The sequence below is a fragment of the uncultured Campylobacter sp. genome, assembly GCF_938002845.1.
Lineage (GTDB): Bacteria > Campylobacterota > Campylobacteria > Campylobacterales > Campylobacteraceae > Campylobacter_B.
On record NZ_CALKZP010000058.1, the window covers coordinates 1 to 57,671 of the forward strand.

General features: G+C 45.8%; 50 protein-coding genes, 1 tRNA gene and 1 pseudogene (1 of these 52 running past the window's edge). 26 read left to right on the forward strand and 26 right to left on the reverse strand.

The genetic code is table 11. The annotated features are described in order from the left end of the window. Nucleotides 1-5,318, reverse strand: a 5,318-nt coding sequence (locus Q0224_RS10305; RefSeq protein WP_297951112.1) for a hypothetical protein, incomplete at its 3' end; no start/stop codon positions are given. 854 nt (nt 5,319-6,172) lie between these two features. Continuing rightward, a complete protein-coding gene (locus Q0224_RS10310; RefSeq protein WP_297951114.1) occupies nt 6,173-7,594 on the reverse strand; it encodes a Do family serine endopeptidase in 1,422 nt (473 codons plus the stop codon). A 168-nt stretch (nt 7,595-7,762) separates the two neighbouring features. Here Q0224_RS10310 and Q0224_RS10315 point away from each other — a divergent pair, with 168 nt between their 5' ends. From Q0224_RS10315 to Q0224_RS10325, 3 genes are all read left to right on the forward strand, one after another. Beyond that, nucleotides 7,763-8,677 (forward strand): DnaJ C-terminal domain-containing protein, encoded by a 915-nt coding sequence (locus Q0224_RS10315; RefSeq protein ID WP_297951116.1) that lies wholly within the window; start codon nt 7,763-7,765, stop codon nt 8,675-8,677. A gap of 12 nt (nt 8,678-8,689) precedes the next feature. Next, a complete protein-coding gene (locus tag Q0224_RS10320) occupies nt 8,690-9,001 on the forward strand; it encodes a helix-turn-helix transcriptional regulator (protein WP_297903112.1) in 312 nt (103 codons plus the stop codon). Nucleotides 9,002-9,486: 485 nt separating this feature from the next. Beyond that, nucleotides 9,487-11,118, forward strand: coding sequence for a cation:proton antiporter (locus Q0224_RS10325; protein WP_295152028.1), 1,632 nt, complete (start codon nt 9,487-9,489; stop codon nt 11,116-11,118). A gap of 290 nt (nt 11,119-11,408) precedes the next feature. Here Q0224_RS10325 and Q0224_RS10330 read toward each other — a convergent pair whose 3' ends face one another. The 20 genes and pseudogenes from Q0224_RS10330 to Q0224_RS10425 form a co-directional block, all read right to left on the reverse strand. After that, nucleotides 11,409-12,509 carry a hypothetical protein gene (locus Q0224_RS10330; protein WP_297951118.1) on the reverse strand — a complete coding sequence of 367 codons (1,101 nt, stop codon included), beginning with the start codon at nt 12,507-12,509 and terminating at the stop codon, nt 11,409-11,411. A gap of 266 nt (nt 12,510-12,775) precedes the next feature. Next, nucleotides 12,776-13,585, reverse strand: a complete 810-nt coding sequence (locus Q0224_RS10335) for a class I SAM-dependent methyltransferase (protein ID WP_297951120.1) — start codon at nt 13,583-13,585, stop codon at nt 12,776-12,778. 270 nt (nt 13,586-13,855) lie between these two features. Further along, a complete protein-coding gene (locus Q0224_RS10340; protein ID WP_297951122.1) occupies nt 13,856-14,317 on the reverse strand; it encodes a hypothetical protein in 462 nt (153 codons plus the stop codon). A 132-nt stretch (nt 14,318-14,449) separates the two neighbouring features. Then, a complete protein-coding gene (locus tag Q0224_RS10345; RefSeq protein WP_297951124.1) occupies nt 14,450-14,983 on the reverse strand; it encodes a hypothetical protein in 534 nt (177 codons plus the stop codon). Further along, nucleotides 14,976-15,659 carry a hypothetical protein gene (locus Q0224_RS10350; RefSeq protein ID WP_297951126.1) on the reverse strand — a complete coding sequence of 228 codons (684 nt, stop codon included), beginning with the start codon at nt 15,657-15,659 and terminating at the stop codon, nt 14,976-14,978. The genes Q0224_RS10345 and Q0224_RS10350 overlap by 8 nt, the downstream gene beginning before the upstream one ends. A gap of 182 nt (nt 15,660-15,841) precedes the next feature. Next, entirely contained in the window at nt 15,842-16,108 is a 267-nt protein-coding gene (locus tag Q0224_RS10355; protein WP_297951128.1) for an ABC transporter ATP-binding protein, read from the reverse strand. Between the two features lie 347 nt (nt 16,109-16,455). Continuing rightward, a complete protein-coding gene (locus Q0224_RS10360; protein ID WP_297951130.1) occupies nt 16,456-17,094 on the reverse strand; it encodes a YggS family pyridoxal phosphate-dependent enzyme in 639 nt (212 codons plus the stop codon). Next, nucleotides 17,091-18,206, reverse strand: coding sequence for an RIP metalloprotease RseP (rseP, locus tag Q0224_RS10365; protein ID WP_297951132.1), 1,116 nt, complete (start codon nt 18,204-18,206; stop codon nt 17,091-17,093). Before rseP ends, Q0224_RS10360 begins: the two co-directional genes overlap by 4 nt. A gap of 604 nt (nt 18,207-18,810) precedes the next feature. Further along, nucleotides 18,811-19,815: a hypothetical protein gene (locus Q0224_RS10370; RefSeq protein WP_297951134.1), complete on the reverse strand. Its 1,005-nt coding sequence runs from the start codon at nt 19,813-19,815 to the stop codon at nt 18,811-18,813. 21 nt (nt 19,816-19,836) lie between these two features. Further along, nucleotides 19,837-20,394: a CDP-diacylglycerol--glycerol-3-phosphate 3-phosphatidyltransferase gene (gene pgsA / locus Q0224_RS10375; RefSeq protein WP_297951227.1), complete on the reverse strand. Its 558-nt coding sequence runs from the start codon at nt 20,392-20,394 to the stop codon at nt 19,837-19,839. Further along, a complete protein-coding gene (locus tag Q0224_RS10380) occupies nt 20,391-21,170 on the reverse strand; it encodes an enoyl-ACP reductase (RefSeq protein WP_297951136.1) in 780 nt (259 codons plus the stop codon). The genes pgsA and Q0224_RS10380 overlap by 4 nt, the downstream gene beginning before the upstream one ends. After that, nucleotides 21,171-22,067: a 4-hydroxy-tetrahydrodipicolinate synthase gene (gene dapA, locus Q0224_RS10385; RefSeq protein WP_297951138.1), complete on the reverse strand. Its 897-nt coding sequence runs from the start codon at nt 22,065-22,067 to the stop codon at nt 21,171-21,173. After that, nucleotides 22,060-23,313, reverse strand: a complete 1,254-nt coding sequence (locus Q0224_RS10390) for a pitrilysin family protein (RefSeq protein ID WP_297951140.1) — start codon at nt 23,311-23,313, stop codon at nt 22,060-22,062. Before Q0224_RS10390 ends, dapA begins: the two co-directional genes overlap by 8 nt. Before the next feature lie 1,007 nt (nt 23,314-24,320). Then, nucleotides 24,321-25,373: pseudogene (locus Q0224_RS10395) on the reverse strand (quinone-dependent dihydroorotate dehydrogenase); the annotation flags it as partial. A 354-nt stretch (nt 25,374-25,727) separates the two neighbouring features. Continuing rightward, complete coding sequence (locus Q0224_RS10400; protein WP_297951141.1) at nt 25,728-26,924, reverse strand: hypothetical protein; 1,197 nt, start codon at nt 26,922-26,924, stop codon at nt 25,728-25,730. 11 nt (nt 26,925-26,935) lie between these two features. Next, nucleotides 26,936-27,235, reverse strand: a complete 300-nt coding sequence (locus Q0224_RS10405) for an AtpZ/AtpI family protein (RefSeq protein WP_297901176.1) — start codon at nt 27,233-27,235, stop codon at nt 26,936-26,938. A 31-nt stretch (nt 27,236-27,266) separates the two neighbouring features. Then, a complete protein-coding gene (hemL, locus tag Q0224_RS10410; protein WP_297951142.1) occupies nt 27,267-28,538 on the reverse strand; it encodes a glutamate-1-semialdehyde 2,1-aminomutase in 1,272 nt (423 codons plus the stop codon). Beyond that, nucleotides 28,535-28,981 carry a cytochrome C oxidase subunit III gene (locus tag Q0224_RS10415; RefSeq protein WP_297951143.1) on the reverse strand — a complete coding sequence of 149 codons (447 nt, stop codon included), beginning with the start codon at nt 28,979-28,981 and terminating at the stop codon, nt 28,535-28,537. Before Q0224_RS10415 ends, hemL begins: the two co-directional genes overlap by 4 nt. Then, nucleotides 28,978-30,219 (reverse strand): ArsS family sensor histidine kinase, encoded by a 1,242-nt coding sequence (locus tag Q0224_RS10420; RefSeq protein WP_297951144.1) that lies wholly within the window; start codon nt 30,217-30,219, stop codon nt 28,978-28,980. Before Q0224_RS10420 ends, Q0224_RS10415 begins: the two co-directional genes overlap by 4 nt. Before the next feature lie 504 nt (nt 30,220-30,723). Continuing rightward, a complete protein-coding gene (locus Q0224_RS10425) occupies nt 30,724-31,401 on the reverse strand; it encodes a response regulator transcription factor (RefSeq protein ID WP_297882598.1) in 678 nt (225 codons plus the stop codon). Between the two features lie 326 nt (nt 31,402-31,727). Here Q0224_RS10425 and Q0224_RS10430 point away from each other — a divergent pair, with 326 nt between their 5' ends. The 5 genes from Q0224_RS10430 to Q0224_RS10450 all read left to right on the forward strand — a co-directional run bounded on the left by Q0224_RS10430 (nt 31,728) and on the right by Q0224_RS10450 (nt 34,738). After that, nucleotides 31,728-32,024: an HU family DNA-binding protein gene (locus tag Q0224_RS10430; RefSeq protein ID WP_177389243.1), complete on the forward strand. Its 297-nt coding sequence runs from the start codon at nt 31,728-31,730 to the stop codon at nt 32,022-32,024. 69 nt (nt 32,025-32,093) lie between these two features. Continuing rightward, nucleotides 32,094-32,180 (forward strand) — tRNA-Leu (locus Q0224_RS10435). Nucleotides 32,181-32,295: 115 nt separating this feature from the next. After that, on the forward strand, nt 32,296-33,729 hold the full coding sequence (locus Q0224_RS10440; protein ID WP_297951145.1) for an acetyl-CoA carboxylase subunit A: 1,434 nt from the start codon (nt 32,296-32,298) through the stop codon (nt 33,727-33,729). A gap of 9 nt (nt 33,730-33,738) precedes the next feature. Next, nucleotides 33,739-34,020 carry a hypothetical protein gene (locus Q0224_RS10445; RefSeq protein ID WP_297951147.1) on the forward strand — a complete coding sequence of 94 codons (282 nt, stop codon included), beginning with the start codon at nt 33,739-33,741 and terminating at the stop codon, nt 34,018-34,020. Further along, on the forward strand, nt 34,013-34,738 hold the full coding sequence (locus Q0224_RS10450) for an arginyltransferase (protein ID WP_297951148.1): 726 nt from the start codon (nt 34,013-34,015) through the stop codon (nt 34,736-34,738). The genes Q0224_RS10445 and Q0224_RS10450 overlap by 8 nt, the downstream gene beginning before the upstream one ends. Before the next feature lie 596 nt (nt 34,739-35,334). Here the strand turns inward: Q0224_RS10450 and Q0224_RS10455 are convergent. From Q0224_RS10455 to Q0224_RS10470, 4 genes are all read right to left on the reverse strand, one after another. Beyond that, the gene (locus tag Q0224_RS10455; RefSeq protein WP_297951149.1) at nt 35,335-36,153 is read right to left on the reverse strand and encodes an ATP-binding protein; all 819 of its coding nucleotides are present in this window, start codon (nt 36,151-36,153) and stop codon (nt 35,335-35,337) included. 1,029 nt (nt 36,154-37,182) lie between these two features. Then, nucleotides 37,183-37,905 (reverse strand): LPS export ABC transporter ATP-binding protein, encoded by a 723-nt coding sequence (lptB, locus tag Q0224_RS10460; RefSeq protein ID WP_297951151.1) that lies wholly within the window; start codon nt 37,903-37,905, stop codon nt 37,183-37,185. Further along, nucleotides 37,898-38,305, reverse strand: coding sequence for a tRNA (adenosine(37)-N6)-threonylcarbamoyltransferase complex ATPase subunit type 1 TsaE (gene tsaE / locus Q0224_RS10465; protein WP_297951152.1), 408 nt, complete (start codon nt 38,303-38,305; stop codon nt 37,898-37,900). Before tsaE ends, lptB begins: the two co-directional genes overlap by 8 nt. Next, nucleotides 38,289-38,534, reverse strand: coding sequence for an RNA-binding S4 domain-containing protein (locus Q0224_RS10470; protein WP_297951153.1), 246 nt, complete (start codon nt 38,532-38,534; stop codon nt 38,289-38,291). Before Q0224_RS10470 ends, tsaE begins: the two co-directional genes overlap by 17 nt. A gap of 88 nt (nt 38,535-38,622) precedes the next feature. On the opposite strand from Q0224_RS10470, the gene Q0224_RS10475 reads away from it, so the two are divergent. The 18 genes from Q0224_RS10475 to Q0224_RS10560 all read left to right on the forward strand — a co-directional run. After that, entirely contained in the window at nt 38,623-39,846 is a 1,224-nt protein-coding gene (locus Q0224_RS10475; protein WP_297951154.1) for an argininosuccinate synthase, read from the forward strand. A 182-nt stretch (nt 39,847-40,028) separates the two neighbouring features. Beyond that, nucleotides 40,029-40,472: a 50S ribosomal protein L9 gene (gene rplI / locus Q0224_RS10480; protein WP_297951155.1), complete on the forward strand. Its 444-nt coding sequence runs from the start codon at nt 40,029-40,031 to the stop codon at nt 40,470-40,472. Then, a complete protein-coding gene (gene hslV / locus Q0224_RS10485) occupies nt 40,465-41,013 on the forward strand; it encodes an ATP-dependent protease subunit HslV (RefSeq protein WP_177389129.1) in 549 nt (182 codons plus the stop codon). Before rplI ends, hslV begins: the two co-directional genes overlap by 8 nt. Further along, nucleotides 41,010-42,329 (forward strand): HslU--HslV peptidase ATPase subunit, encoded by a 1,320-nt coding sequence (gene hslU / locus Q0224_RS10490; RefSeq protein ID WP_297951156.1) that lies wholly within the window; start codon nt 41,010-41,012, stop codon nt 42,327-42,329. Before hslV ends, hslU begins: the two co-directional genes overlap by 4 nt. Before the next feature lie 330 nt (nt 42,330-42,659). Then, the gene (era, locus tag Q0224_RS10495) at nt 42,660-43,529 is read left to right on the forward strand and encodes a GTPase Era (protein WP_297951157.1); all 870 of its coding nucleotides are present in this window, start codon (nt 42,660-42,662) and stop codon (nt 43,527-43,529) included. 62 nt (nt 43,530-43,591) lie between these two features. Further along, nucleotides 43,592-45,112 (forward strand): hypothetical protein, encoded by a 1,521-nt coding sequence (locus tag Q0224_RS10500; RefSeq protein ID WP_297951158.1) that lies wholly within the window; start codon nt 43,592-43,594, stop codon nt 45,110-45,112. Continuing rightward, nucleotides 45,112-45,765, forward strand: a complete 654-nt coding sequence (locus Q0224_RS10505) for a hypothetical protein (RefSeq protein ID WP_297951160.1) — start codon at nt 45,112-45,114, stop codon at nt 45,763-45,765. Before Q0224_RS10500 ends, Q0224_RS10505 begins: the two co-directional genes overlap by 1 nt. Nucleotides 45,766-45,791: 26 nt before the next feature. Continuing rightward, nucleotides 45,792-46,193, forward strand: a complete 402-nt coding sequence (locus Q0224_RS10510) for a hypothetical protein (RefSeq protein ID WP_297951161.1) — start codon at nt 45,792-45,794, stop codon at nt 46,191-46,193. Continuing rightward, nucleotides 46,171-47,679: a pilus (MSHA type) biogenesis protein MshL gene (mshL, locus tag Q0224_RS10515; protein WP_297951162.1), complete on the forward strand. Its 1,509-nt coding sequence runs from the start codon at nt 46,171-46,173 to the stop codon at nt 47,677-47,679. Before Q0224_RS10510 ends, mshL begins: the two co-directional genes overlap by 23 nt. Beyond that, nucleotides 47,672-48,502 (forward strand): ATP-binding protein, encoded by an 831-nt coding sequence (locus tag Q0224_RS10520; protein WP_297951163.1) that lies wholly within the window; start codon nt 47,672-47,674, stop codon nt 48,500-48,502. Before mshL ends, Q0224_RS10520 begins: the two co-directional genes overlap by 8 nt. After that, nucleotides 48,495-49,502 carry a hypothetical protein gene (locus tag Q0224_RS10525; RefSeq protein ID WP_297951164.1) on the forward strand — a complete coding sequence of 336 codons (1,008 nt, stop codon included), beginning with the start codon at nt 48,495-48,497 and terminating at the stop codon, nt 49,500-49,502. Before Q0224_RS10520 ends, Q0224_RS10525 begins: the two co-directional genes overlap by 8 nt. Next, nucleotides 49,499-50,038: a hypothetical protein gene (locus Q0224_RS10530; protein WP_177389145.1), complete on the forward strand. Its 540-nt coding sequence runs from the start codon at nt 49,499-49,501 to the stop codon at nt 50,036-50,038. Before Q0224_RS10525 ends, Q0224_RS10530 begins: the two co-directional genes overlap by 4 nt. Before the next feature lie 5 nt (nt 50,039-50,043). Then, a complete protein-coding gene (locus tag Q0224_RS10535) occupies nt 50,044-51,792 on the forward strand; it encodes a GspE/PulE family protein (protein ID WP_177389147.1) in 1,749 nt (582 codons plus the stop codon). Beyond that, on the forward strand, nt 51,789-53,033 hold the full coding sequence (locus Q0224_RS10540) for a type II secretion system F family protein (protein WP_297903504.1): 1,245 nt from the start codon (nt 51,789-51,791) through the stop codon (nt 53,031-53,033). Before Q0224_RS10535 ends, Q0224_RS10540 begins: the two co-directional genes overlap by 4 nt. Nucleotides 53,034-53,192: 159 nt before the next feature. Then, on the forward strand, nt 53,193-55,436 hold the full coding sequence (locus Q0224_RS10545) for a DNA translocase FtsK (protein ID WP_297951229.1): 2,244 nt from the start codon (nt 53,193-53,195) through the stop codon (nt 55,434-55,436). Nucleotides 55,437-55,652: 216 nt separating this feature from the next. After that, nucleotides 55,653-55,898, forward strand: a complete 246-nt coding sequence (locus Q0224_RS10550) for a hypothetical protein (RefSeq protein WP_297951166.1) — start codon at nt 55,653-55,655, stop codon at nt 55,896-55,898. 920 nt (nt 55,899-56,818) lie between these two features. Next, nucleotides 56,819-57,028, forward strand: a complete 210-nt coding sequence (locus Q0224_RS10555) for a hypothetical protein (RefSeq protein WP_297951168.1) — start codon at nt 56,819-56,821, stop codon at nt 57,026-57,028. Next, nucleotides 57,025-57,671, forward strand: the 5' portion of a protein-coding gene (locus Q0224_RS10560) for an FtsW/RodA/SpoVE family cell cycle protein (RefSeq protein ID WP_297904610.1). It continues 514 nt past the right edge of the window; only the first 647 of its 1,161 coding nucleotides appear in the window; its start codon is at nt 57,025-57,027; its stop codon lies beyond the right edge, outside the window. The genes Q0224_RS10555 and Q0224_RS10560 overlap by 4 nt, the downstream gene beginning before the upstream one ends.

The window sequence follows — 57,671 nt, forward strand, 5'->3', positions numbered from 1 at the left end:
CCGCTCTTTAAGCTAGCTAAGCTTGCAGCTCTGGTTTCTGCGAAGGATTTGGTATCGTCTTTTACCCTTCTTTTACCGCTAAATCTAAGATCTAACGCTCTTCCGTTTGCATCTACCATACCGTAGGTCTCATACTCTATGGTAGCTCCTTGTTGGACTCTTGTTTGTAGATGAGAAGGATCAGGAAGTAGTAATTGTCCGCTTCCTTGCTTATCTATCAGATGGATCGTGCTGGTATCTCCTACATCGGTATTGCCACTAACGTAAGCGGTGATCTTGCCTCTCATATTGCTTAGATCAGTATTAGCCGTAGGATCGGTAAGCTTAATCATCGAATCGCCGTCTTTAACGGTAGGAGGCATAAAGATATTGATATCGTCAAATCCTCCAATATTCTTGGCGGTGATCGAATTAGGAGCTGCCGGATTGGTAGTATCTTTACCTACATTTAGAGTGCTTCCAGCTCCGCCGGTGATATCTCCGATATTATTGCCGCCGGTTAAATTTACAGTAGAGTTGTTGCCGCCGTCGATATCTAAGCCGTTAAAATCCGTAGGGGTAGAAGGATCTTCGTTAACTACATTTATTACAGGATTTGGGATATTTCCGTATTTCTTGATCTCTCCACCGTCGAATTTGCCGTCATTGGAAATTTTTCTTGAAGTAAGCTTGCTTCCTTGAATCAAGATAGATTGATCGTCGCTGCTCTTAATTAAGCCTTTTAGCATTATATCGTAGGTGGTAGAGTTTTTAAGCGTAAACTCACGGGTTGTTTGCTTAGCCTTTTCGGTAAAATTCGTAAAGGTATTGCCAGCATTGTGGATAAGATAATACTCCTTACCCTCCTCGATATTCAAAGAGCCGTAGCTATCGTTACTTGGATCGTAATCTATTCCGTTTAGTTGGAATTTAGCGTTATTGATATCGGTGTTGCCGGCAGTGGTTAAATTTAAAGCTGCAGTTGCGGCGCTACCGTTAGCGTTTGAAATTCCATTAAAGTTTAATACGTTTAGATTTGCTATATCGCCTGCGGTTTTTTGAGTAGAGGCGTTATATACGTTTAGGCTATTGTTAGCTCCGCTTGTATTAGATAGACCATATATTGTTCCTCCTACGCTTCCGCTATGGAAATTTACGCTGTTACCACTACCGCTGCTTGCATCCGCTGCGTAGACGTTACCATCAACTCTAGCGGTACCTTTTAAATTTACGCTGTTATTGGTTGCAGAGCCGCTAGCTTTTGCTCCTTTTACGTCGCCGGTAACCTTACCGTCATTTAGAGTTATGGTGTTGGCATCTGCATTACCATTTGCTGCTTCACCGCCGTAAGCGTTTCCGTTAATGGTGGTATCGTTTGTAGTTACGGTATTATCATGAACGTTTCCGTTTAGGGAGTAGCCTGCGCTTATGTTTCCGTTTACTACAGCACCTTTTGAGCTATCTTCAAAGCTTAGCTCGTTGTGGTGAACCTCTTGGGTTCCGCTATCGCCGTAACCTGCATTTACGTTACCGAAATTTGTTCCGCCCTTAACTATGGTTTTATTGTTATAGACGGTATTTGGAGTTACGCTATCTTTGACATCTGCTCTACCCGAGCTTATATTCTTACCGTTTAGATCTCCTGCGCTTTGAGATACGTTTACGGTGTTATTTTTATTGCCGAATAGCTTATGAGCACCTGCTTGGGCATCATTGCTAGCTTGGTTCTTGGTTAGCTCGCCGCTATCGAAACCGTTATCTATCCAAGCATCGGTGATGGTGCCCTTTCTATATACAAGCTCTTTATCTGCGTTTTGTTTACGGAAGGTTTCGCCGTCATATTGGTAGTGGTCTTTATCGGTAATGGTATAGACCTGATCTTTTTGGGTGCTTCTATCAGTAAAATTTATAGTACCGTTATCCTTGCTGATTAACTTATAGTCTTTGTTATCATCAAGGTTGTTGGTATTTACGTTAACATTCGTCTGGCTAAGATCGGTAATAGTACTTCCGGTAAGCTTAAGTGCGGGATCGTTTCCGTTGTAGTTGTTAGGGAGATTAAAATCGATCTTCTTAAAGCCTGCGATGTTTTCTGCTTCTATACTACCAGGGGTCATAGAGCCGTCATCTTTACCTATCTTTAAAGTATCGTCATCATCGCCGGTAATGGTTCCTATATTATTACCCTCTACTAGAGTAACGGTTGCTTTTATAGGTTTAGCAGGATCGGTATTTACCGTATTTATATCAAGTCCGTTAAAGTTCTTGTTTTCGCCTGCTTTACCTACGTTGATTATAGTACCTGCGGTAAGATCCGGATCATATTTTAAAACCTCTTCGCTATCGAAGTTTTTATCTGATGAGATATTGCGTTTGGTATCCTTTACACCTTGGATAAATATGGAGTGGTTATCCGTGCTCTTTAACATACCCTTTAAAGAGATCTCATAGGTAGAAGCATCGGTGATATTAAATACGTTTGTCTGCTGCTTGGCTTTCTCTTTGAAATTTGAGTAATCGCCTCCGTTTTTAATTAGATAATACTCCTTACCATCCTCTATATTAAGTGAGCCGTAGCTATCATTGCTTGGATCGTAATCTATTCCGTTTAGTTGGAATTTAGCGTTATTGATATCGGTGTTGCCGGCAGTGGTTAAATTTAAAGCTGCAGTTGCGGCGCTACCGTTAGCGTTTGAAATTCCATTAAAGTTTAATACGTTTAGATTTGCTATATCGCCTGCGGTTTTTTGAGTAGAGGCGTTATATACGTTTAGGCTATTGTTAGCTCCGCTTGTATTAGATAGACCATATATTGTTCCTCCTACGCTTCCGCTATGGAAATTTACGCTGTTACCACTACCGCTGCTTGCATCCGCTGCGTAGACGTTACCATCAACTCTAGCGGTACCTTTTAAATTTACGCTGTTATTGGTTGCAGAGCCGCTAGCTTTTGCTCCTTTTACGTCGCCGGTAACTTTGCCGCTATCGACATTTACGGTGTTATTGGTTGCGCTACCTGCCGTCGCCTCTGCGCCCAGTGCGCTGCCCGCTACCTGTGCGCCTCCCTCTATTGTCACGGTGTTTTGCGAGGTACCGGTGCGACCGTGTCCGCCCCAAACGTTCTTTTTAGCTTCGCCGCCATTTAATTTTACGGTATTTTTATCGGCAGCTTTTTGTGAGCTCAATCCGCCGTAGACTTCATGATTTGCAGTAGTATTCGTTAAATTTACGATATTTTCTTCTGCATTATTGCTTATGCTATATCCGCCGTAAATTTCTTTCGTCACGGCGCTATCGTTTAAATGCACCTCATTTAATTTAGCGGCTCCGCTTGAAGACTGACCGCCGATAACGGAATTTATTTTTGAGTTATTTTGCGCCGTTACGATATTTTTTGCGGCATCTCCGCTATTAGCTTGGCCTCCGCTTACGATGCCGTCCGCTTTAGCGCCGTCTAAGGTTACTTTATTGTCGTGGACACTGCCGCCGCTCGTATTAACGCCGCCGCCATTGACTTGATTTTTGGCATGAGTGCGGGTTAAATTTACGGTATTATTAAACGAATTTACGCCTCTTCCGCCGAAAATCGTACCGCCTACTTCGCCGTCTTCTATATCTACGATATTTCTTGAAGCATCGTTAGTAGTGGATGTGCCACCGTAAATTTCACCTGTTACGACGTTATTCCCCCTAAGTTTGACGTGGTTATCTTCCGCTTTGCCACCTGCTGCATTACCGCCGTAAATATTCTCGCCGACTTTGGAGCTAGTCAAAAATACCCTACTGCCGGTTACAGCGCCGTTAGAGCTTTCTCCGCCAGTAACTCTCTTTTTAAAAGTCGTGCCGGTAGAGGTTACTTTATTATTTGAAGCGCCGGTTTTGCTCTTGCCGCCTATGGCCTGTTGACCGATCTCGCCGCCGGTCAGATCTAAATAACTATTAGTAACCGTTCCGCTGCGGCTCTCTCCGCCGATCAGTCTTCCGCCTATTTTTGCATTGCCATTAATTTTTGCGTAGTTATTTGCGACATCTTTGTTGTTGCTTCTTCCGCCGATGGCGTCGCCGGTTATTTGGCCACCGGTTAACTCCAAATAGCTATTATTGACCTTACCGTCGTAGCTAAGTCCGCCGTATACGCCATCATCGTTGCTTGAGTTCGCACCCGTGACCTTGCCGCCGCTCATATTCACATGAGCTCCATCTATGTCGCCGTAATATGTAAAAGCTCCATAAATCGCTTTATCTACAGTACCGTCGCTGATGGTAACATAATCGCCCTGGCTATTGGAAGCAAGATTATGAGCGTCGTTTCTATAATAACTTCCGTATGCGTAATTAGTTACATGGCCGCCCTCGATAGTAGAGTGGTTGGCGATAGTTTTACTAACCATATATGCGCCGTTGATATTTCCAACCTCGCCTTTTTTCAACCAACCGTGGTTATTTTTAGCCGTTGCCTTACCGCCGCCTCCGGTAATACCACCGCCTGTACCGTTGGCAACTAAAACATCGGTAACTTTAGCGCCGTTATTATCTATAGTTACGACATTGTTTTGCAAAATAGCGGCGCTATTTTCTGCAGCTATTACTCCATTTACGTTTACTAAATTTACAACACCGGTAATATTTACTTTATTGCCGTCTGCGCCGCCGTTTTCTACCGCAGCGCCCGCGACTCTACCGACGATAATAGGCGTACCGCTGATATTTACTTCGTTATTATTTGCTTGATTTGTACCGGTCGCTCTACCGCCCATTAGCGATGTGCTGTTAAAATTATTGAAATTCTTGTAGTATATCTTAGTAGCGCCGCTAACATTTACGATATTGTGTATGGCGTCTCCGCTATTGCTCGCTCTACCGTACCATGTACCGTTGCCGCCGAGTACGACATAATGCACTTCTGCGCTATCTAAATTTACTTTATTGTTTTGTGCGCCTTTTCCTTCGCCGCCCACAAGTATTGCCACCGTAGCGCCATTATTGACATTAAGTATATTGTTATTTGCCGAAGTAACTTGCTCATATAAAAAACCCTGTCCCAAATTGGTACCATCGCCGTTACCTCCACCATAGATCGTACGATTCCAAGTGCTTACGCCACCCGAGGCAACGCCTCTTATTGTTACGATATTATTATCGTTTTGTCCGTGAGCATTTGCTTTACTTTCAAAGCCGCCCGAGTAATTTTCGCCGGATGATTTATATAATTGACTTGGAGTACCGTCGCTTTTAGTTACCGTTATGATCCCATTACCAGCTAAAGCTTGCGAAGGAGCAATGGCTAAGCACGCCGCCAAACTTAAACCGGAAATAATCGGTATCTTACTATCTTTCATAATCCATAATCCTTTGTAAAAAATAAAAACTATCCATTATACTATAAAAATACCTATTTACAATAAATTTAATAAAATTTCTAACGAAAGGTAGCTTAACGCGAAAAAATGGGTATCGCGATGTAACGTTTTCGATAATAAAGTAAAATTTCAGCTTATTTTTGTTATCGAAGCTTAAACGAAAAATTACGATTACAAAATGACTAAATTTTAAAATTCCGACCTTAAAATTTAGTCAGCGGGATTCCCAATAAGCGTCGCTGCGAGAAAAGCGCTAGAATAAAAAGGCAGCAGTTTCTGATATCGAGAAATAGGGTAGGACATAGATTTTATAAAATTTGGATTTGTAGAATTTAAAGTGAAGTAATATACAAGAGGAATTAAAATTTGAAGTAATTCTAGGTTAGAAGCACATACTTCTGCGGTATGTTGTTAGCAAAGAGATTAAAATTTTAAAGCAAGTTCCAGGCGAAGCGGTAAAAGCGATAAAGTAGCGGCGTGGAAGGTTAAATCTTAAAAATTCTAAGTGAAAACAAAAGCAAAAAAGTAAAATTCTAAGAATTTCAAGCGAAAAATCTGGGCTTTTAGCGGTGTTTTGAAATAGCAGAGGGCTTTCAGAGATGCTTGAAATAACAGAGAGCTTCCGGCAGCTTTTAATGCCTGCAGGAAGCCCTTTTTATAGTTTATGTATCTTTTGTGCTCGAAAGCTCGAAATTTCGCTTATCAGAAAGTTCAAAATCCCAAAAACTTCTGCTGGCTTACTCGCAATGTTCCGCTAATGCTTTGTCCTGGGCTCGCCGCGGTTAAATTTTAACGCTTTCGCGTTACTCGCCGCTAAGCTTGGTGGACCAAGCTTAGCGGATTACAAGACCTTGCGGAATTCCGCGTCTGATAACCCAAACTAGGGTTTTCTTGCCCTTGTAATCTTTGATGTATCGATCGAAGTCGTCTGAGCTTTTGACATCGTTTTGACCGACTTGGATGATTACATCGCCTACCTCAAAGCCGTAATCATCGGCTTTTGAGCCATCTTTGACGCTTAAGACGAGGGCGCCCGAGACATCGTCGTCGAGGTTATATTTGCGGCGCAAGCTGTCATTTAACGTCCTTAGCTTTAGCCCCTCTATCGCGCTTTGTGAGTTTTCGCCGGCTGAGCCTAAGGTGGTGGAGTCGGATTTCATCGCGTCTAGCTTGATAGTCGTGCTCTTGCTTTTGCCGTCGCGCTCAAATTCTACATCCACTGAGCTTCCTGGAGCCATTGAGCCGATTAAATTTTTTAGCTCGTTGGCGTTTTTGATAGATTTGCCGTTTATTTTGGTAATCAAATCGCCGCGCTTGATGCCTGCTTTATCGGCAGGCATGTCTTTTTCGACGCTTGAGATTAGTGCACCCTCTTTGCTTTCATAGAGCTCTTTTTGGTCTTTAGACATATCTGAGATCGTAACGCCTATAAAGCCACGCTCGATCTTGCCGTTTGTGATGAGCTTTTCAGCGATCTCTTTTACCATATTTGAAGGGATCGCAAAGCCTACGCCGTTATTTCCGCCGCCGCGACTTAAAATAGCGGAATTTATTCCCAAAAGCGCGCCGCGACTATCCACTAGCGCGCCGCCTGAGTTGCCCGGGTTAATCGAAGCGTCGGTTTGGATGAAATTTTCGTATTGATTTAGCCCGATGTTGTTTTTATTTAGCGCTGAGATTATGCCTTGAGTGATGGTGCCGCCCACGCCGAACGGATTTCCGATAGCAAAGACGATATCGCCCTCCATGGCCTTGGACGAGTCGGCAAATTTAACCGCAGAGAGATTTTTTTCGTCGATTTTGATGATCGCAAGGTCGGTTTTGGGGTCGGTGCCGATTACCTTGGCTTTATACTCTTTATCGCCTTCTAGTAGTGTAACTACGATTTCGTCGGCATTTTCTATTACGTGATTATTTGTGACAATATAGCCGTCTTCGGAGATGATGACACCAGAGCCTAGCGAGCTTCCCTCACGCTCCTGCTGCTGCGGAATGTCAAAGTCGAAAAATTGCTTAAAAAACGGATCGTCAAACATCTGTGACATCGGGCTGTTGCCTGCTTTGATCTTGGTTTTAGTTGCAATATTGACGACGGATTTTTTCACGTCCGCAACGGAGCTGTGATATGAGAGCACGACATCTTGATTAAAGCCCGGATTTACGCGCTCATAATTGCTTGGAGCTTCTTTAATGTCGATACTGGCGCCAAAAAGCGCACCTGCCAAAGCTATCGATAGGACAATCGATTTTTTCATTTTTATATCCTTTGTGATAATAAAATTTTGGCGGAATTATAAATTTTGTCCGCTAATATATTCCTAACGCAAAATTAAAATTTATAAATGAAATTTAGCAAACTTGATTGACACTCACTAAAGTTTTATGATATAATCTACATAAATTTTAAGATTTTAAGGATTAAAATGGCAAGCACAAGCAGTTTATACGAAACCTTAGGCGTGGATAAATCAGCAAGCGCTGAGGAGATTAAAAAAGCCTACCGCAGGCTAGCTCGCAAGTATCACCCGGATATCAATAAAGAACCAGGAGCTGAGGATAAATTTAAAGAGATCAACGCCGCGTATGAAATTTTAAGCGACGAGAAAAAGCGGGCGCAGTATGACCGCCACGGCGACGAGATGTTCGGCGGACAGAATTTCCACGATTTCGCGCAGGGTTCGGCAAACATGGGCGATCTAAACGACATCCTAAACAGCATTTTCGGCGGCTCCTTCGGCGCAAAAAGCGCAGGCTCGCGCGGTGGATTTAGTTTCAGCTCTTTTGGTGGCGGCGAAGGTTTTAGTGGCTTTAGCGGCAGTAGTTTCGGTAGCGGCTTTGGCGGCGCGCAGAGCCTAGATACGCACAGCTCGATTGAAATTCCTTTTGAAACCGCGATACAAGGTGGCGAGATGAGCGTGCGCGTAAGTGGCGAGACGGTTAAATTTAAAGTACCCGCGGGCATCAATGCGGGCGAGAAGCTGCGCATCAGGGGAAAAGGACAAAAATCAGGCGCTCAAAGCGGCGATCTAATTTTAGAGATAAAAATCGCGCCAAGCGCCGAGTATAGCCGCGAAGGCGACGATCTTTTCAAAAAGATTGACGTGCCTTTGAAAACGGCGATGTTTGGCGGAAAGGTAGAAATTTCGACGCCAAGCAAAAGCGCAACGATAAAGATCGCAAAAAATACCAAAAACGGGCAGAAATACCGCTTAAAAGGCTATGGCGTGCAAAACCGCAAGAGTAAAATTTTAGGTGATCTATACGCGGTGGTAAATGTCGTTTTGCCCGATGTCGATTCGCTGGGCGAGGACGTCAAAGCCGCGCTGCAAAAGCTATAAGGAGGCATCAAAATGCATGATTACGATGAGCCGGTTTATCTCATATCGATAGTCTCGAAGGTCTTGGATATTCATCCCCAAACAATACGTCAATACGAGCGCGAAGGGCTCGTGAGCCCGGGTCGCACCGAGGGCAATATGCGACTATATTCGGCGCACGATATGGACCGCATACGCATGATTTTAAACCTTACAAAGGAGCTTGGCGTCAATCTTGCGGGCGTGGACGTGATCTTTCACTTGCAAGAAAGGATCGCTGAGTATGAGCGCGAGATCGAGGAGCTACGGGCTAGAATTTTAGAGCTTGGCGGAGAGACAGACTAAGGTCTGCAAGATAAAGATTTTAAAGCTCAGCAAAAAACGAATCCCGGTGCTATAAGCTGAAATTTTAATGCTATCAAAAAGCAAGATCGCCTCGCAAGTGTAGATTCAAGCGATAAATTTTGATTTTCAGAGCGGATTTATGGACGCGTCAAATTTAAAGTTGCGCTAAACAAACCCGGGCGAATTCTCTTGCGATTAAATTTAAAAGCCGTCTTATATAATTTAGCTTTAAAATTTAAAATTCCAAGCCGTGTTAGGCTTTAAAATTTTGTCGCGAACCTCTAAATTTAGCGATAAAGTGCGACATAATTTCTCTATTTTTAAGCGGGATTTTAGTAAAATCACATTATAAAATTTACCCGTAAATTTATATGAAAAGATAAAATTTCATCGATTATCGCCTCCGGTAAATGGTCGCGGATATGTAAAATTTACAATAAATTTAGCGCTAAATTTTACGTATAATCTTACAAAAAAGGGAGTTAATGGAGCTTGTTATAGAGCTATTTCTTGCGATCACGGCGCTTGCGATAGTGCTAAATATCGTCTTTAAAATTTTTGAAATTCCCACCATCATCGGCTATATCGTCGCGGGCGTGTGCTTTTCGCAGATCTATAGCTTAAGCAGTGTCGAAAACGCCCATATGTCTGAGCTGGCGGAATTTGGCATCGTCTTTTTGATGTTTACCATCGGGCTTGAGTTTAGCTTCCATCACCTGATGAGTATGAAAAAGGACGTGTTTTTTAATGGCATACTCCAAGTACTCGGCACCGGTATTATTCTAGCGCTCATCATCGATCAAGCTTTCGGCGGAAACATAAAAACGGTGATGATTATCGGGCTTGCGCTCGCGCTTAGCTCTACGGCGATCGTGCTAAAAACGCTCAACGAAACAGGCGAAATCAACCAAAACTACGGGCGCAAGGTGCTTGGCATCCTGCTATTTCAAGATCTCGCCGTCATTCCTATTTTGCTGATGATTGACATATTCGGCTCGACCGACAATACCCCCGTGAACTATCTAATCTTAAAAACCGCCGTAAGCGCCGCCATAGTGGTAGTGATCCTTTTCGTGCTCGGTAAATTCGCCTTCAACCGCTTCCTCTACTACGTCGTAAGGACAAATTCTAAAGAAATTTTCATCGCAACCATCCTTTTTACCGTCGTGGGGGCTAGCTTTTTGGCGCATGTTTTTGGTTTTTCGTACACGCTGGGCGCGTTCATCGCGGGCATGCTCATCGCAGAAACTGAGTATAAACACGAGATAGAGGCTGATCTGACGCCGTTTCGAGACATACTGCTGGGGCTTTTTTTCATCACGATTGGCATGCAGATAAATTTTGAAGTCATCGTCTCGCACTATGGGCTGATCCTGCTCGCTATTATCGTTATAATGGCGCTTAAAACGGTTGTGATTTATGCGATCTTATTTCTCTCTACTGGTAAAAGAATAGCGCTAAAAGCGGCGCTGTCGCTATGCCAGATAGGTGAGTTTGCGCTTGCGATCTTTTCGCTGTTGATGAGCCGCGATATGCTAAGTAAGGAAAACGGGCAAATTTTAATTACAGTCGTAACCGCGACGATGATTTTAACGCCGTTTATTCTTAAAAATTTAAATAAAATCGCCAACCGTTTCGAGTCTAAAGTTGAAAAGCTCGAGGATGAGGAGCATAAAACTCAAATCCCGCCGATGAAAAATCATATCATTGTAGCAGGCTATGGCAGGATAGGGCAAGAAGTTGTGCTACGCCTTAAAGATCAGGGGCTGCTATACGTGGTCGCTGAGAGCGATTTAGAGCTTGTGGATCTAGGCAAATCGCGCGGAGAGAACATATACTTTGTAAATATAATGCAAAAAACTGCGATCGACGAGCTGCATGCGCGCGATGCGTCGGTCATCATCCTAACGATCGCAAATCAGCAAAAGCTCGACATCGTCGCTAAGATGCTAAACGGCTCTAATTTAAAAGCAAATATCATAGTGATGCATACGGGCGCCGATCCACAAAGCGAGCTGCAGAGCGAATACGGCGAAAATTTTATCTTCGTAAAAAAGGAGAGAGTAGTAGCAAATGCGCTTTTACAAGAGGCGCTGAAATGCAAGCTAACGCAGTAGCCTTGAGCGTTTAAGATCAAATTTAAACGCATTTGCTATGCCTAAAATCTCCACGCTTCTTTATTCTTACTTCTACACTCAGCTAATTTAAAGTGTTTTAATAAACGCAGATAAATAGATATATTTAAATGGCGGGCTTGTGAATTTAAAGGTGCAAAGTGCTGCTTTGGATTGATTTAAATTCTAAATTTAAGCTGTCATTCCACAGCAAAAGGATACTCCGACAAGGAGCTGATGAAAGAGATTTGCGCGATAAAGTTATTTAAAAATTCGTTTAAATTTTACTAATTTCACTCTTTTATCTCTTTATAAACGCTTAAGTTGCGTGCTAGGCAAACGATGGTCGTTATAAACAATATCGGAGCTATCGGCAAATACAGATACCCAAGAATTAGAGCCATATTATCGTAACTTCGTCCTTGAGAAAAGAGCAATTCCGAGAGTGGGAGATACAAAACTAGCGTCACAATCGCAAAATTTTCTATCGCGAAAATCGTATTGCTTTTTTTGGGATTTTCTACGAAAAGTTTACTGTATTTGCGTTTTGAAAAGAAAAATATAATCGTGCAAACGGCGCTAACTATAAACGCCCAGTGTAATTCGTACGAATTTGGTAAAAATAAAATCAAAAAAACCGTTGTCGCAAAACTCGCGAAAGTAAATCTGATCAAACGGTGAAGTTGATATTTTTGCTTTAAATTTTTTGCAATTCGTGCTAGAGCTTTGCCGTACTCTAGTGCCTCCTCTTTTCTTTGGATAGATTCTGTTTCAAGGCTCGCGTCATTAAATTTTTGCTCAAATTTAGCGGCTTCATCTTGGGTAGCTTGCGCCTCGCCGTTTGTTTTGTTAAAATTTTGCTCGCTGGAAATTTTATCAGCGACCGCTCCGCCGATTTTTGTCTGCGATTTTGGTGCCGATAGATACACGGTCTCATCGGCGTCAAATTCCGGATTTGCGTTATATGTTATTATCGCCACCAAAATAGCGATAAAAATAGCGGGTATAATCTGACGTGTATCCCAGTCTATGTGATATTTTATCTGTAAATAAAATCCGATTAAAGCATAAAGGACGTAAAATATCGCAGCCACATGTATCCATATAAGCATAAAGGCCTTATCTGCATCACTAAATAAAAGCAGGGCATATTTTTTATACTTCAGCCTATTTAGGCAGACGAGTATATTTATCGCAGATAGCGCGAGCATCCATAAAAACGACATTATGGGCGCATCATGTACAAACGTAAGAAACACGATGATATAAATCAGGAAGGTCAAAAGTGTCCCAAAAAACAGATATCTACAAAAGCGAAATCTATCGTAGCTTTTTAAAATTTCTTGCGGAATTTGGCTGATGTCCGCGGGGATTTTGTCTTTTTGCGTTTGCATTTTACCGCCTTTCCTGGTTATTTTAGCTCAAATTTTGCTTTTTTACTCCGTAGCGTTTTAAATTTAATGAAGCGAGATTTTTTTGACTTGCTTCTTTTTTAGCGGACAAGCGATCCCGATTTTGCATTAAATTTTTAAAAATGAATACTTACCGGCTCTTGCAATTTTATCGATAAAATTTTTGGCAGGCTAAATTTACGCTTCATTTCTAGCTAAATTTAGCTTCAAAATTTATCCTGCTTCATTCATAAAATAAGGCAACTAAGCTAAAGCTCATCCGTTTTATCCACCCGCACGAACGCCCAGTGCATAAAATCTTGCTTTGGCTCGTATTTGCCGTTGTTGAAATACTCCGCCAGCAGTGCTTCCTCCGTGTCGTTTAGCTCGCCGCCGAGCATCCAGCGCGTCTTTTGCACAAACTCCTCCGCACTTTTCGCTCCGCCGCCGTGACACCAGGCTTTAATATAGCTGAGGCTCGGCAGATAGCCCATTTGAAACAGGATGTTTAAAAGATAGACGAAGCCTGGCTTTTGCTCCACTTCGCGCCCTATCGCGTCCAAAATATCCCCGTCCACGAAGCTGCCGCCCACCTTAAACGTAATATAAAGCGCCTTTTTGGTCTTTGAAAGGAGCTTTTTAAGCGCGGCTTTTAGATCGTCCACCTCAAGGCAGCGTGAGGCAAAAACCACGTCGCATGCGGGCACGTCAGACCAGTCGTCCTCGAAGGCTTTTTGCGCAAATTTCGCGTTTTTCGCACCGTAAATTTGAGCATTCTCGCGGGCAAACTCTAGCATCTTTGGCGAAAAATCATAGCCGTAAATTTGATCTACCTTTTCTGCCGCCAGCACGCTTAACGCGCCTGCGCCGCATGCAAAATCAAGTAGCGTGGAGACGCCAGTAAAATCGACCTTGTCTATAAACTCGCGCGCGTAGGCGCTTTTCATCACGCCTTCGTTGAAGCTAGGCGCCTTTTTGTCCCAATGCTCGGCCTGCTTTTTACCGAATGAGCTTTTTGCTTTTTGCGCCTTATAGAGCGCGTCAAAGTCGATTTCATCGTAGTTTGAAGCTAAAATCATAACTATCCTTTCTAAAATTTAGCGGGCAGACCGCACCGATTTTCGTTAAATTTTGGCGCAAATTTATGCGCCGCATTCAAGCTACTTAGAATTTTAAACCGTCAAGAAAAAGCAGCAATACATGCTCGCTTTTATATATTTTATCCGCTTGCGATACTTTAAATTTTCGCTGAACGACCGTAGCTAAATTTTCAAAAGCCTGTTTATAAATCAAAATTTTTAACCTGCCACCCGCGCTTGTTCGCTCCGCATTTAAATCGCTGCTTGGATTTATTGTAAAGCCTCCAATCTAGCCGCTATCACCTTTTGCATCGCTTGATTTTTCTTGTTCTTGGCTAAAATTTGCAGCCTCCTTTTGCCGATGCGTTTGTCGGCAGCCTTTAGGATATTCGCAAGCCCCCATCCACCCTCATCGAAGTGCTTTGCAAACAGCTCCTCTTTGGGCGTGTCGATATATTCGCGGATAAGCTCGCCGATGTCGCTTATGTCGTTACCATACGGATAAATTTTCGTTAGAGCGCCCCCTGCTAGGCTTTTTACGCCGCCGCTTTTTAGCGCGAAATCCTTCGGATAGTCAAAAATAATCTCGCCCGCAAGCGTGATAAAATATCGCGACAAATCCGTGCTGCCGCGCCTGCTTTGCATCCTATAGACCGTGCAGTGGAGCTTAAAATCAATGCTTTCATCTACGCGTTCGTAAAGTTGTTTTGCAAGCTTACTCCAACGTTTCATTTTGCCCCCTTATCTATTTATTGCCTCTTGCAGTTTCGCACGTAGCTTTTGCTGCCCTTTACGGCAATCGCGCTTGAAAGCTGCGCGCCTTTTCTATCTTTTTGCAAATTCGCTTTATAAAATTCTGCCGCGCTAAACGGTCTCCCAAAATCTCGGCTCCGTCTTGATCGCACCTCGGTTTTTCTCGCGTAAAATTTGCAAAAATTCTTTAAAGCTAGGCTCAAAAATCGAAGCGGCGGGTGCAAATTTATACTCGCTCGCGCCGTCTTGCTCGGGCTTGTTCGCGCTGCCGCATTCAAGCTCGCTCGCGCCGCCTGCAAAGCGGATCCGCCAAATCCTAGCATGATTTATCCGTATTTTTGTGACTTCAAGCGCTAAAATTTGCTCAAATTTATACCTCGCCGCGAGCTTCTGTCTGTCAAAAACATAGATGAAATTCTGATCGAACCAAAGGCTCTCGCACGAGATAAAAAACCGTTCTAGCCAAAAGAAAAACGGCCGCACGGAAAGCCTTTTTATCGCGCTTGCTTCGCTTATCCCATCTATCGCGGCAAGCTCGCGCGGGCTAAGCTTGCGAGGGTTGCGCCGAATGAGCGTCCAAATAATCCCGCCCAGAAGCAAGACGCTAAAAATTACGATTAAAATTTGAATTAAAATTTCAGCCATTTAAAATTTTAAGCCCTTTTATAAATGCAAATTTCGCCTCCGTATCGCCCCAAAACGAACTCCTGCCGAAATCCGCCTCCGCGCCGTTTGCAAGCTCCTCGTAAAGCTTATAAAATCGCCCTTTGTAGGTGCAATCGCTTAGGCAGACGTTGAAAAACGCCTCCGCCGCGTTCTTGCCGCCGAAATAATATACAAAGTAGATCGGGTACAGATCGAAGGCGCTTAGATTTTTATTAAATTTAGCCCCGCGCTGCATCATAAACTCCACCGCCTTTTGCTTGTCCGCAAACAGCTCAAAAATAGGCAGTGCGTAGTCTTTGATAGCCGCGCTAATCTCGCGAACGCTGGGCTCAAAGCTAGCGCCCGCGAACTGCCAGTCGCGAAACTGCCTGCGCGGCGTGAGATAGCTCAGATACGATACGAAAACAAGGTCGGTCGAGTAGGGCAGCTCCTCTTGCATCAGCTTTTTTAGGCGCTTGCAGTAGATCGCGACTTGCGGCAGGATGCTCACGCTGCCGGAGTAATTGCGCATGCTAGAGCTGAAATAAATTTCAAACGAAATATCTTTGTTGCTTGCGAGCTTCGTTAGTTTTTGCCCCTTTTGCGTGGGCTTGAAGTCCGCAAAATTTGCCGCGATCTCATCGCAGCCGTTTAAAAATATCTCCCGCGGAGTCATGATTTTCCTTTTAAATTTATCGTTTTGTTCGCTAGCAATTCGGTTTGCTGCTTACATTGCCGCGGCCGCGATTCGCAGTTTGGCGTTTTATCGGCGCGCCGTTTTGCCGCCGAGAAGTTATTCTATGCGCGCAATTTTACCCTAGTTCGGCTAAATTTAACGGCGCTACGCACCCGTAAAATTTATAATCTATCCTCGTATCTTTCGTAGTTTATGCCGTATATTTTATCGATATTTTCGGTGTTTATGAGCTGCTCGCTGCGCCCGAAAGCTAAAATTTCGCCGTCTTTTATAAACAGCGTCAAACTTGAAACGAACTTCGCATGCCGCGGATAGTGCGTCGTCTGCACGAAGGTGTAGCCCTCGTCGCCTAGAGCTTTTATCATCTCGAGCAGCTTGATCTGATTGCCGAAGTCCAGACCATTTGTCGGCTCGTCCATAAAGATCACTTTCGCGCCCTGAATCAGCGTGCGCGCGATGTACGCCAGCTGCCGCCGCTTGAAATTTCGCCTTTTAAGATTCTGTCTTTATGCGGATTGCGCTTAGAATTTTATATCGTCGCGTTTTTGAAATTTGCATCGCTGCAAATAAAATTTTATCTAGGTTTAAAATTTGATGCCGTGTTGTTGCGCTGCGTAAAATTTCAATAACGCGCTAAATTTTAAGTAGCACGTAAAATCAAGCATTGCGCTAATTCAAGTTACGCGCCGAATTTAGCTTGCACGGCAAATTAAGCGCGCCGCCTAATAAAAGCGGTATAAAATTCACTTGCGCGATAAAGCCCGTCTTTCGGCGCTTAGGCGTATAAAATTCTACCCAGGCGGATCATGTTTGAGCCGCATTTGATCGCGAGCTCAAAATCATCGCTCATCCCCATCGAGCAGATCCGCGCGCCGTGCGGCACGAGCGCGTCGAAGATCTCGCGGCTTGCCTCGAAGCTTCGCGCGATCTGCGCGGGCTCGCTCACATGCGCTCCGATGCTCATCACGCCGATTAAATTTAGATTTTTGCACTCCTGCTTGATGCGTAAAAACTCCTCCACCGCGCGGTTTTTATCGAGTCCCGTTTTGGAGCTCTCGCCCGCGGCGTTGATCTCCAGCAGCGTATCTAGCGGATAAGTTAGCCGCTTATTTACGGCAAGCGCGAGCTCGCAACTGTTGCAGCTCTGCCACAGCGTCGGGCGTAGAGCGATGAGCTGATTGATTTTGTTGCTTTGCAGCGTGCCGATGAAGTGCCACTTTAGCGGCAGTTCGCGCAATGCCTCGCTTTTGCGCTTTAGCTCCTGCACTCTGTTTTCGCCGAATACGATCTGTCCTTGCGAATACAGCTCGCGCACCTCATCCGTGCCTACGTTTTTACTCACCGCGACTAGCTGCACTTCGCCCGCACCTGCTTTTGCAGCCTCAATGCGCTTTAAAATTTCATCCAGTCTCATTTGTAAAATCCCAAAATTCTAGCGAAATCATTCAGCACCGTAAATATCATCAAAAGCGCCAAAATTCCCATTCCTACGTAACTGGCGCCCACGAATACCCGCTTTGGTACGGGGCGGCGGAAGATGAGCTCAAAGAGATTAAACGCGATGTGCCCGCCGTCGAGCGCTGGGATCGGAAAGAGGTTGATAAGCCCTAAATTTACCGATATTAGCGCCACGAGCGCGAGCAGGACCGCCGCGCCGTAATCGACCGCCTTTGAGGTGATATCCGTAATAGCGACGATGCCGCCCATCTCCTTGGGCGAAACGACGCCGCTGGCGAGCTTCTCAAGACCTATCAAGATGAGCTTTGACGCTTCCGCCGTCTGATCCCACGCGAAGCTAAGCGAGCTTGCGCCCTTGTGATATAGTGTCACGGTCGCGTTGTAATCGGGCGAAATGCCGATGAGCGGAACTCTAATGCTCTCGCGCCAGATGGTTTTTTTCTCGCCGAGCTTCGGCGTGAGCTGCAGGCTCAGCCGCTCGCCGCCGCGCATGATCTCTAGGCTTAGAGGTGCTGCGGTTACTTGTTTTGAGATGTCATCCCACTCGCGGATCTGCTTGCCGTCGATCGATAAAATTTCATCATTTAGCATGAGACCCGCGCTTGCCGCGGCGGAATTTGGCGAAATTTTGCCGACCTTGGGCGCTAGCTTTTCGACGCCGATGTAGCCCAGCGCGATGTAGATCAAAAACGCAAGCAGCAGGTTAAAAAACGGCCCCGCGAAAAGTATGATTATGCGTGCGATCGGGCCTTTGGAGTTGTAGCTGTCGGGGTCCGTGCTTGCTGCGGCGGGATCCAAATCCTCCTGCCCCTTAAGGCTCACGTAGCCCCCCAGAGGGATCGCGCTGATGGCGTACTGCGTCGCGCCGATGCGCTTGGTAAAGACCTTCTCGCCGAAGCCCACGCTAAAGACGTTCACCCCCACGCCCAGCGCCCGCGCCGCCAAAAAATGTCCCAGCTCGTGGAAAAAGATGAGGAAGCTGATCGCCAGCACCGTGACCATAAAATTTATCGAGTAAAAATAAAATCCGACCGCCAGGATCGCGAGCGTTAAAATTATGCTTTTCAAATTTCAGACCTTTGTAAAAAATGGGCTAAGCTTACTATTATTTTGCAAATTTTAAGCTTAGATTGCCGTTTAAAGCCTTGGCTCGCTTTTTTAAACTTGGTTAGCTTTGAGCTTAGCCCGCCGCCGTTTCAGGCTATAAATTTGGCTAAATTAAGGGCGCGCGGGCGGATAGAGGACGTGAGGAATTTAAAATTTAAAAACGAAATTTTACCGCGAGATTTTGTGGAGTGTATTATAAAATTTTGCTACACGGGGCTTTGTGTTTTGAACTGCCGCTATGCTTTGAAATTTCATTATGTTTTGACAAGTCGTCATGCTCTAAAATTTTGTCGCTCTTTGGAATTCCATCGTGTTTTAAAATACTGCCGCGCCGCCCTGAAATTTTGCGCGGCGGTTTAAACGAAATTTTACGCCGTGAAATTTTGCGCAGCGGATTTTATCTTTCAAATTTTATAGGCTTAGCACGCCGCCGTGCGTGCATAGATCAAGCATCTATAGAATTTTATCGGTAAAATTTGAACGTGAAATTTTAAAATTCCGTGTCGTCGTTATAAGTGGAATTTTATGCCGAAATTCTATCGCTAAAACCCACTAAGCGCGGGTTCTAACGCTTTGCGATGAGGTTTTGTAGCTTCACAATACATTGTTTTAGTTTGATAAAAAATTCTGATTCTTCAAATGAATGTAAAATCAAGCTTAGTTTAAATTTTTCATCTATTAAATTTGGACTAAAGCCCTTTAATCCGCTTTCGCAAGTGGATCTAAACATTTTGCGTATTAGTCGTTTTATTTTGCCTTGCGTCGGCGCGGCGCTGCGATCGCCTAAAATTTCTATTTTCTTTATCTTATAACTGATTTCATTTATTCCATCTACGGTTTTGTTGGAAATTTGCTTTAGTACTATATTTGCGTGGTATTCGTAATAACCGTGATTGTAGCAGGTAAGCGTAAAAAGATCATTGCTACCGTCCGAGCCCACTTTTATAAGAAAAATCTCGTTTAGCTCCTTTGAGATACACCACAGATGATCTATCTCATCTCGGCTTAAGCTAGCTAGGCCGTGTTGATTTCTAAATGGATTTATGATTTGCTCCAGGTTATCCTCAAAGCGGTATCCATCAATCAAAAATCCACCTACATAATCAATGTTGTAGTTTAAGGCGTCTATTAGCAAAACATTTTCGTTTTCGGCGTTAAGGGCGTCTTGTAAAATTTTAAAAATATCGCCTTGACTGAGCTTGCCGCTACTTCTCGGTTCTAGCGCATAGAGTTTATGGATACGTCGCTTCTGTCCATTTATCATCCTAAAATCGCCGAACCAAGCGCCGTAAGTAATGACTGTATCAAACATTTTGCCTTGATAATACAATCTGTACGCGTTAAAATCTAAATTGCAATGATCCCAAAAGCCGCTAAAGCTCCCGTAGTTTATGAGCCATGCGCCAAGCTCTCTATCTATGCGCCAGCTTAATTCTATAGAAATCTCAGGATAACATCTGAATGGCAATCGTTTTTTAGAAATTTTATTTCTAATATCTTTTTGAACTTTATGGAGATTATACTTTCTTGCATTTTCTTCGCCGATTTTTTCTTCAACTACGAAAGCCATATCTAGTCTAAATTCTAAAATTTAACTCTTTTTCGTAGCCTTAGCATACGCCGTGACGTATTCAAAGCCCGAATATAGCGTCAGTACAACTGCGATCCAGAGTAGGGCGTTTGCATAGGGCCATTGCATCGTTAGCCAGCCGATAGCAATCATCTGAAAGACCGTCTTTACCTTGCCCGCCATCGACGCGGCGACCTCTACGCCGTCGCCCGCCATCGCCACGCGAAGGCCCGTGATAAAAAACTCGCGGATTAGGATTAAGTAGATCGCCCAAGCACTGGCGCGCCCGATAAACATAAGCCCCAAAAAGCCCGCAAGAGTTAGCATCTTATCGGCGAGTGGATCGATGATGGTGCCAAGTCTCGTTTTTTGGTTCCAAGAGCGCGCGATGTATCCGTCGAAAAAGTCCGTAACGGAGGCGATGACGAAGACGAGTGCGGCAAAATAATCGATCCAGCTTACATGCACTGAGCCCACCATGCCGCCATTCGCATGGCCTGCTAGTAGGATCAGCCAGAAAAACAGCGGCGCCAGCGCAACGCGAAAGCTCGCTAAAATATTGGGTAAATTTAGCATTATTTAAAGGTCGTTCCGCCGTCGACGATGAAGGTGTGCCCCGTCACCCAGCTAGCCTTGCTCGAGCATAGAAATAAACATGCTCCCGCCAGATCCTGTGGCTGTCCCATGCGTCCTAGCGGGCTAAGTTCGGCGGTTTTATCTCGCACCTCTTCGTAGTTCGTAAAGGCTCGTAGCGCGTCCGTCTCGATCGGTCCGCCGCTTACTACGTTTACGCGGATGTTTTTCTCGCCGAGTTCGGTTGCGGCGTAGCGTGCCATCGCTTCGACGGCGGCTTTTGCCGTGCCGTGACCCGCGTAGTTTTCGATATAGACTAAATTTCCCGTGGAGCTAAGCGAGATGATCGAGCCGCCGCCTACCGCCTCCATGCGCTTTGCCGCTTCTTGCGCGCCCACGACGAAGGCATTTACCGTCGCGGTGAAGATATTATTGATGCCGCGCGGCTTTAGCCTCATAAATTTAGTGTATCCGCCCGCGACCGCGCGACCCGAGATGATGGCGTTTGAGATGAAAAAATCCACTCGCGCAAAATCCTCGTCGATCTTGGCAAAGAGCTCCTTGTAGGTCTCGGGCTCTAAGATATTGAGCGCATAAGCGCGCGCCTTGATGCCGTAAGTCTTCTCAAGATCGGCTGCTTGCGAAGTCGCCAGCTCCTCGTTGGAATTATACGTAAAAGCGATATTTGCCCCTGCAGCTGCGAATTCCAAAACTATCGCCCTGCCTATGCCTCTCGTGCCGCCGCTGATAACTAGCGTTTTTCCTTTAAATTCGTTCGTCAATTAAAATCCTTTGATAGTGTATTGTTTCATTACATTTTCTATTTTTTTGAGGTTTTCCGCGCTCGGCTCGCAAAGCGGCAAGCGGTACTCTAAACTCGGCGTCAGACCCGCGATATACATCGCCGCTTTGATCGGGATCGGATTGCTCTCGCAGAATAAAATTTTATTGATCGCGTAGAGATCGTCGTTGATCTGCTTGGCCTTTAAAAACTCATTTTGCAGCGCAAATTTCGTTAGTCTCGCCGTGTAATCGGGAAGTAAATTTGCCGTAACGGAGATCACGCCCTTGCCGCCGTTACTTAGGATCGGATAGTTGATCGCATCCTCACCGCTAAGCACGCTAAGGCGCGGCTCGTGCGCGAGCAGATCGACGCATTTATCGATGCTGCCGCTGGCTTCTTTGACGCCGTAGATGTTCTCGCAGTCGTTAAAAAGCTTGATGATCGTATCTGCGGCTATGTCGCAGCCGGTGCGACCGGGGACATTGTAGAGCAGCACGGGTAGATCTACCGAGCTCGCGATCGCCTTATAGTGCAGATACAGCCCCTTTTGGGTGGGTTTGTTGTAGTAGGGCGCTACGGATAAAATTCCGTCCGCGCCGTGAGCCTGCGCAAACTGCGCGAGCCCGATCGCTTCGTGAGTTGCGTTGCTGCCCGCGCCCGCTAGCACCTTGACGTCCGTGCCCTTGCACGCATCTACGGCGATCTCGATACAGACGCGGTGCTCGTCGTGCGTCAGCGTCGCGCTCTCGCCCGTGGTACCGACGGGCACGACCGCGCTTATGCCGTTTGCGATCTGTCTTTTGATGAGCTTGGAGTAGGTCTGCTCGTCCAGTTTGCCCTCTTTAAAAGGCGTGATCAGCGCCGTCATAGAGCCGATTATGATATTTTTATTCATCGTTTTCCTTTCGTAAGATAATGCTCGTGGAGCTTTTAAGGCTTAGATAGGTTTTCATCGCTTTTTTAACCGCGTTTTTATCTAGGCTTTTGATCTCGCGCTCCAGCCTAAATAGCGCGTCCAGATCGCCGCGGACGATGTAGCTGCCGTACATCTGCGCTACCTTACTAGCGCTGTCGAGGGAGTAGATCAGATCGCTGCTTAGGGTGTTTTTGATCTTTAGCATATCGTCGTCACTTATTTTAGCTTTTTTGGCTTTTTCGATCAGCGCCAAAATTTCATCTCTCAGCGCCTCGCCGCTTACGCCTTGGTTGCAAACGGCAAAGACTATGAATAAATTCTCATCCTTAGCGCTCATATCGTAGATATTGATCTGATTGGCGAGCTTTTTCTCATCGACCAGCACGCGCTGTAAAAGCGAGCTCTTGCCCCCGCTAAGATATATATCCATCGCTTTGATCGCCGCGGCGTCAGGATGGTTAAACGGCGGAATTTTAAAAGCGACTGCAACGATTTGCGCCTCGCTGTTTTTGTAAATAATGCTAAGCTTCTCGCCGTCCTGCGCTGGCTCGGTGCAGTGAAGGCGCGGAATTTCGCTTTTGTTTTTTACGGGCGCGAAGTATTTTTTTGCCGCATCAAACGCCGCCTTTTCGCCGATGTCGCCGGTGATAAGCAGCACGGCGTTTTGCGGCTGATAAAATTTAGCGTGAAATTCCTTGATATCTTTGATACTCCAGTTTTCGATGTCCTTGCGAAAGCCGATCGGCGTCCAGTGGTATGGATGATACAAAAACGCGGCGTTGTATAGCCTGAAAAATAGGTATCCGAACGGATCGTTATCGGTGCGCCACAGCCGCTCCTCGAGCACGACCTTGCGCTCGGGCTGAAATTCTTTGTCTTTGAGGCTTAAGTTTTGCATGATGTCGGCGTAAAGATCCAAGCAGACCTCTAAATTTGCGCTCGCGCACTTGATGAAGTAGTGCGTGTAATCAAAGCCCGTGCTTGCGTTGTTCACGCCGCCAAATCCCTTTACGATCGCGTCGAACTCGCCCGCCTTGCGATTTTTCGTGGATTTAAAATTTAGATGCTCCAGCATGTGGGCGATGCCGCTTTTGCCCATCACCTCGTCGCGCGAGCCGACGTTGTAAAACACGTCCACGCTGATGACGCCGCTGCCTTTATTCATCGGGATGTGATAAATTTGAAGCCCGTTTTGCAGCGTGATTTTCTTAAATTTCGGAAACATTAATCTTTTTTCGCCTTTCGTTTTTTGCTTGAGTTTTGCTCTGCGTCTTGGGTGCCGCTCGCTTCTTTGGCCTCTTTAAGCTCTTTGGTATCTTTAGCCTCGGCATTTTTAGTTTTGGCGCTGCTTTGTTTTACGTTTTTAGCTTTTAAGCTTTTGCTTTCTGCGCTACTTTTTGGCGCGGCTTTAGTTTTAGAATTTTTGCTTTCTATGTCGTTTTTTGACGCGGCTTTGGTCGCGGTTTTATTTTTCGGCGCGGTTTTTGTTTTTGCGGTTTTGCTCGTCGTGCCGCTTTGTTTTGCGTTTTTGACCTCTAAATTCTCGCTCTTTGCATTGCTTTTCGAGAGATTTTTTGCTTCGTCGCCCTTTTGCTGCGAGGCGTTGTTATCCTGCACGACGTCTTTCCGCGAGGCGTCATCATACTGCGCAGTATCTTTTTGTGTGGCGTCTTTTTGCGTAGCGTCCTTTGAAATTTTACCGCGTTTGGAGGTTACGCCGCTTTTTGAAATTTGACTTTGTTTTTGATTCGCGCCGCTTTTGGAGGTAGTTTTTGAAATTTTATCCTGCTTCTCATCGGCGCCGCCTTGCTTTGCGCTTTTAGTCTCTAAATTCTTGCTCTTTGCGCTGTTTCGTTTTGTATTTTTAACCTCGGAATTTTCGCTCTCCGCACCGCTTTGCTCGATTGATCTTTGATCCGTCGCGGTATCTGCGCTTACCAAGGCGTTTAAATTTGCCGAAGTGCCGGAATTTTCATCCGCCTCGGAGCTTGAGTTTGTTTGAACGCTCAAAATTTCATCTGTTTGAGCGGCGGAAATTTCACCCATTTGAGTGCTTAAAATTTTGCTTTCGCCGTCGTTTGAAATTTCGCTCGTTTCCTCGCCTTTGCTCGCACTCGAAATTTTATCCGTTCTGGCATCCGCCTCTTTGTCTTCGCAAGCGCGCAAATCTGCGCCGTTGCCGAGATTTTCGGTCTGATCGACTCTGGTGCCGTATCCTTCGCCCGCGCGATCTTTTAAATTTACCCCGACCGCCTCGCTTACGTTATTAAAGCCGTCTGCGCGCAAAAGCTTCGCCAGCCCCTCGTTGATCGATTTTGCGACGAACGGGCCTTTGAAGATAAAGGCGGTAAAAATTTGAACCAGGCTCGCGCCCGATTTGATGCGCTCGTAGGCCTCTTGCGCGCTGTCTATGCCGCCGCAGCTGATTAGGATCGTGCGGCCGAAGAGCTCGCGAGCGACCTGTGCGAAAAGCTTTCGCGATTTTTCGGTGATTAGCCTGCCGCTTAGGCCGCCGAAGTCCCTAGCGTTGGGGCTTAGCGAATAATCGACGCTCGTGTTGTTTATAATAATGCCGCTTGCGCCGCTTTGCACCGCGCACTCGCACAGCGCGATCGCCTGATCCGCGCTCATATCGGGCGCCAGCTTTAAGACGAGCGGCCTGTTCGTGATCTTTTTCATCGCTCCGATCAGCTCGCTTATGAAGCTGTTTTCTTGCAAAGCGCGCAGATTCGGGGTGTTCGGCGAGCTTACGTTGATGATAAAAAAATCGCACAGCCCGTTAAATTTACGGCCCAAGGCTTCGTAATCGCTTAGCGCGTCCTCGTTCGAAGTGGCCTTATTTTTGCCGATATTTGCGGCGATCGGGATTTTAAAAGGATAAATTTTTCGCACGCGACGCTCGATAACATCGGCGCCCTCGTTGTTAAAGCCCATCGCGTTTTGAATACTTTCCTCCGTTACGAGGCGAAAAAGTCGCGGCTTTTCGTTGCCACTTTGAGGACGCGGCGTAAAGGTGCCAAAATCGATGTGTCCGAAGCCAAGAGCAGCCAGCGGCGCGATCATCGTGGCATTTTTGTCGAAGCCACCCGCGATACCTACGGGGTTATCAAAGCTGAGATTCCATATATTTTGAGTTAAAATTTCATCTTTATAAACGCCGAATTTTGCCAAAGCTTCAAGCCCGCCCGGAGTCGCATAAAGTGCGCGAAGTCCGAATTCTGCGATCTTGTGAGCGGTTTCTGGATCAAATCGAAAAAAGATTTTTTTCAAGGTATCATAATTCATAATTTTTCCTCAAATTTTGCGTAATGGTAGCTAAAATTTAATTAAATATAGATAAGGATTTCGCGCTGAATTGCAATTTGCGGCGGTTAAATTTAGTTTTAGAATTACGCGAGAAATGCCGGTAAAATTTCTACGGCTTGCAATGAGCGGTTTAAATTTACGCAGAAGTTCAAAGATGTGCGGTGTAAATTTTATAAATTTAGCGAGCGGCGATACATATCAAAATGCGCAGTGTCTGCAATGCAGCTCGCGGTGCAGGGGTCGTACGCGATTTTATCCTGCGCCGATCTGCGCTCAATCCCGCTGAAGCTAAATTTTAAAATTTAAAGCGTTTTGAGCGTGCCGCTTGAGCTTTTAGCGCGCGTCTTTGCCGCCGAAAGCAGCAATCATCGTACCTAGAGGAATGATCGTAACGCCCAAAATAATCGCTAGCGGGTTTAGCAAGGACAGCTTGGCAAGCAGGTAGATCGCCGCCACGAGCGCCGCGTAGGAGAGAATTTTAAACGGAGAGAAAAACGCCCCCGCAAAATTACTCTGAACCTCGCTCCGCTCGCACTCATCATCCCAATCATTGACGCTACCGTCCGCGCCTTCGAAGTCATCCTTTGATCCATCGCGCGCGGTGCCAATCCTGCCCCCAAAATCGCTCGTACCGTCGCTCGGCTCGCTGCTATCTACATCGCCGCCACGATTACCGCTATCTGTGCCGTCGCCCGGGTCGCCGCGATCTGCGCCGTCGTCCTGGTCGCCGCTAGCTCCGCTTTTCAAGTCGTCGTAATGCTCGCCTATGTCGCCTTGCGAACTATCGCTAGCTTCGTCGTTTATGCCGCCGTGTGAGTTGCCGCAAGTCACGCTGCCATTCATATTAAATTTATCGGCGGCGTGCCCTAAAGCGGTCGCGTCGCAAGCGGAGGTTTTGTCGTCGCTCTTCGTAGAATTTACGTTGCACTCGCCAGCGGAAGCTCTGCCGTACTCGGCGTCTAAATTTGAGCTGCGAGTAAAATTTATATCAGCGGCAGAGTTTGCGGCACACTCAGCGGCGGTTTCGTCGTGCAGGGCGTAGTTGTCATCGTTTTCGACGCAGCTATCGCCGCTCGTGAAATTTACGGCGCTTTCGGAATTTTGAGTGTTTAAAATTTCGGCGCCTGAATTTGCGCCGCTAAAATTCTCGCTCTTTAAAATTTCGCCGCCGCAAGTTTTGCCGTATGAAATTTTATCGTCGCCGCTCGCACCGCCTTGGTTTTCGCCGCCAAAGCTTGCGGAATTCGTATCGTTTGCGGAAGTTTCGCCGCTTATGAAACCTGCGGAATTTTTAGAGCTTTGCTGCAAAATTTCATCGTATTTGCCGGCTCTTAGCTCATCTTCTATCTTGTTGCGGTAAGCGCGAAACGAAAAATATACCGCGCCGAATGCGCCCAAAAATCCGGCCTCCAAGCTGAGAAGCCACGCTAGCGCCCGCACGCCGAAAGAGCCCGTGCCGAAAAATCCGCCGCCGCAAAGCGCTAGCCCAAGCAGGACAAACGCCGCGTTTAGCGCGCAATATATGAGCAAAAATCGCCTATTCAATCCCGCTCATCCCATTCATCGTCGTCGTCGAAATTTTTCGGATCCGCCTTGTATTTCGGATCGTTTTCAAGCTCTTTTAGACTCGAATTTAGCGCCTTGCAGGCGCGGTAAACGTTCAAAAACGCCGCCGCGATGCCGATAGCGATGCCAAGCCAGAGCAAAAGGAGCGAGCCCGTGAGGTGCCGCAGTCCAAGCCCGATCGCTACGCCGATGCCGATCGCTACGACGATGGAGATGCCCAGGCTGATGTCGCAGGCGCCCTTTACGATTTTGTTTAAATTTTTCGTTACTCTCATCTAAAATCCGTAAAATTTTAAAACGCAGCCCTTAAAGCGCCGCCATCGCTTCGTCCGCGGCGTTTAGCGCAAAGTCGATCTGCGCTTCGTTCATCGTAGAGCAGATAAAGCCCGTCTCAAACTGACTAGGCGCCAAAAATACGCCGCGCTTAATCATCTCGCCGTGAAATTTCGCAAAGCGCGCGGTGTATGCTCGCAGGGCGCCGTCATAGTCGCGCACCTCTTCGTCTGCAAAAAAGTAGCCGAACATCGAGCCTACGCAGGCGGTTTGCAGCGCGATGCCGCGGTGCTGCGCTATGGCGCAAAGCCCGTCCGTAAGTCTGCGGGCAAGCTCGCCGAGCCTTTCGTAAAGGCCGCTGCTAGCGTAAATTTTACTTAGGCTAGCGATGCCTGCAGCCATTGCGACGGGGTTTCCGCTTAGCGTGCCTGCTTGATATACCGCTCCTAGCGGGCTTATCATATCCATGATTTCGCGCTTGCCCGCAAACGCCGCCACGCTCATGCCGCCGCCGATGACCTTGCCGAATGTTACCAGATCGCCGCGGACGCCGTAGATGCCGTAGCTGCCTAGCTCGCTCGCGCGAAAGCCGCTCATTACCTCGTCGATTATCAGCACGATCTTTTTCTCATCGCACAGCGCGCGAAGCTCGGTTAAAAATTTGGGATCCGCCGGTACTAGGCCCATATTCCCCGCGATAGGCTCGATGATAATCGTGCCGATGTCGTTTTGTGCTAGGACGTCCTTTACGCTTTGTATGTCGTTGTATCTGGCTAGGTAGGTGTTTTTCGCGACATCCTGCGGCACGCCCGCGCTGCTTGCGTTACCGAAGGTGCTTGCGCCGCTGCCCGCTTTGACGAGCAGGCTGTCGCTGTGGCCGTGGTAGCAACCCTCAAATTTTAAAATTTTATCCCGTCCGCTAAAGGCGCGCGCAAGACGGATCGCGCTCATCGTGGCCTCCGTGCCGCTGCTGGTAAAGCGGATCTTATCTAGGAAATCAAAATTTTTTAGCACCAGCGAGGCAAGCTGCGTCTCAAGCGGACTGGATGCGCCGAAGCTTAGTCCCTTTTTGGCGGTTTGCACGACGGCGCGCTCAATGTCGGCATCGGCATGACCGAAGATGAGCGGACCCCAGCTCTGCACGAAGTCGAGATATTTTTTGCCCTCGACGTCGTAGATGTACGAGCCCTCGCCGCGATCCACCATAAAAGGCTCGCCACCTACGTTGCCGAATGCTCGCACAGGCGAATCTACGCCGCCTGGGATAAGTTTTTGTGCTGCTAAAAATTCGTCGTGATTATTCATTTTTTCTCCTTCTTTTTGGGCTGATTTATCGATTTTATATATTTGTAGATGATGATGATCTCGTTTTGCGTCAGGAAGTAGCTTGGCATCACGTCGCGCGAGCTGCTGACGCCGTCGGCGAGCTCCTGAAGCGATAGATTATTGATCGGCGGCGCGTTTAGGGCGCGCTCGTAGTAGGCGCCCGAGGTGCGGTTAAATTCTTTATACTTTACGATCAGCGAGCCCTCTCCCTTTTCGCCGTGGCACTTGTCGCAGCCGATGCCGCGGGGGTTTTTATACAGCATCGCGCCGTACTCCTCGTCGGTGATGAAGCTCTCGGCTTGTGCGCCGCGAGGTAGAAAAAATATGGTCGCGGTTAAAAATAGCGCTAAAAATATGAAATTTCGCATCTTCTCGTTTCGAATTTTTGGCGCAATAATATAAAAAATGTGCTTAAATTTCATAACGTCGCTATATTTTCGATCCCCTCAAAATAAAATACGTTTAACTCATCCTCTCTGCGGTAGAGGAATTTTAGTCCGTGCGCCTTGGCGATGTTATCGACGATGTAGAGCCCCAGGCCGAAGCTTTGCTTGGCGTTCGTGCCCTTGACGAAGGCCTCTTTGTAGTAGCTAAAGTCCTTCTGCAGCGGCTCGCCGAGCGTTATGAAGTCCATCGTCTCGGCATTTAGGCGGATTAAAATTTTACCGTCTGAGGCGTATTTTACGGCGTTGTCGATTAAATTTTTCACTGCGACGCAAAATAGCTTCAGATCGACGTTTAAGCTCAGGCCTAGCGGATTTTGCAGCGTGACGTAGCCGGGCTCGATCATCGCGATGCCGAGCGCTTCTTTTAAAATTTCATCCATTGAAAAAATTCCGCGTTCGATTAGCGCCGTGCCCGCAGTCGCGCGCTCGACCGCCGCAAATTCGTTGATTAGGCTCTCTAGCCGCTCAAAGACCGAGATGAGGCGCTCTTGATTTTTGCCGTGCTCGATCATCTCAACGGCGATGCGACCCTTTGTGATGGGGGTTTTGAGCTCGTGCATTATGTTTCGCAAAAACAGATGGCGCGATTCGTTAAGCTTATTTATCTGCGTGACCGCCTCATAAAATGCGTGCGAAACCTCGGAAATTTCGTCGTTTCCTACGCTTACGTCCTTGATCTGAAGATCGCCTTTAGCAAATTTATCGATCTGGCGCTTAAGCTTGCGAAGAGGGCGAATTTTGCGGATGATAAATATATACGCAAGCAGGATGATCGCCAAAATGACGCCGTAGATCGCTTTGAAAATATCGTAGCGGTAAGGCTGATAATCCTTGTCGTTTAAAAGCCGCGTCTCGCCAGCGTGAGTAATCTTTAGGTAGTGCTTACGTTTAAAAAGCAGGATATCAGCAGAGCCGATGTCTGCGGAGATGCTATCTAGAATTTCAGCGCCTTTGATGATCTCATCGCGCTTGGCTTCATCGCGGATGGTCGAAAACTCGAAATTCGCGACCTGCCGTTCGTATTCGACATCGCTGATGAGCTTGCTCATCTGATATAGGTTCGCGCGCGCGACGATGGAGTACTTGGAGTTTAGCTCGCGGGTGTAGTTTTGCTGATCGTAACCGATGAGCCAGAGTAGGGCGAGCGAAACGCCCACGGCAGCGAGCGCAAAGATGAACGTGATGGTATAAAAAATCGACGATCTTACTTTCATTAAATTTATATGATCCTTAAATTTTTAAAATTTCAAAGCTTTGAAGCCGCGGGCTTGCTTTGGCTTTGACACGCGAGCCAGCGGCTTACGCTCATTCGGCTTTAAATTTGCAGCGCGTCTTAAAGGCGCGGCGCGTAAATTTTAAAATTTCATCGCAAAGCGGGGCGCTTTTAAATTTAACATCCACGCTTCTTTAAATTTTAAAATTTTGCCTTTTCGCCGCTCTCGGCTCTGCTTTTTACAGCTCGTTTTTGCCCGCAGCGCCGAATTTCGCCGAAATTTACAATGATAAAATTCCACGCCCATTTAAAATCGCACGCCAAATTTATAACTATAAAATTTTATCGTAAAATTTTAACGCTTCAGTTGCGGCGCCTTAAATTTTAATAGTAAAATCGCGCGGACCGACTTGCGATTTCAGTTTCGCCGCACGAGCGCCTATTAAATTTAGAGCCGCGAGCATTTAAATTTCATCGCGCAAGCTCGTCTATAGTGCAAGTCCGCTCATTGTATTAGTTTATAACCTACGCCGCGGATAGCGTGGATGTAGCTTGGCGCCTTGGACGTTTCGCCAAGCTTCAAACGGATGCGGCCGATGATGACGTCGATGCTTTTGCTCGAGGATTCCTCGCTTATGGAGCTGCAGTTGTAGATGAGCTCCTCGCGGGTGATCGCGCCGCCTTCCTTTTTGATGAGATACGAAAGCACGTCGTATTCGGCGATGGTGAGCGATAGGGGCTGTCCTTTGAAGCTGATGACGTGGCGGAAATCATCCACTTCGAGATCTTTTTTTGGCTTTGCGGCGCGCTGAAGCGAGTTTATGTCGTAGCGCTCGATGTGACGTTTGATGCGCGCCAAAAGCTCTTGCGGATTATAAGGCTTTGGCAGATAATCGTCCGCGCCGAAATCAAAAGCGTTGATCTTATCGGTCAGATCGTGGCGGGCGCTTGATATTATGATTGGTATATCGGTGTTTTTGCGGATCTCTTTGCAGACCTCAAGCCCGTCCATTCCAGGAAGCGTGAGGTCTAAAATCACGAGGTTGAAATTTTCTAAATTTAGCTTGGAAAGCCCCAAAAACGGATCGTCCGCGACGGTGATATCAATATCGTATTGTTGCAGATATTCGCTTAAAATTTCGGCGAGCTCTAAATCATCCTCTATCATTAAAATTTTAGTCATAAAAAACCTTTGAAATTTTGCGCGGATTATAACAAAATATAGTTTATATATTTTAAAGCGGCAAATTTGGGCGAAATTTTATAAAAATGAGGTGCGGCGGGGTGAAATTTTGAAATTTTTTGAAACCGGGCGAAATTTCAAAAATCAGCCCCAAAAATATGGCGGAATTTTGAAATTTAAAGAAGCGAAATCTGAAAAATTGACGAATTTGGGCTAAATTCGGCTAAATTTTGCCGATTTTTGCGTTTTTTTCTTAAAAAACTATTGTATTTTTTGCGAAACTATTGTAGAATACCGCCGAAACCACTTTATTTTAAAGGATTAGCATGAAAAAAGCTGATTTTATCCAAGTAGTTGCCGAGAAGGCAGGTCTTTCTAAAAAAGATACCGTTAAGGTAGTAGATTCTGCACTTGAGGCTATCAAAGAGCTTTTGGTAAAAGGTGATGACATAAGCTTCATCGGCTTCGGATCTTTCGGCATCGCAGAGCGTGCGGCTCGCGAGGGTAAAGTTCCTGGCACAAACAGAACTTACAAATCTCCTGCTACTAAAGTAGTAAAATTTAAAGTTGGCAAACAGCTAAAAGAGGCTGTTGCAGCTGCAAAAGGCAAGAAGAAAAAATAATTTTCTTGCTCCAAGCCCCGTCTTCGGGGCTTTTCTCTTTTAAATTTATACAATCATAACTTTTTAAATGCCCGAGTGGTGAAATTGGTAGACGCACCAGACTCAAAATCTGGCGAGGGCGACCTCGTGTCGGTTCGATTCCGACCTCGGGCACCATAAAACTTCTTTAAATTTTATCCGTAATTTCAACCGCCTTTTGCAAATTTCAACTTGCTATAAAATTTTTTATACTATTATTACCGCGGTATTTCTTTAAAAGAGGCAATTATTTATGATACGTAAAATTCTTATCGCTAATCGCGGCGAGATCGCGGTTCGCATCATTAGGGCCTGCAGAGATCTGCATATTAAAAGCGTCGCGATCTATACCAAACCCGACGTCGATTGCTTACACGTAAAAATCGCCGATGAGGCCTACGAAGTAAGCGCGGACGCGCTAAAAGGCTATCTGGATGCCAAAAAGATCGTCGAAGTCGCCAAAGAGTGTGGCGCTGATGCGATACATCCTGGATACGGCTTTTTGAGCGAGAATTTTGACTTTGCAAGAGAGGTCGAGGACGCGGGGATCATCTTCATCGGTCCAAAGCCCGACGTTATCCGAAAAATGGGCAACAAAAACATTGCTCGCTATTTGATGCGCAAAAACGGCATTCCGATCGTGCCGGGTACCGAAAAGCTAAATCACGAGAGCATGGATACGATCAAAAAATATGCGCGCGAGATCGGCTATCCCGTGATCTTAAAGGCTAGCGGCGGCGGCGGCGGACGCGGTATCCGCGAGGTATGGGAGGAGAAGGATATGGAGAGCGCCTACGATTCGTGCACGAGAGAGGCGAAAACCTTTTTTAACAACGATGAAATTTTTATGGAAAAACTCGTCGTCAAGCCGCGCCACATCGAGTTTCAGATCATCGGCGACAATTACGGTAACATCATTCACCTTTGCGAGCGCGATTGCTCGATCCAGCGCCGTCACCAAAAGATCATCGAGATCGCGCCGTGCCCCTCGATAAGCGAGCATCTACGTAAGACGATGGGTACGACCGCAGTCGCTGCGGCGAAGGCGGTGAATTACACCAATGTCGGTACAGTGGAATTTTTGCTTGATGATTACAACAACTTTTACTTTATGGAGATGAATACCCGTATTCAGGTCGAGCACGGCATCACCGAGGAGGTCACGGGCGTCGATCTCGTCGTGCGCCAGATCCGCATCGCAAACGGCGAAATTTTAGAGCTTGAGCAAAGCGACATTAAGCCGCACGGCTACGCGATCGAGGCGCGTATCACCTCCGAAAACGTCTGGAAAAATTTCACCCCGGTTCCCGGCACCGTTAGCGATTATTATCCTGCACTAGGCCCTTCCGTGCGCGTCGATAGCCACATCTATAAGGGCTATAAAATTCCGCCGTTTTACGACTCGCTTCTAGCCAAGCTAATCATCAAAACCACCGACTACGACCTGGCTGTCAATAAACTAGAGCGTGCGCTAAAGGAGTTTCGTATCGAGGGAGTGCGCACGATTATTCCGTTTTTGCTTAGCATAAGCAAGTCTCGCGAATTCCGACTCGGCTTTTTCGACACGAGCTACGTAGAGAAAAATTTAGACAAAATTTTAGAAAACACCATCGACGATATGCAGCCGAATAAAAACGAAGCGATCGCCGCCATCATCGCTGCGATGCGCAAATCGGCGCGGATTTAGGAAAGAGTTATGGATTTTTTAGATAGCCTAAAAGATATAAAAAAGGACATGCTTAAGGACAAGGCGGCAAACTCAGCGCCCAAAAAGCCTAAAAAGCCGAATCCAAATCGCGACGAGTTTAAAGATATTTTTAAAGATGACGATTTGAGCTTGCAAAGCGGGGGCGTCCTAGACGGCGACGCGGAGGAATTCGACGCAGCCAAAGAGAGCATCGTCGCACGCGAAAAGCGCCTCAAAGACGAGTTTTTAAAATACGTGGACGCGGCAAATATCAAAAAGCTGAATGACTGAAATTCCATTTTGCACGCTGGATTTTGCCTGCCCCTATCTGGATGGCAGAGCAGCGCGCAGCGAGTATCTCTACATAAAAGACTGCGACTTTGAATATAATTCAAGCTTAGTGCAGCACGGCTACCGTCGCTTCGGCAGGTATTTTCAAAAGCCCATTTGCGCGGCCTGTGCAGAGTGCAAAAGCCTACGCATCGATGCCGCAAATTTTAAATTTAGCAGATCGCACCGTCGCGTCTATAAAAATAATCGCACGACTGCCTATGTATGGCAATCTCATCCGCTTTTAAACGATGCGCGTTTGGAGCTTTTCGCGCTCTATCACGACTACATGCATCTAAAAAAGGGCTGGCCTGTGCAAGAGATCGATTTTGAGCGATATGACGAAATTTACGTCCAAGGCCACGGCGACTTCGGCAAAGAAATTTCTTACTACGGCGAGGACGGGCGGCTTATCTGCGTCGATCTCATCGATATCGTGGATGATGGCATCAGCTCAGTGTATTGCTACTACGATCCGTATCTGCCGCATCTAAGTCTCGGCAAATTTTCGCTTTTAAAACAGATCGAGTTCGCCCAAGAGCTGGGGCTACGATGGATCTATCTGGGCTACGCGGTGAAGCAGTGCCCGAGCCTAGCGTATAAATTTAGCTACGAGCCGTATGAAATTTTAAACTCATACGTAGAGCTTGACGCCCCCGCCGTGTGGGAAGGCGCGTAAAGAGGTAGGTTCTGCGCGCGGGGGCCCAGAAGCAGCCTAGACAGACATACGCGCTGTGCGGTGCGTAGAAGGATAAGCTCCGCTCGCCCTTGCAGCCTATAAATACGGCGCGCGGTAGAGGTCGTGCCGCCGCGTAGAATTCGGTCGCGCGCAGATATGACGCAGTATGTAAAAGCGCGCCTAAGCGCCAAATCTTACGCTGAAATTTAGCTCCGCTCGACCTGCGAAATATCCGCGGTGATGAAATTTAAGGAGATAAAATTTAAAAGTAGAGCAGATAGATTTGCAAATTTTACGGCAGGCTCGGCATTTGCGTGTCGCAAGATGGCACACGCGGCTTTTGAGCGTACTTGGCTCCTGAGTGAGCGCGAAAAAGGGCGATCGGTTTCGTAATATAACTCTTACGCTGCCGCAATTAGCCTTGGCGCTGCGACCGGCTTCGGCATTGACCTAATTTCGGTATCGCGATCGGCTATAGCGTCGCAACCGACGCCGCTACGTAAGCGGCGAAGCGCAAAAAGATGGCTTATAAAGCACGATACAGCATATATTTTGTAAAATTTAAGCAAACTGCGAAGCCGCAATAAGACGGCCGGTTACGGCAAATTTATCAGCTCCACCTTGTTTTCCAGCGTTTTTGGGATCAATAAAACCTTGCCGTCGCTTGAGATATCCGCAGGTCTTTGCATCGCGCCGAGGTTTATTTTGCGTATCTGTCCGTTTGCATCGATACGCCAAATTTTACCGCTTAAAAGGTCCTCGCCCCAGTCGCTAATTAAAATTTCGCCGTTTTTTCCGCGCGCTATGCCGTAGAAAACCCCCTTCATATCGGCAAAGATCGAAATTTCGCGAGATTTCAGATCCATGCTTAGTACGCGCCCCGGGACCTTTCCGCTAAGATCGAAGGTGGTGATCAGAAGTTTGTCGCCCTTGAGCAAAAGCGCGCCCGCATTGCCGAGCGAGGGGTCGATGCGTGCGAACTCATCGTAGCTTTTTGCGTTTAAATTTATGCTGTAAATCACGCTGCGCGCATTATCGCTTGCGAGCAAAACCTCGCTACCGAGCGCTACGACGTCGTTTAAGGCCTGCGCTCCCTCGATTTTTAGATTAAAAACCTCCTGACCTTTGCTAAAGCCTCTGATCGCATCCAGATCGCACACGTAGAGCACGTCGCCGATCTGCGCCATTCCGCCAGGATTTACCAGATCGTCTATAAAATTGGTCTCAACGACGTTGGAATTTTTCACGATCCTGCTTATAAAGCCGCTTCTGCCTAGCGAATCTTCGTTTTTGCCGCGATTTGCGATGTAAAAAGCGTCCTCAGTGATTAGCGAACCCTCGGGCGCACTGAATCCATCGAGCTCCAAGCCGAAAAGCGCGCCCGCCAAGGCGCACGAAAGTAGAACTTTTTTCATAATCTCTCCTTGATCTCGCCAAAATTTTAAGAATTTTAAAATTTTAAGGGAAGCGACGAGTGCCGGGTTAAAATTTTAAAATTCGCAGCGAGCTTTAAGATGAGCGAAATTTAAACCCGCAGAGCAAATAAAAGTGTAATTTTAATTAAACAAGGTGGCTTAATCGGCAAAATTCTAGCGGGTTGGAGGGCCTTGCTTCGCGCGTCGCTTTTAATTTGATGCGTCGAAGCCGAAGTGAGTGGGTTTTGTGCGCGCTTTAGTTTGCGCCATCGCTCGCGAAATTACGCCGTGAAATTAGACAGCATCTCGCGCGTAATTTCAAGCACCGTTGCATATGTAATTCATTTGCGGCTGTGTTCGTTTTGAAATTTAATTCTGCGAGTGGATATTTTTTGCAAACTGTGGGCGTGATTTTTATGCGCAGATGAAAGCGTTACGTTTAAAGACGCCTCCGCTTTAAAATTTGATTTAATTTAAACAAAGCGCGATTAAAATGCGATTTAAATTTTATGCGCTGCGGGTGTAAAATTTCGGTCGCGAAAAGAGAACCTGCTGCAAAAAATTATTTAAAATTTACAGTGTACAAAACGCCCTTTGAAATTTAAAAATTTTAAAACGAGTCTATATGCTCTTTAAAAATTTAATACGTGAAATTTAAACTTTGAATAGAACGCGCCATCCTATCCTTACTGCGCCTTTAAAAATTTAATATGCTAAATTTTAAACGCTGGACTCAAATCCCGCCGCCATAACTACTTTAAAAATTTAAAGCGTAAAATTTAAACCCCAGCTTTAGAATCGGGCGCGGACAATAAAATTGGCTTTTAAGATTTAAAGCACAAAATAAAATCGCTCTATCGTACGGTCGTGGCAGTGGCTTTAAATTTTAATATGCAAAATTTTAAATCAAGTGTCGCGCGTACGACTAATCGCAGCCGTTTGCTTGGATTTTAAATCGTAAAATTTAAATTGCAGAAATTAATGCGCGCGCCGAAGCGGGAGCTGAAAATCCAAAGCGCTCTGGCTGACTTAGATACTAAAATCCTCGCCGAGGTAGAATTTACGGACATTTGGATCGCTGGCTATCTCTTTTGCGGTGCCGCCGGCGAACAGCTCGCCGTCTTTGATGACGTAGGCACGGTCGCAGATCGCAAGCGTCTCGCGGACGTTGTGATCGGTGATGAGCACGCCGATGCCGAGCTTTTTTAGGTCTCGCACGATGCTTTGTATGTCGCTAACCGCGATCGGATCGACGCCCGCGAACGGCTCGTCCAAAAGCAGAAATTTCGGCGTTATCATTAGACTTCGCGCAATCTCGCAGCGCCTGCGCTCGCCGCCGCTTAGGCTCACGCCTTTGCGCAATCTGATCGGCTCGATGTTGAGCAGATTTAGCATCTCATCGACCTTACGTGAGGCTTCGGCTTTATTTTTATAGGTAATCTCTGCAGCGAGCATTAAATTTTCCTCAACGCTGAGCTCCTTAAAGATGCTGCTTTCTTGTGGCAGGTAGCCGATGCCGAGCTTAGCGCGCTTATGAAGCGGAACATTTGCGATGCTATTTTCATTAAGCAAGATATCGCCGCCGCTAGCGCTTATCAGCCCGCAGATCATATAAAACGTCGTGGTTTTGCCTGCGCCGTTGGGTCCTAGCAGCCCTACGATCTCGCCGTTGTAAACTTCCAGCGAGATGCCCTTGATGATCGGCGTGCCTTTTATTGTTTTTTTAAGACCCCTGACTTCCAGTTTATGCATAGCTTACCTCGTATTTTCGCCCTTGCGCGTGCGGTGTGATCCTCACTACGCAAAAATCAAGCTCATATTTTTTAAGTAAATTTATCAAATTTTCATCCGCCCATTCGATCAGATGAAGTCCCCCTTCAAATAAATTTTCAAATAGCCCGTTTTTTAAAATCCCCTCACAGCCGCCGTTATAGATGTCGTAATGATAAATTTCGCCATAGTTTTGCATGATCGAAAATGTCGGCGAGCTCACGTGCTCGTCTAATCCGTGCGCCCGCACGATCGCGCGCACAAGCGTCGTTTTGCCGCTGGCGAGATCCCCGATTAATAAAATTATGCCGCTTTTTGGCAGAGCCTGCACGAGGCGTGAAATTTCATCCTCGCCGCAGAGTAGTTCAAAGCTCTTGGACATACTTTGCCTGCTCGCTTTTGGGCGTATTTTTCGCGCTAGGAAAGGCTAGGACTTTAAAGCTTTGTTTTCTATCCAAAAAGCTTATCGTGATTATGTCGCCGATTTTAAGCTCTTTGGCGGGCTTTGCTACCGCGCCGTTTACGGCTACGACGCCGCTTTTGCACATATCTTCGCTGATGGCGCGCCGCTTGGTGATATTGACTGCGTTTAAAAATTTATCGATTCTCATAGGCGTGAGTTTAGCGATATTTGCCTTAAAAGCAACTATTAAACTATTTTTGGTAGAATTTCGCCAAATTTTACGTAAAGGATTTGAGATGGCAAAAAAAGATGTAAAAAAGGTCGTTTTGGCGTATTCGGGAGGACTAGATACTAGTATTATTTTAAAGTGGCTCGGCGATACTTACGGCTGCGATGTGGTGACTTTCACCGCAGATATCGGTCAGAACGAGGATTTGGAGCCGATCAAAAACAAAGCTGTGAAACTGGGCATCAAAAAGGAAAATATCTTCGTAGAGGATTTGCGCGAGGAATTCGTGCGCGATTACGTATTTCCGATGTTTCGCGCAAATGCCGTCTATGAGGGCGAGTATCTTTTAGGCACGTCGATCGCGCGCCCGTTGATCGCTAAAAAACTAGTCGAGATCGCGAAAAAAACAGGTGCGGATGCCGTAAGCCACGGCGCGACCGGTAAGGGTAACGACCAAGTCCGCTTCGAGCTTGGCGCATACGCGCTAAATCCCGATATTAAGGTGATTGCGCCGTGGAGGTTGTGGGATCTGAACTCTCGCGAGAAATTGCTTGCCTATGCTAAGAAAAACGGCATCGACATCGCTTCAAAGCCAGGCAAATCGCCGTATTCGATGGATGCGAATATCCTTCACATCTCCTACGAGGGCTTGGTGCTGGAAGATCCCGCCCATGCGCCTGAAGAGGATATGTGGCGATGGACCGTAAGCCCTAAAAATGCGCCCGATAAGAGCGAGATCATCGAGATCGAATACAAGCAGGGCGATCCCGTAAAGCTAAACGGCAAGGCGCTTAAACCGCACGAGATGCTAGCAGCGCTTAACGAGCTTGGCGCTAAAAACGGCATCGGCAGGCTCGATCTAGTAGAAAATCGCTACGTCGGCATGAAGAGCCGCGGCTGCTACGAAACTCCGGGCGGCACGATCATGCTAAAGGCTCACCGCGCGATCGAGAGCATCACGCTAGATCGCGGTGCGGCGCATCTAAAAGACGATCTGATGCCGCGCTACGCCGAGCTCATCTACAACGGCTTTTGGTTCAGCCCGGAGCGCTTGCTGCTTCAAGAGCTGATAAACAAATCCCAAGAGCATGTAAACGGCAAGGTTAAGCTAGAGCTTTATAAGGGCAACGTGACCGTGCTAGGCAGAGAAAGCAAGAGCGATAGCTTGTTTAATACCGATTTTGTGACGTTTGAAGAGGACAAGGTTTTCAATCAAAAAGACGGCGACGGATTTATCAAGTTAAGCGCGCTAAGATTTATCATTGCAGGCAAGAACGGACGCAAGCTTTAGCTGAAAATTTTGCCTCATAGCGGCAAGGCGCGCAGGCAAATTTCGCAAAACGAAATTTTAAAATTTATCGGAAAAGCGCGAACGGCTGCCGGCGGGTTTCATGAAATTTCACTAAATTTCAGATCCGCCCGCGCCGCTTATAAAATTTTATAAATTTAAAGCTAAATTTAAAAGGATAATGGATGAAAGTATTATTGATCAAAGACGTTAAGGGGCTCGGAAAGGCGGGCGAGGTAAAGGAGGTCAAGGACGGCTACGGCAATAACTTCTTAATCGGCAAAGGCTACGCCAAAGCCGCTACGACTGAGGTTTTGCGTAAATTTGAAGCGGATAAGAAAAAGCAGGCCGAGCTTGAAAAATATGAGGTCGCAAGCTTGCAGAAACTAGCCGAGGAGCTAGCCAAGATCCGCGTAAAGATTGTAAAGCAGGCGGGCGAGAGCGGCGCGCTTTTCGGCTCGGTTACCAAAGATGAGATCGCAACCGCGCTAAAAGAGCAAAAGGGGATCGAAATCGATAAGAAAATTTTAGAGATCGAGGCTATCAAAACGACCGGGATCTACGACGTAAATGCTAAGCTAAAGCACGGCATAAGCGCTAAATTTGAGATAGAGGTGGCTAGTGTTTGAAGCAACTACCATTTTAGCCTACAAAGGCGCGAAGGCCTCTGTCATCGGCGGCGACGGGCAGGTTACGTTTGGAAACACCGTCTTAAAGGGCAATGCGACTAAAATTCGAAAGATCGGCAAAGAGGGTAATGTCCTAGCGGGCTTTGCGGGCAGTACTGCCGATGCGTTTAATCTTTTTGATATGTTTGAAAAGTGCTTAGATGGCGCAAAAGGCGATCTTCTAAGGGCGGTGATAGAATTTAGCAAGCAGTGGCGCAAGGATAAATATCTGCGAAAGCTCGAAGCGATGATGCTGGTGCTGGACCGCAAAAATATCTTTCTGCTTAGCGGCACGGGCGATGTGGTAGAGCCGGACGACGGCAAGATCGCGGCGATCGGTAGCGGCGGGAATTACGCTCTTAGCGCGGCGCGAGCTTTGGATAAATTTGCAAGCTTAGACGAAGAGGAACTTGTAAAGCAAAGCCTTAAAATCGCGGGCGAGATTTGCATTTACACAAACGAAAACATCAAAACATACGCAATTTGGGACGAAAAGAGATGATGACGCCAAAGCAGATCGTAGAGAAACTAGACGAATATATAATCGGACAAAATAGCGCCAAACGCACGATAGCGGTGGCTTTGCGAAATCGCTACCGCAGAATGGCGCTCGAAGATGAGATGAAAAACGAGGTGATGCCCAAAAACATCCTGATGATCGGATCTACCGGCGTGGGCAAGACCGAGATCGCGCGCAGGCTTTCGAAGATGTTCGGACTTCCTTTTATCAAGGTTGAGGCGAGCAAATATACTGAAGTGGGCTTCGTGGGACGCGACGTGGAGAGTATGGTGCGCGATCTGGCCGCCGCGTCGGTAAATTTAGTGCGCGGCGAGGAATTTGAAAAGAACAAAGACAAGATCGATGATTATATCAAGCGTAAAATTTTAGAAAAAGTCCTTCCGCCGCTTCCGCGCGGAGCGAGCGAGGAGAAGGTCGCCGATTACGAAAAAAGCTATGAAAAGATGGCAGCTAAGCTCGAGCGCGGCGATCTGGACGATCTTAGCATCGAGATCGAAGTAAGCGAAAACGCGCTTGAGTCAAATCCAAATTTGCCGCCCGAGATGGCGAATATGCAGGAAAGCTTCATCAAGGTAATCGGAATTTCGACGCGTAAAAGCAAAAAAGAGATGAAGGTAAAAGACGCCAAAGTTGCCCTCAAAAGCGAGGCTAGCGAGAAGGTCTTAGATATTGAGAGCATCAAGGCCGAAGCCGTTAGGCGCGCGCAAAACGAGGGCATCATCTTTATCGACGAGATCGATAAGGTGGCGGTCTCAAGCGGCAATAGCGGCAGGCAGGATCCGAGCAAAGAGGGGGTGCAGCGCGATCTGCTTCCGATCGTGGAGGGCAGTAGTGTAAGCACGAAATTCGGCAATATCGACACCGATCACATCCTTTTTATTGCCGCTGGCGCCTTTCATATCAGCAAGCCGAGTGATCTCATACCCGAGCTTCAGGGGCGCTTCCCGCTTCGCGTCGAGCTTGATAGCTTAGACGAGGCGGCGCTGTGCGAAATTTTAACGAAGCCAAAAAATTCGCTTCTTAAGCAGTACTCGGCGCTTTTAAAGACCGAAGGCGTGGAGCTGGAATTTAGCGAGGACGGGGTCAAAGCGATCGCGAAATTTGCGGCGAGCACGAACGAAAAGGTCGAGGATATCGGCGCTAGAAGGCTACATACGATAATGGAAAAGGTGCTTGAGGATATCAGCTTCGAAGCGGATAAGTTTAAAGGGCAAAAGATCGTCGTGGATGAGAAGCTCGTAAGCGAAAAGCTCGCAGGCATCGCAAGCGACGAGGATCTGGCGAAATACATTTTATAAGGCGGCGCGGTAGCTACTCTTAGAATTCTGCAGAGTCGCGGAATTTTACGGTTTTTAAATTTGCAAAGCAATTTAGAATTTTAAGTATGAAATTTAGCGAAATTTTAAAATGCGCAGAATTCGAAGTAGATAAAATTCTGCGCCTAGGGAGCGGAATTTACCGCTACCGTGCAGCTTGAAATTTTAAAATTTCACCTGTTTGTGTGGCGTGGGAATTTTAAAATTTCGACGCTTGTGCGGAGCTAGTTTGCACAAAACGAGATTTTAGAATTTACCCGCAAGGGCTTAGCGCTGCGGTTGCAAGATAAAATTTATAAATTTAAGGAAAATATGAAAAGCGGATTTGTAACGCTCATCGGGCGGACGAATGCGGGCAAGAGCTCGCTGTTAAACTATCTCTGCGGCGAGAAAATTTCGCTCGTCTCGCATAAAATCAACGCCACGCGCCGTAAGATTAGCGGCATCGCGATGAACGGCGCAGATCAGGTGATTTTCACGGACACGCCGGGGTTGCACGAAAGCGCCAAGCTGATGAACAAGCTGATGGTCGAAGTGGCACTCGGGGCGATTGAGGGCTGCGATTTGGTGCTGTTTTTGGCGCCGGTGCACGACGATACCGCGGAATACGAAAAATTTTTAAATTTAAACGCAGGCGCCAAACACATCGTGATTCTAACCAAAATAGACGAAGTAAACGACGAAAAGATCGTGCAAAAGCTGCTGCAATATCAAAAATTTGCCGATAAATTCGAAGCGATAGTCCCGGTTGGCATCAAAAAAAAGGTCTATAAAAAGCAGGTTTTGGACGAAATTTGTAAAATTTTGCCCGAGCACGAGTATTTTTACGATCCTGAAATTTTAAGTGCGACCAACGAGCGTGAAATTTATCGCGACTTCATACTCGAGGCGATTTTTGAGAGTATGAGCGACGAGATCCCTTATTGCAGCGACGTCGTAATGGAAAAAGTGGTGGAAAAACCAGGTCTGATCTCGGTATATGCGCGGATCATAACGGACACCAATTCTCACAAAGAGATGTTGATCGGCAAAAACGGCGAGGCGATAAAGCGGATCGGAATTCGAGCCAAAAAGTTAATTTCAAATTTTTCTAAGGTCAAAATTTACTTAAAATTAACAGTTTTTGTAAAAAAAAGCTGGAAAAATGACGAATTTATGGTAAAAACCGATTTTATCTATTGACATTTTATTTTATTTCTATTAGTATTAGCAACGTAGAAAATTTCATTTGGAAGTGGAGTGTTATGGCAAAGAATAGTAAAAATGCTAGTTCGATTGTTGCGATTAACAAAGTCACGCAAACCATATTCGGTCTAAGTGAGAATGAAGTTTTCGAGCACGACTTCTCAAAAGCAAATCGTGCGAAGGAAACTTACGTCTCATATATTCCGTATAAGGATATAATGACTGCGACGGTTGAGATAAGCAGATCGGTAGAGGACGCGGATCTTTTAGATGCGATCGTCGTTAAGGTGTATGAGGAGCTGGGGCTTGACACCGCTTTGGATTACAAAATCACCTATAGTGAGGTAATAGGCGCTGGCGGCGATGATAGAATTTTCAACGTCTTTGTCGTAGATAATGCCAAACTCACTTCAGAATTCGATGCGATCGCCGCTAGGACGAACTACATCGACTATGTGGCTATGGCTCCGTTTTTATACGAGGGCTTGTATAATAGAGGCGTCCTAACTCGCGACGGAATCGACTGCTTCATCTACTTGCAGCGCGACGATGCGTTTTTGGTAGTGTATCAAAACGGCGAATATTTTCAATCCCGCCAAGTAAGATATAACCTAAAATTCTTGCATGAAAAATATGTTGAGCTAGTCGGCAGTAGAGTCGATGAAGAGAGTTTTTATAGATTGCTTTCCAAGCAGGGAGTAAATTTAGAAAATCCGACCGAACGCGATTATATGATCCAAATTTTTGACGATATGTTTTACTACATCAACGACGTGTTGAACGGTATTGGTAAAATTTACAACGTCAATATCCAAAACGTCTATATCGGAACGGATATCGGTAAAATTCCTGCGATCGAGGTTTTTGTAGAAAATAATCTAAAGCTAAGATACAAAGATTTTAATTTTAACGTTGCAATCAACGCGAAAGATTATCCGCTCACTCAGCTAGATATTTTAATGTTCTTGGTGGGTCAAGATTATTTGGTTACTAAAGACGACGATCACAACTACTCGCCGTTTATGAGACCTCCGCCTTTGACTCAAAGATCAACCGGCAAGCTGATAGGCTATATGTTGCTAGGCTGCCTACTTGGCGCTGTGTATCCTGCGTATAACTTCGGCTACGGCTATTATAATAATATGGTAGCTAATGATAAAATCAACGAGTATGATGGATTAGAAAAACAAATGAGTCCCGCTAGAGACGAAAGTGCGCGTTTGGATAAAGAGACTAAAGAGGTAAATGCCCAGGCTGCTAAGAGTGGTAAGGAGCTTAACGATAGGCGCGAACTAATTAACGCTATCTCAGATAAGAAAAACAATTACGCCATGAAAGGCGTTTCTATTTTCGAGCTAACCAATATGGTTGTTAAAAATAAGGGCAATATGGTTAGGATCGGTGATGAGAATAGGACTCTAACTGTTCAGGTGCGCACCAAAAACGATAAGCAAATGACCGAACTTTTAGAGGATATCAGTAAAAAAGAGGTGTATGGCGTGGATACCAAAACAATCACACTACAAGAGGGTAATAAAACCGTATTTTACGATAGCAACATCAGTGTGGAGGTTAAATAATGAAAAAGAAAAGTTCATTAGATCAACTTGATCAATGGTTTGCCTCCAAGGGAAATAGTGCAAATAACTATTTTTACATAGCTTTGTTGTTTGTAGGTTTGGTAGCTTACTTTATTTTGAGTAACTATGCGGATCCGTATTTAGAAGAGAGCGAAACAAATTTAAGTACTGCCACGACTAAGCTTGAGGGCGCACAAAGAGAGTATAACGAGTTTTTTGGTGGTGATCCTAAAGCTTTCGTTGATAATAAGCGCAATATCCTCAATGGTGCTAAGACCAACCTTAACAATATCATTGAAGAGCGTGGGTATCTAGACGGTAAGCTAAAAGAAATTTCAAAGCTTACCTATAATGAAAAGAACTGGGCTAAGTTTATGGATAGCCTCTCAACGATCGCAGAGAATAACAATATTAAAATTTACGCTATTCACAGCGATAGAAGAGAGCCTAGCATCAAACAAATTTTTCAGCCTGAGGCTTTGCTGGATATAGATGTGAAATTTGAAGGAGCATTTTCGAATGTCCTTAGGTATATCAACCTAATCGAACAATCGGAGATGATCGTAGATGTAAATAAGATGGATATCAATGCCACTAAAAATGGCAAAATCGGTGGAAGCATTGGTATATCTATCTGGGGAGTAAATTACTAATGAAAAAGTTAATTTTATGCTCTTTGTTGCTTTCTGCTACTCTGTTTGCCGTAGATAATAATCAGACGGTAGCGCCTAGCAATGGTGCCTATAAGGCTAGATACGATGCTATATTTGATAATCTTAGCAAACCTAGAGTAGGTCTTAGCGATGAGCAGATAGCTTCTTTGCAAGATCCGTTTTATCCTAAAGAAGCCAATGCGCCTAGAGAAGCCAATCAGCAGGTAGATCTAGGTTATCAGCTAGTAGGTATTATGGGCGATAAGGTTAAGCTAAACGATAAGTGGTATGGTTTGGGCGAGTATGTAGGCTCATATAAGATCGTGCAAATAACGGGTAATAGCGTTATTATTACCAACGACGATGAAAATAAAGTCGAACTAACACTAAAACAAGGAAGTCAAAATGTCATTATTACATATAAGTAAAAAGCTTAGCATAGCTGCTATGCTTGCTTTGTCTGTTACGGCTACTAGTCTATATGCCGCTCCCGCAACTGCAGGTAACTGCGATAGGAAGGCACTAAATATTAAGATTAACGATACCGTTACGCTAAACGAGATGCTAACTCAGCTATCCGATATGTGCCGCTTTTCAGTGGTAGCAAAAGACGCTATCGCTCAAGAGGAGATGAGTAAGCCACTACAAGGCGTAAGCATCAAAGACCTTTCTTTACGCGAAGTTTTAGATCTACTCATAAAAGAGAATAATCTAAGCTATGAGTATTCTCATGGCATATTAAAAATTTCAGCGCTAGAGACTAGGACTTTTAAAGTGGATTACATCACCTCTATTAGAGAAGGCACTGCTGTTACTAAATCTTCTGTCGATTCCGCACCTACGAAAGTGGATGATAGTGACGATAAAGAAAATAAAGAAGATAATAAGATCACTACCAAAGAGAAATTTGATTTTTGGGAGAAGATTAGCGAGGAAATCACTTCTGTTTTAAATAACGGTACCGAAAAATACGTCGCAGTCGCTCCTATTATAAATCAAAATGCCGGTTTAGTAACCGTTACTGCTATGAAGTCTCAGATAGCTCGCGTCGATAGATATCTAAGCGGTATGCAAAAACGCCTTAGTCGTCAAGTCTTGCTAGATGTAAATATCATATCTGTCGAGCTAAATAACGAATACACTACCGGTATAGATTGGAGTAAATTCCAATTGGGATTTAATACCTATGTAGGTGGAGATCCGACTAAGCTTTCAGGCTATCATATAGATAACGGCAATAGAGGAAAGGCTAGCGATACTCACGGAACTTGGACGATAGGAGCTAATCTAAATTTCAATATCGACGGTTTGATTAACTTCCTAGAGACTAAAGGTAAAACCAAGATTATTTCAAGCCCTAAAGTAACTACGATGAATAATCAGCCTGCTATTATCTCTGTAGGTGATACCATTAACTACGTATTGAAATCTACTACTACAGGTGATTATCAAGGCGGAGATACTCAGTCGGATGATCAGTATTCGATCTTTGTAGGTATTCTTTTGAATATCTTGCCTGAAATTTCAGATGATAATAGGATTATGCTACGAATCAATCCATCTTTAAGTTCTCTTAAATATGCTGAAGATAATGTAAGGAGAGAGAATGGCAGAAGAGATATCGCACCTGATACCTTGCAAAAGAAACTCTCGAGTGTAGTTTGGGTAGATGATGGCGATACTGTAATTTTAGGCGGTTTAATCGGCGCAACTAAGTCCAAGAATAACACTAGGGTGCCTGTGCTAGCTGAAATTCCATTAATCGGAAATCTTTTCAAAAGTACTGCCGATGTTTTGAGCACGTCAGAGCTAATCTTCGTAGTAACTCCACATATCATCGATAATACCGGCGCGCCGCTTGCTACCTCTCTTAAAGAGCTAGGTTACTCAAAATCCATCTACGAAAATGAGTAATAGCTATACGGCGATCAAGGAGATTTTTATCGAGGATAACGAAGTCTCAGACTTCGTTAATCTCGATAAATCTACCCTTGCTTATCATAAAATTTTAAATGCTTTGCAAAAGCCGTTAAAACTTATACTTTTCTACGGCAAACCGGGTTGCGGCAAGACATTTTTGCTTAATAAGATCAAGGTCGATCTTGAAAAAAAGGTAAGAGTCGTATTTGTGCCGCAGCCGTTTTTTGATGAGAAAGAATTTTTCTTAGAGCTTTATTCGCAGATTTTTCATTCAACTCCTAGCGAGCCAATTGATAATTATGAAAATTTTATGCGGGTTTACAGAGAGAGATTTGGAATTTCTACTAACGTAGGGGCGGTAGAGCAGGTCGTTATTTTGCTTGATGAGGCTCAGCTGTATCCTGGGAATTTAATAGAAAAAATTCGCCTTATGGCGGATACGAGATTATTTAAATTTTTATTTACGGTTCATAAGACTGACGAGGAAGACCGCCTCGCAAAGGATTATTTTAAAACTAGAATTTGGGAGAGCATTGAGCTCCCTAATTCAAATTTAGGCGAAGTCAAGCTATATATTGAAAAGAAGCTTGTGCTTCATGGCTTTCAACAATACTATTTTATGTTTAGCGACGATAATTTCGATTTGATTTTAAATTTAACGGACGGTAATATGAGGAATATCAACAAGCTTATGTATAAGATGTATGAGCTTTTTGAGTATTACGAGGTAAATAAACCTACGGAAATTAGTTTTTCGCAGATTAATAATAAAATCATAGAGATGGCAGCGATAGGCTCGGGGATAATAAATGCTTGAATTTTACGAAGTAAACGAACTTGAAAAAAAATGGGAAGAGTATAACAAAAACAGAAAGCAGTTTTCTTTCCTGAAATCTAAGCCGAATTTTGTATTGAGATTTGACAAGACGATTTTAGGGCTTTTAATTTTGATCTCGGTTGCGATCGGAGCGATATTTTGGCTGCTTAAAGATAGCGATAGCGTTAGCATGGCAAGCATCAATCAAAATATTGAGGATAAGGGCGGAGCTACAAATTCTGCTAATGATGCCGAGCAGCAGGCGGCAGATCTTGCAGTGCAAAATAATATCTCTAAAGAAGATTACAATATCAGCGCGCCGAAAGTTGCCCGCGCCTCTAAACATGAAAAGGAACGCCCAAGTTTAAATTTAAACGACGTAGGTGTGCTATCCAGCGAGGATTCCGGTGGATTTAAGATAACCAATAATTACGAAAATGGCGGAAACTATGGCGGGCAGGCTCAGGCGCAGAATTTCGGCGGTCAAAATTTTGGTGGACAGAATTTTGGCAATCAAAATGCTCCTACATTTAACGTACCTAATACCAATAACGCAGCTTTTGCAAATCAGCCGCCTAAAAACGAGGTTATAGATTTTGGGCGTGCTCCATTGCCGCCTAAATCAAATTTCTCGGGAGGTTCTACAAATACCGCAAGTAGCGCTCCGCTAAGTTCCAGAATTGAGATAAAAACTTCAAATTTAAGCGAAGATAAGCAGAGCTTGGAGAGTAAATTTTACGCAACGAATAAGATTGAGTATTCGCTATCGCTAGCCGAAGAAGCGTATAATAAGAAAGACTACGACAATGCGATCAAATGGGCTCTTACGTCAAATGAGCTTGATAAGGACAACGTCGCCAGCTGGATAATTTTTGCTAAAGCCAATTATAAAAAGGGTCGTAAAGAAGACGCGCTTTACGCTCTTGAGACTTTTAATGCAAAGGCGAAAAATAGCGAAATTTCTAACCTCATTTCAAAGATAAGAAGCGACAAACTATGAAAATTTTATATATTTTAGCTTTTGCGATCGCGTCGTTATTTGCAGTTAGCGCCGATGACGTGCGCAACTGGGATCAGATCGGTCAGTACAACCGTATCTGCCAAGAAAGCGTGCGAAATTTATTCATCGAAGAGCAGAGCGAGGCACTTGCAAATATGTATGCTAAAGCGTGCCTAAAGATGGATAAAGTAAATGAGCTCGTCGTGCCTACGGTGATGCTTTATAAGACGAAAGAGGCTCGCGAGAATGCTTCTCTTTATTCGACTATAATTTTTCAAAAAAAGATGCTTTATTTAGCACTTTGTGATGGCGTGGATATTAGTTATATCCGCACGCCCAAGATCAATTATATTTTGTCTGAAATTTTTGATAAATTTACGGAGAGAGCATACGTAAAAAAGAGTGATACGTATGTCTTTACCCTAGAAAACGGCGAGCGCGCCGAGCTTTTTATCAAAGAAGAGGAAGAGGTAAAAAAGATGGTAATTGCAATTTATGCTGGCGATAAGCTTAGCTCGATTAAAATTTATTGGTGATCGCGATGACAAAGATTGAAGAGCAGATTGTTGCGATTTTAATACGAAACAATATCCTTACTAGCACCGTTGTTCCGGAAATAAAGGACAAGATGGATATTGGCTTGACGCTAGGCGAGGTTTTAGTCGGAGATAACTATCTAAGCCAGGATGATTTTTGCTCGATTTTAGTTGAGCTGTACAAGCGTCGTCAGATAGCATTTGACGATATAAGCGAAAAATTTTCGATGGATCCGAAGGAATTTTTGCAAATTCTAGCCAAGAAAATGAACCTGTCGTATATGAATTTAGACGATATTGACATAGACTTCAGGCTATCGGAACGCACTCCTACCGCACAGCTTAAAAGATACGGCGTGATACCGGTTAAAGCGGATGATCTGAATATTTACGTTGCTTTTTCTGATCCGTTTAATCTTGAGTCGCAAGATAAAGCGCAGGCTATGTTTAGCAAACAGCTGCTTAAAATCGTAGTAGCCGATCCAAATCAGGTAAATAAATATCTATCTAAGCTTGAGCTTTCAGAGAGCATTAAAGGGCTCGTAGCGGAGATCCGCAAAGAGCTCGCTAATACCGGCGGTAGCGGAAGCAGCGATGATACCTCGGCGATTTTGAAGCTCATTGAGATGATAATTAGTCAGTCTATTAAGATGCGCGGTAGCGATATTCACATCGAGCCTACCGAGAATAACTGCGTCGTGCGTACCAGAATCGACGGAATGCTCGCTGAAATTTTTATCTTTGATAAGGATATCTATCCACCGCTAGTAAGCCGATTGAAGCTACTTTCAAATATGGATATCGCCGAGCGTCGCAAGCCGCAAGACGGCAGGTTTAGTATGAAAATTTCAGGTCGCGAATACGACTTTCGTATTTCGACACTGCCTATCATCAATGGCGAATCTACCGTTATGCGTATCCTCGATAAATCCAAGGTTATCATCAGCCTCGAAAAACTAGGCATGCACCCTGATAGCTTTAAGAAATTTAATAACGCTATGAAGGCTCCATATGGTATTATCTTGGTTACCGGACCTACGGGAAGCGGTAAGTCTACGACGCTATACGCGGCACTAAACGATATTAAAAATATCGACACTAAGGTTATTACCGTAGAAGATCCGGTCGAGTATCAAGTAAATTTAATCCAACAAGTCCAAGTTAACGAAAAAGCAGGTCTTACCTTTGCTTCGGCACTGCGCTCGATCTTAAGACAAGACCCTGACATCATAATGATCGGTGAGATTCGTGATCAAGAGACCCTTAGAATTGCGATCCAGGCTGCTCTTACGGGACACTTGGTTTTCTCGACACTACACACCAACGACGCCGTTAGCGCGATTCCGCGAATAGTGGATATGGGTATAGAGGCCTACCTCATAAGTGGTGCACTGATTGCGGTAGAGGCACAGCGTCTTGTGCGAAAGCTTTGCCCGCACTGCAAGCAGCCTACAAATCTGCCTAAATCGATGCTTGATCAGCTGAAGGAATTTTTGCCTGAAAAATACACATTTTTCAAGGCCGTAGGTTGCGATCAATGCGGTCAGACGGGCTATATGGGGCGTGAGATGATTAGTGAAATTTTACCTATTACCGATAAAATGCAGAGCTTGATCGCTAACGGCGGCTCAAAGGACGATATGAGGGCCTTGGCGAAGGAGGAGGGTTTTATAGATATGTTTGAAGATGGTGTTATACGTGCTGCGCGCGGAGTAACTAGTATAGAAGAAATTTATAGGGTGGCTAAACAATGAAAAAGCAATTAGAAGTTGAATATAACGCCAAGGGCGCAAGAAAGAAGATGTTTTTGCAAGCTAGCGATAAGGTGCAAGCAAACAACCTAATGAAGCAGCGCGTAGGCGGGACGATCGTAAAAAGAGGTGAAACCCAAGTCGTAGCGAATACGGGCGGCGATTTTAAGGCGCAGGTTTCGCGCATGCTAGGTGGTAGCGGAAGAGTTAGAACGCTGCCGTTAGTAGCGTCGATCCGTCAGCTTTCGGTTATGACAAATGCGGGAATTTCAATCCACGACTCGATCAAAGAGGTCGCAAGGGCGGCAGAGGATAAGACGCTAAAAGAAATTTTCAGCGCGATGAACGACGATCTTAACGCAGGTCTTAGCTTGACCGAATCTACGGAGAAATTTAGAGGACAGCTCGGTGATGTCGTCGTTGCGATGGTAAGTCTGGGCGAAGCAACCGGTAATATGGCAGAGTCTCTAGCCAAGCTTGCCGCTATGCTTCAAGAGCTTTGGGAAAACCAGCGTAAATTTAAAAAGGCGATGCGTTATCCTATGATCCTTATGATCGTTATGGCAATTGCGTTTTCGGTTTTGATGATGTATGTCGTGCCGAAATTCCGCGAGATTTTTGAGGATTTGGGCGCGGATTTGCCACTACCTACTAGAATTCTACTTGGTATCGAAAGCACTCTTAATAATTATGGAATTTTTGTTTTAGCGGGCATCATAGGCACTATCATAGCTCTTAGATGGGCATATCGCAATAACCCTGAGTTTAAAAAGGGCTTTGACAAGACGATTTTAAAGGTCTATCTATTCGGTAAGATCATATTTTTCTCGACGATGTCGCGATTTATGCTTATTTTTACAGAGCTTGTGCGAGCGGGTATTCCTATCGCAGATGCACTAGATACATCTGTTTTAATGGTGGATAATCATACTTTAAAGGAGAAGCTCTCTACCGTTAAAATCGCCGTGCAGCAGGGCGTGAGCCTAACAGAGGCGTTTAACAATACAGGGCTTTATGAGAGTATGCTTATTCAGATGATCAGCGCGGGCGAGCAGGCTGGTAACCTCGATAAGATGCTTGGCAACGTCACGGATTATTATAAAGAGAAATTTGATGATATCATCGATAATATCTCAAGCTACGTCGAGCCGATCATGCTATTTTTTATGGCGGGCATGGTTCTTCTTTTGGCTCTGGGTATCTTCATGCCTATGTGGGATTTGGGCAAAGCCGTCAAAAACTAACCCCTTTAATTCCGCGCCTGCGAGGGCGCGGAATTTTATCAAAGCATTAAAATTTCGTCTTTCAAATAAAATTTTAACCTTCGTTTGGCTAAAATACCGCTTTAAATTTAAGGATCAATCATAGTTAAAGAAATATATTTTATCGTCGTATCGGCTATCATAATATTTTTTGGGCTTGCTACTATTGCACCCGATTCCGCGCTTGTAGGTAGCGCAGGCAACGCCATCCGCTCATTTAATACCCAGCTATTCGGCTATTTTGCATACATCTATCCGCTATTTTTGCTCGCCTTAGCATACGTAGCCTATAAGCATTTTCGCGGTTTTGACTTTAGATTTTTTGAGTTTAGCATCGGAGCCATTTTGCTATTTTTTACCATTTTGATGGTGCAGTCGAGTCTCTTTGGCGCTAGCGGCGGAGCAGTCGGCAGCTTTGCAGTGGATGGGCTTAGGCGAATGATCGGAAGCGTCGGCGTGTGGATTTTTAATATTACGATTTTTGTGCTTTCGCTAGTGCTTATATTTGAAGATCGTTTTACCGATATCATCAAAAACTGCTTTATTGGCTCAAGAGATGAAAGCTCGCAGGATGAAATTGGGGACGATTTTGCTAGCGACGCAGATGCAGCACAAAGAGGCGGGCTTGCAAGGTATTCGTCTGTGCAAGGATTGAGAGGTGCGGAAAATTTTAGCGCTTTGGATAACTCTTTGAGCGCAGAGGACGGTTCGGCGAAACAGGGTAATTTTGCGGAGCAGGGCGCAAGCGAGCGCGGTTTTGAAGGCGGGCAAAATTTTCAAAATTTAAACGATACTCGCGAGCCTGAAAATGAGCAGAATTTTGGTGACGCGCAGGGTCTGCAGGCTTCCGCTGAACGCGAGCTTAAAATGCCGCAAAAAGGGAAGCCGAGTAGGCTAAAAAGGGTCGAGCGCCTAAGCGAGGTTGCCGAAAACAAAAGGCTTTTGGATCAGCTCGATAAGGGCAGGGTGGCTAAGCCCAAGGATTTTAAACTGCCGCCGCTTGATTTTTTAAATTTGCCGCCGAAAAAGAAAAGCAATATCGACGAGAGCGAGATCGATCGTAAAATTTACGACCTGCTCGATAAGCTGCGTAAATTTAAGATCGACGGCGACGTGGTGCGGACCTACTCGGGCCCGGTCGTTACGACCTTTGAGTTTCGCCCCGCCGCGCACATCAAAGTAAGTAAAATTCTAACGCTGCAAGACGATCTCGCGATGGCTCTTAGGGCGCAGACCATCCGTATTCAGGCGCCGGTTCCGGGCAAAGACGTCGTGGGTATCGAGATTCCGAATCAAAATATTGATACGATCTATCTGCGCGAAATTTTAGAAAGTGACGTGTTTAAAAGCGCCTCCAGTCCGCTTACGATCGTGCTTGGCAAGGACATCGTGGGGCAGCCCTTCGTTACCGATCTTAAGAAACTGCCGCACCTTCTCATCGCAGGCACCACGGGAAGCGGCAAGAGCGTGGGTATCAACGCCATGCTGCTTAGCCTTTTGTATCGCAACTCGCCCAAGAGTCTGCGCCTTATAATGATCGATCCGAAGATGCTCGAGTTTAGTATCTACAACGACATCCCGCACCTGCTAACGCCCGTCATCACGCAGCCTAAGCAGGCGATCATCGCGCTAAGCAATCTTGTTTCAGAGATGGAGCAGCGCTACTCGCTCATGGCGCAAAACAGGACGAAAAATATCGACAACTACAACGAAAAGATGCTGCGCGAGGGGGGCGAAATTTTGCCTTACATCGTCGTTATCATCGACGAACTCGCGGATCTGATGATGACGAGCGGCAAGGACGTAGAGCATTACATCGCGCGTCTGGCGCAGATGGCGCGCGCCAGCGGCATCCATCTCATCGTAGCGACGCAGCGCCCTAGTGTGGACGTCGTCACGGGGCTGATAAAGGCGAATTTGCCTAGCCGCATCAGCTTCCGCGTGGGCTCAAAGGTCGATAGCAAGGTGATTTTGGATCAGATGGGCGCGGACAGCTTGCTTGGGCGTGGCGATATGCTCTTTACGCCGCCTACCGCGCCAGGGCTCATCCGCCTGCACGCGCCGTTTACGACCGAGAATGAGATCAATAAGATCGCGGAATTTTTAAAGGCGCAAGAAAGCGTCGTTTATGACGAGCGATTTTTGATCGAGAACGAGGGCGCCAAGCAAGAAGGCGGTATAATCAATCCGCAAAATATCGTGCTTGACGAGCTTTACGACGAGGCGAAGGCGATAGTCTTGGAGGAGGAGAAAACCTCGATCAGCTACCTGCAGCGCCGCTTGCGTATCGGGTATAACCGCGCCGCGACGATCATCGAGCAGCTCGAACAGATGGGCGTTTTAAGCGAGATCAACGCTAAAGGTCAGCGCGATATAATCAAGTAAGCTTTAAAATTTCGATGAAATTTAAGCGGCGAAATTTTGAAATTTATTGGATTTATAGGTGCCAGAATTTTTAAAATTTAATCGATCTGCGTCGGTAAAATTTTTAAATTTATTGGATTTGAAGTGGTGGAATTTTAAAATTTTTTTGATCTGCATAGCGGATTTTAAATTTTAAAATTTGCGCGTTCCGCAGCTCGCGCTTGTGCCTCTGTGGCTATGACAAGGCGGACGGTTTATACGGGATGCGCGGATGCGATCGAAGCCTCTTGCAGCGCGGGAGGCGTTTTAAAAGTAGTGCTCGGTGGGTATGAACAGCGCGTTTTGCAGCTTGCGTTTACGGCGTGCGCGCTGTCTAAATTTTATAAGGCGCAAGTTAATGTGCGCTGTGCTCTTGGCGCTAAATTTGAACTGCGGAATTTTAAAACGCAAGTAAGCATAAATAGGGCAGGCTTTAAAATTTAAAAATTGAGCGCTAAAAATTTTGCGATTTTAAATTTTATAAATTTACAAAGGTCGGCAGAATTTAAAATTTCAAAATTTCGCTCCTTTTGGGCTTTAGAATTTTGAAATTTTAAATTTACCGCAGCGAACCTGAATTTTAAATCGCGCCTTGCCGGTATGAAGCATTCGAAGTTGCGCGAGCGGGAGAAGCTACCGGAGGTCTAGCTTGCGTCGAGCGAGTACATGAGTGAAAAGTTCGCCGCACGCTGAAGGGCTGGTAGCGAAGTATTGCGGTCGTTCGTAGCGGCTAATTTGCAGTGCGAGCACCCATGGCACACGCCAAAAACCGATGGATCGTGGACGGCACGACAAAGCTGTTTGGTGCGTGGTGTTTTGTGCCGGCATGTTTCGTAGTGCAGTTGCATTTGCGGTATAAACGTACTTTGCAGCGAAGTCATATTTTGCAGTGCGGCTGTATTGTAAGATGCGGCGCGTTTTACATCGCCCGCGCACTAAAAATTGATCGGCACGCGAGCGTGTTTGTGATGATGTTGCGGCTTAAAATTTTGCAGCTACCGCGCGCTACTCGTGTGCGATTTTGCATGGTCGCAGTTTGCGACCTTGTTATCGCGTGCCGAAAGTCGCCGCGATATGCCTGCCAGAGTAGAATGCACCCGTCTGTGTATTAAAAAATAGTGCGAGGTCCCGCTCTACGGTGCTGCAGCTCGTGTCAAAAGACTGTGCGATACGCGAGAGTAAAATGCACGCTTAAAAAGCGGCGTGGATTGCGCTTCGCGGCGCTCTATCCGCAGCGTGTGTCGAAAGTCGTCGCGGCGCGCTAGAACAAATAGAATGTGTGCAATGCACGTTTGCGGGATAACGCAAGATTATACTTGTTGTGGCGTGCTATCCCGTAGCGTGCGCCATAAAGCCGCCTATGTGTGAGAATAAAATTCGCGCCGCGCGTCAAAGACGCACGATCGTGCTGCGTGCCAAAAGACAATACGTGGTCGTGCCGTACACCAAAAGACGGTGCCACGATCGGCACCGTGCGGCACGGGCGCGATGCGAGGTTTGAGCCTTGCGCAGCAGACAAAGCGTGCACGGCGCACGTAAATGCGGATAAAATTTTAAAACGGAGAGACGATTGAGAACCGATAAATGGCTATATTACTTCACCTGCGCGCTCATTACGATCGGCATGATATTTTCGCTGTCGTTGAGCTCATATACGGTGCTTCTGCTGGGTGCTACGCCGCTGCATTTTTTTTATCGTCAGTGCGCGGTAGGGATCGCGTGCATCGCGGTGATGTGGATCGTCTCGCGCGCCGATCCCGATAAATGCCTAACGCCGGTGTGCATGTCGCTTTTTGCGATTATGGGGATTTTGATGCTTGCGATGGGCTTTTTGCCCAAATCCTTGGTCGCCGACGTAAACGGTGCGGCGCGCTGGATCAGGCTGCCGTTTTTTAACCTCGCGCCGGTGGAATTTTTCAAGGTGGGCTTCATCTACTTTTTGGCGTGGAGCTTCTCGCGCAAGCTCGATCACTCCAAAAAAAGCATCGGGCGCGAGATCGCGACGCTGCTTCCATACGTAGCGCTTTTCGGCTTTGTGGTGATCCTGGTCGCTATCGTGCAAAACGATCTGGGGCAGGTCGCGGTGCTGGGGCTTACGATGATTTTTATGTCGCTTTTCGCGGGCACTAGCTTCAAGCTCATCGGCTTTAGCTTTATGGGGATTTTGGGGCTTGCTTATGTTTTTATCGTCACGAGCGCGCACAGGGTCGATCGCGT

Coding starts and splice junctions, on each gene's coding strand:
- Q0224_RS10455 (WP_297951149.1), bottom strand. CDS start 36,153: ATGAAAAAAGTTCTACTTTCGTGCGCCTTGGCGGGCGCGCTTTTCGGC.
- Q0224_RS10440 (WP_297951145.1), top strand. CDS start 32,296: ATGATACGTAAAATTCTTATCGCTAATCGCGGCGAGATCGCGGTTCGC.
- hslU (WP_297951156.1), top strand. CDS start 41,010: ATGATGACGCCAAAGCAGATCGTAGAGAAACTAGACGAATATATAATC.
- Q0224_RS10415 (WP_297951143.1), bottom strand. CDS start 28,981: ATGAAATTTAAGCACATTTTTTATATTATTGCGCCAAAAATTCGAAAC.
- Q0224_RS10550 (WP_297951166.1), top strand. CDS start 55,653: ATGACAAGGCGGACGGTTTATACGGGATGCGCGGATGCGATCGAAGCC.
- Q0224_RS10405 (WP_297901176.1), bottom strand. CDS start 27,235: ATGAGAGTAACGAAAAATTTAAACAAAATCGTAAAGGGCGCCTGCGAC.
- Q0224_RS10450 (WP_297951148.1), top strand. CDS start 34,013: ATGACTGAAATTCCATTTTGCACGCTGGATTTTGCCTGCCCCTATCTG.
- rplI (WP_297951155.1), top strand. CDS start 40,029: ATGAAAGTATTATTGATCAAAGACGTTAAGGGGCTCGGAAAGGCGGGC.
- lptB (WP_297951151.1), bottom strand. CDS start 37,905: ATGCATAAACTGGAAGTCAGGGGTCTTAAAAAAACAATAAAAGGCACG.
- Q0224_RS10350 (WP_297951126.1), bottom strand. CDS start 15,659: ATGACTCCGCGGGAGATATTTTTAAACGGCTGCGATGAGATCGCGGCA.
- dapA (WP_297951138.1), bottom strand. CDS start 22,067: ATGAATAAAAATATCATAATCGGCTCTATGACGGCGCTGATCACGCCT.
- Q0224_RS10520 (WP_297951163.1), top strand. CDS start 47,672: ATGAGTAATAGCTATACGGCGATCAAGGAGATTTTTATCGAGGATAAC.
- Q0224_RS10475 (WP_297951154.1), top strand. CDS start 38,623: ATGGCAAAAAAAGATGTAAAAAAGGTCGTTTTGGCGTATTCGGGAGGA.
- hemL (WP_297951142.1), bottom strand. CDS start 28,538: ATGAATAATCACGACGAATTTTTAGCAGCACAAAAACTTATCCCAGGC.
- era (WP_297951157.1), top strand. CDS start 42,660: ATGAAAAGCGGATTTGTAACGCTCATCGGGCGGACGAATGCGGGCAAG.
- Q0224_RS10525 (WP_297951164.1), top strand. CDS start 48,495: ATGCTTGAATTTTACGAAGTAAACGAACTTGAAAAAAAATGGGAAGAG.
- Q0224_RS10470 (WP_297951153.1), bottom strand. CDS start 38,534: ATGAGAATCGATAAATTTTTAAACGCAGTCAATATCACCAAGCGGCGC.
- Q0224_RS10530 (WP_177389145.1), top strand. CDS start 49,499: ATGAAAATTTTATATATTTTAGCTTTTGCGATCGCGTCGTTATTTGCA.
- Q0224_RS10310 (WP_297951114.1), bottom strand. CDS start 7,594: ATGAAAAAATCGATTGTCCTATCGATAGCTTTGGCAGGTGCGCTTTTT.
- Q0224_RS10330 (WP_297951118.1), bottom strand. CDS start 12,509: ATGCAAACGCAAAAAGACAAAATCCCCGCGGACATCAGCCAAATTCCG.
- Q0224_RS10370 (WP_297951134.1), bottom strand. CDS start 19,815: ATGGCTTTCGTAGTTGAAGAAAAAATCGGCGAAGAAAATGCAAGAAAG.
- Q0224_RS10335 (WP_297951120.1), bottom strand. CDS start 13,585: ATGATTTTAGCTTCAAACTACGATGAAATCGACTTTGACGCGCTCTAT.
- Q0224_RS10325 (WP_295152028.1), top strand. CDS start 9,487: ATGGAGCTTGTTATAGAGCTATTTCTTGCGATCACGGCGCTTGCGATA.
- tsaE (WP_297951152.1), bottom strand. CDS start 38,305: ATGTCCAAGAGCTTTGAACTACTCTGCGGCGAGGATGAAATTTCACGC.
- Q0224_RS10340 (WP_297951122.1), bottom strand. CDS start 14,317: ATGAAACGTTGGAGTAAGCTTGCAAAACAACTTTACGAACGCGTAGAT.
- Q0224_RS10430 (WP_177389243.1), top strand. CDS start 31,728: ATGAAAAAAGCTGATTTTATCCAAGTAGTTGCCGAGAAGGCAGGTCTT.
- Q0224_RS10505 (WP_297951160.1), top strand. CDS start 45,112: ATGAAAAAGAAAAGTTCATTAGATCAACTTGATCAATGGTTTGCCTCC.
- Q0224_RS10540 (WP_297903504.1), top strand. CDS start 51,789: ATGAAAAAGCAATTAGAAGTTGAATATAACGCCAAGGGCGCAAGAAAG.
- Q0224_RS10535 (WP_177389147.1), top strand. CDS start 50,044: ATGACAAAGATTGAAGAGCAGATTGTTGCGATTTTAATACGAAACAAT.
- Q0224_RS10390 (WP_297951140.1), bottom strand. CDS start 23,313: ATGTTTCCGAAATTTAAGAAAATCACGCTGCAAAACGGGCTTCAAATT.
- Q0224_RS10360 (WP_297951130.1), bottom strand. CDS start 17,094: ATGAGACTGGATGAAATTTTAAAGCGCATTGAGGCTGCAAAAGCAGGT.
- mshL (WP_297951162.1), top strand. CDS start 46,171: ATGTCATTATTACATATAAGTAAAAAGCTTAGCATAGCTGCTATGCTT.
- Q0224_RS10420 (WP_297951144.1), bottom strand. CDS start 30,219: ATGAAAGTAAGATCGTCGATTTTTTATACCATCACGTTCATCTTTGCG.
- Q0224_RS10345 (WP_297951124.1), bottom strand. CDS start 14,983: ATGGCTGAAATTTTAATTCAAATTTTAATCGTAATTTTTAGCGTCTTG.
- Q0224_RS10445 (WP_297951147.1), top strand. CDS start 33,739: ATGGATTTTTTAGATAGCCTAAAAGATATAAAAAAGGACATGCTTAAG.
- Q0224_RS10320 (WP_297903112.1), top strand. CDS start 8,690: ATGCATGATTACGATGAGCCGGTTTATCTCATATCGATAGTCTCGAAG.
- Q0224_RS10425 (WP_297882598.1), bottom strand. CDS start 31,401: ATGACTAAAATTTTAATGATAGAGGATGATTTAGAGCTCGCCGAAATT.
- Q0224_RS10315 (WP_297951116.1), top strand. CDS start 7,763: ATGGCAAGCACAAGCAGTTTATACGAAACCTTAGGCGTGGATAAATCA.
- Q0224_RS10500 (WP_297951158.1), top strand. CDS start 43,592: ATGGCAAAGAATAGTAAAAATGCTAGTTCGATTGTTGCGATTAACAAA.